Here is a 57,671-nt window from a genome sequence, read left to right on the forward strand (position 1 = left end):
TGTAAGTGCAGCGATGCATTGAGCTAACCAGTACTAATGACCCGAGAGGCTTAACCTTACAACACCGAAGGTGTTTTGGTGAGAGAGACGAAGAATTTTAGCTTGTTCATGGATTGGTTCTGATGGTTGTGTGATAAGCAACGGTTGGGATGAAACAGAATTTGCCTGGCGGCGATAGCGCGGTGGTCCCACCTGACCCCATGCCGAACTCAGCAGTGAAACGCCGTAGCGCCGATGGTAGTGTGGGGTCTCCCCATGTGAGAGTAGGGAACTGCCAGGCATCAAATAAAGTAAAAAGCCTCATGCGAAAGCATGGGGCTTTTTGCGTTGGGGGTAACTAAAAAATAAGGCATCGGCTAGGGCGTAAGGCTGAGCCATCGCCGGATAAAGTCTGCGACCTGCTGCGGCTGATTAATATCAAGCTGCGTCAATGACGTAGCAAGAGGGCTATCCGTGGCAACGGCGATAGCGTACTCGTCCAGTAAATCACTCAACGGGCGCCCCAACGCCTGACGAAACAGGACGATCTTGCTAATCTTCTCCTGCTTAAACCCTTCCACCAGAATGAGGTCGAGTGCGGCGCTCTCCATCCTTTGCGCCAATTCATGCAAATCAGGTTGTTGTTGAGCCGGCGTTTCCGTCATCAGAGCCCAACGTTGGTTACTGACTACCATCGTTTGCTCTGCGCCGGCTTTGCGCAATTCATAGCTATCCTTGCCTGGCGTATCGATATCCATGTTATGGTGCGTATGCTTGATTAAACCAATCCGGATACCATCACGCCTGAGGATAGGAATGAGTGCTTTTAGCAGTGTTGTTTTACCGGTACCGCTATAAGCGGCAATTGCAAGCAATTGAGGCTGATCAGGTTTCATGATGCTGCCTTTGGAGGGATGTCAGATCCTCGGGGAAATTCAGGTTACGAAAAGCATCCGGCTGGTCGGCAAATGACACGGCCGTCGCGCCGATCTGCTCCATATAGATCATTAGCTTTCTATCACCGCGTTCAAGATAACTTTCCAGCGTCTTCAGAAGACACCGATTTATCAACAGTAAAGTGGGATGCCCGCGTTTACCATCGGTGGCATAAGCGGCGTTTTTTCCGTTTCGTCCTTGCCATAGCCGCTTTACCAAGTCTAGCGGCAGCTCAGGAACATCACAGGGAACGAAAACGATCCATTCCGAGGTGACGGCATACATACCGGTGAGTATGCCGGCCAAAGGCCCGGAAAAGCCATTTTTCAGGTCGCTAATGACCCTATATCCGCTTTGCTGGTAAACAGGAATATTTCGATTGGCATTAATAATGATTTCATCAACCTGTTTACGTAGTCGACTCATTACGTGCTGATATAACGGCAGCCCGTTTAACGCCAGCAGACCCTTATCACAGCCCCCCATGCGGGTTGCCTGTCCGCCGGTCAGAATCACGCCAGTGATCATTTTTCGCCTCGGTTATCTACGCCATAGGTTATTTTCTGAAAACATTTGCTGAAGACCAAGTTCTTTTCACATATTAATAAGACTGTTATTTTTGTCATTGTATTCACATCTGAGGATAAAAAAATGAAATGTCATCGCGTTAATGAGCTGGTTGAACTGTTACACCCAGCCTGGCAAAAAGAGCCGGATTTAAATCTTGTACAATTTTTACAAAAACTTGCACTGGAGGCAGGGTTTGAGGGGCAGTTTAGTGAGCTGACTGATGATATCCTAATTTACCATCTGAAAATGCGTGGCTCAGATAAAGAACAGACCATTCCGGGGCTCAAAAAAGATTATGAGGAAGATTTTAAAACCGCGATCCTGCGCGCCCGTGGGGTAATTAAGGACTGATGCTGATAAGAGTGTAGACTCCGGTTTGCATAGCCTAATTTTTGATGTCGAGATTTACATACGTTTATCCGACATCGCAGTTACGGGTAGTGGTTGTTATGAACAGTTCGGTTTTTAATTTTCAGACGTTGTTCCCTGAATTGATAATGGATGCATTGCTGGACGCTGGGATACGTGTGGATTCTGGTTTAACAGCCCTAAACAGTTATGAAAACCGGGTATATCAGTTTACTGATGAGGACCGGAAGCGTTTTGTCGTTAAATTCTACCGTCCGGAACGATGGAGTACTGAACAGATTATGGAAGAACACGCGTTCGCGCGTGAGCTGGCAGAAGATGAGGTACCTATCGTCGCACCGCTGGAGCTTAATGGTCACACGCTTCATCTTTATGATGGATTTCATTTTGCCGTTTTCCCCAGCGTCGGCGGGCGGCAATATGAGATGGATAATGAAGACCAATTGGAATGGGTTGGGCGTTTTTTAGGCAGAATTCATCAGGTTGGCCGCCGATCTGCATTTTTGCAAAGGCCGACAATCGGTTTGAATGAATATTTGCATGAGCCCTATAAGTTATTGGCGCGCTCTCCGTTAATACCAAAGGCGCATCGCCATGCTTTTTTGCAGGCAACCGGTAAGCTGATAGAGATTGTCGAGGATTACTGGAGTACGGATTGGCAGGCTATCCGTCTGCATGGCGACTGTCACCCGGGGAATATTTTATGGCGTGACGGCCCTCTGTTTGTTGATTTGGACGATGCCCGCAATGGTCCGGCCGTACAGGATTTGTGGATGTTGCTGCATGGCGAGCGTCGTGAGCAGCGAATTCAGTTAGATATTCTGTTGGAGGCTTACAGCGAGTTTGCCGAATTTCAGGATAAAGAATTGGCATTAATCGAGCCTTTACGAGCAATGCGTCAGGTTCATTATTTAGCCTGGATTATACGACGTTGGGAGGATCCTGCTTTTCCCAAAAATTTCCCCTGGATAAAGGATGCGGATTTCTGGTTTAAACAGATATCAATATTTACCGAACAGGTTAAGCTGCTGCAAGAGCCGCCTTTGCAGCTATTGCCAATGTACTGAAATTGAACGAAGAGAGAGTATTTTATGAAAAAACTATGGTTTGCATTGATTGGCGTAGTTCTGGCATTTGGCGCGTCAGCAGCCGATTTTTCTAACGGCAAACAATATGTTGAATTAGATAAGTCGGCTACTCAGGAGCCGCAGGTTCTGGAGTTTTTCTCATTTTATTGCCCGCATTGTTACCAGTTTTCAGAGGTGTACCATATTCCGCAAACGGTAGAAAAATCGTTGCCCGCCGGCACGAAAATGACCCGTTATCACGTTGATTTCCTTGGCCCCTTGGGTAAAGATCTTACTCAAGCGTGGGCAGTGGCGATTGCGCTCGGCGTTGAAGATAAAATTACCCCGTTGATGTTCGATGCCGTTCAGAAAACACAAACCTTACAAAAGCCGGACGATATTCGCCAGGTGTTTATTAATGCCGGCGTCAGTGCGGAAGAATACGACGGCGCATTAAATAGCTTTGTTGTGAAGTCACTGGTGGTTCAACAGGAAAAAGCCGCGGCAGATTTACAATTACGCGGTGTACCCGCCATGTTCGTTAACGGGAAATATATGATCAAGAATGATGGACTTGATACCAGCTCAATGGATGCCTACGTAAAACAGTATGCTGACGTTGTGAACTTTCTGCTAGATAAAAAATAAGCCATCCGCAATATAAACCACGTCGGCTATATCGGCGTGGTTGCATTCATCCGGCGCGATTCACGTGTTTAGACGATGACGCCGACGCTACATTAATATTTGTCGGGCTAATTTATATCCACAAATACGGATCATCTTTCACCGATCGTCAAAAATAATTAATTTATTCTAACTGCATGAAAATAATAGATATAAAAATACCAACTCTCTCTACGATCATCATGGATAATTAATCCGTTATTTCTATTCACAAAGTTATCCACAGATTGATCTTGCGTATATCCTCGCAAAAAACGACGAATATCACGCGTTAAGGATCGTCTCTTTCCCTCAGCTATGGCATGCTTAGCAGCATGGCAGACGACAAAGATCACAACAGGTTATGGCTCAGATTGCAGAAAACCCTTTAATTCTGGTGGACGGTTCATCCTATTTATACCGTGCATATCACGCATTCCCACCGTTAACAAACAGCGCCGGAGAACCGACAGGCGCGATGTATGGCGTATTGAATATGTTGCGCAGTTTGCTGACGCAATATCATCCCAGCCATGTGGCGGTTGTCTTTGATGCCAAGGGCAAGACGTTTCGCGATGAGTTATTTGAAAACTATAAAGCGCATCGTCCGCCGATGCCGGATGATTTACGCGAGCAGATTGAACCTTTGCACCGCATGGTTAAAGCGATGGGATTGCCGCTATTGGCTATTTCCGGCGTTGAAGCCGATGATGTTATCGGCACGCTTGCCCTACAGGCAGAGAAAGCGGGTATCCCGGTATTAATCAGCACCGGCGATAAAGATATGGCCCAGTTAGTCACGCCGAACGTTACGCTGATTAACACCATGAACAATACCGTCCTGGGGCCGCAGGAGGTTTGCGACAAGTATGGGATCCCGCCTGAGTTAATGATCGATTTTCTGGCATTGATGGGCGACGCTTCCGACAACATTCCCGGCGTTCCCGGCGTTGGCGAAAAAACAGCCCAGGCTTTGCTGCAAGGACTGGGCGGGTTGGATACGCTGTATGCCAATCTGGATAAGATTGCCGGGCTGTCATTCCGCGGGGCCAAGACCATGGCGCCGAAATTGGAGCAGCATAAGGACATTGCCTATCTTTCCTACCAGTTGGCCACCATTAAAACCGATGTCGAACTGGCGTTGAACTGTGAGCAACTTACGGTTAATGAGCCGGATGTGGATGAACTGCATAGCTTATTTTCCCGTTATGAGTTCCGGCGCTGGCTGTCGGATGTCGAATCCGGTACCTGGTTACAGGGTAAAAAGAGCGCTCAACCGTCGCAGAAAGTTATGGCGGAGTTGAAAGCTGATTCCGACAAAAAAGAAGAAAGCGCTACCGTCGCGCTCTCCCCGGAAGGCTATACCACTATCCTGGATGAAAAGACGCTGCTGGAATGGGTCGAGCGCATAAAGAAAGCGGATGTTTTCGCTTTTGATACCGAAACGGACGGTCTGGATACCCTTACGGCCAACCTAATCGGCATGTCGTTTGCCGTGACGCCGGGAGAAGCCGCCTATCTGCCGCTGGCGCATGATTATCTGGATGCGCCGGATCAACTGGATCGCAATCGGGTTCTGGCGCTGTTTAAGCCGCTGCTGGAAGATGAAAAGCTGTTGAAGGTCGGCCAGAATCTCAAATTCGATAAAGGCGTGATGAAACGCTATGACATCGAATTACGCGGAATCGCCTTTGATACCATGCTGGAATCTTACGTTCTGGACAGCGTTGCCGGCCGTCACGATATGGACAGCCTGGCCGATCGCTATCTTGGCCATAAAACCATCAAGTTCGAAGATATCGCGGGTAAAGGTAAAAATCAGCTTACCTTCAACCAGATTGCTCTGGAGGAAGCCGGTCCTTATGCCGCGGAAGACGCGGATGTCACCTTGCATCTGCATCAGAAAATGTGGGCCAAATTACAACAGCACGAAGAATTACGTAAGGTCTTTCAGGCGATCGACATGCCGTTGGTTCCAGTGCTCTCCCGCATGGAAAGAACCGGTGTCCTAATCGACCCCAATATATTGGCTGAGCACTCGAAAGAGATCACCATTCGCCTGGGGGAGCTGGAAACACAGGCCTATGAATTGGCTGGCGAAGAGTTTAATTTGTCGTCAACCAAACAGTTGCAGGGCATTCTGTATGAGAAACACAAGCTGCCTGTGCTGAAAAAAACGCCCAAAGGAGCGCCTTCCACCAATGAGGAAGTGTTGGCTGAGCTGGCGCTGGACTATCCGCTGCCGAAGCTGATCCTTGAATATCGCGGTCTGGCGAAACTGAAATCCACCTATACCGATAAGCTGCCGCTGATGATTAACCCAGCGACCCGGCGTGTTCATACCTCGTATCATCAGGCGGTAACGGCGACCGGGCGCTTATCCTCCAGCGATCCTAACCTGCAAAATATTCCGGTGCGTAATGAAGAGGGGCGTCGTATCCGACAGGCATTTATTGCGCCGGAAGGGTACAGCATTGTTGCGGCTGACTATTCACAGATTGAGTTACGCATCATGGCGCATCTTTCCGGGGATAAGGGGCTGCTGACGGCTTTCTCCGAAGGAAAGGATATTCACCGGGCGACCGCGGCGGAAGTTTTTGGCCTTGATCTTGATAAGGTGACATCCGAGCAGCGTCGCAGCGCTAAAGCCATTAACTTTGGTTTGATTTATGGTATGAGCGCTTTTGGTTTATCCCGCCAGTTGAATATTCCGCGCAGTGAGTCGCAGAAATATATGAATCTGTACTTTGAGCGCTATCCGGGGGTTCAGGACTATATGGAACGAACCCGGCAGCATGCCGCGGAACAAGGCTATGTTTCGACGCTGGACGGTCGACGTCTCTATTTGCCAGAGATTAAATCGCGCAACGCGATGGCGCGTAAAGCCGCTGAACGGGCGGCGATTAATGCGCCTATGCAGGGAACCGCTGCCGATATCATCAAAAAAGCGATGATCGCTATTGATGGCTGGTTACAAAAAGACACGCCGCCAGTGAGGATGATTATGCAGGTTCACGATGAACTGGTTTTTGAGGTTCATGATTCGGTATTGGAAGAATCAAAGAGCAAAATCAGAGAGTTAATGGAAGGATGTATGCAGCTTAATGTTCCGCTGCGGGTTGATATCGGCACCGGGCTGAACTGGGATGAAGCACACTAAGTCGTGAGGGCAGTTATTTATGTAATTAAATAACAGTATTTTGTGACCTGGTTTAACTTTGTCCGTCTGATGGTCATTTTTTATGAAAGTAAACAACAAAAACCCCTTTTTTATCGTGAAAAAATAGGGTAGAGTTAAAGACGTAGGGTACAGAGGTAAGATGTTCTATCTTTCAGACCTTTTACTTCACGTAATCGGATTTGGCTGAATGTTAGCCGCCCCGGTCAGTTTTGACTGGGGCGTTTTTTATTGTGGGCAACCCAGCCAAATTCCTCCGGGTCGTCGCTACGCGAGTTTAAGAAACGCGCCCGCCATTTTTATCGGACGCGTTGCGAGAATATCGAAAGGCTTGCGGTAAAATCAATGAAATGGCGGGGACGGCCTATAACGCGATGCGATCTTATTCGCTTTCCTGTTGATCTTCTTCCGCCTGCGGCAACGTGCTGAACCAGCTATCAAGTTTCTGACGAAGTTTATCGACGCCCAATTTCTTCAGTGAAGAAAACGCCTCTACCTGAATATCGCCCATAAACGGCAATACCGCTTCACGCACCATATTGAGCTGCGCTTTGCGCGCGCCGGAAGCCAGTTTATCTGCTTTAGTCAGCAAAACTAAAACCGGTATTTGTGAATCGACCGCCCATGAAAGCATTTGTTGATCGAGGTCTTTCAGGGGATGACGAATATCCATCAGTACCACCAGCCCTTTGAGGCTATTGCGTTTGTGGAGATATTCTCCTAATGCCCGCTGCCATTTGAGCTTCATCTCTTCCGGCACCTCGGCATAGCCATAGCCGGGCAAGTCGACAAGACGAACGCCTTCCGCGACTTCAAACATGTTGATTAGCTGCGTTCTGCCGGGGGTTTTACTGGTGCGCGCCAGGTTTTTTTGATTGGTCAGCGTATTTAATGCGCTGGACTTACCGGCGTTAGAGCGCCCAGCAAAAGCGACTTCAATACCGCTATCAGTTGCCAGGTGGCGAATATCCGGGGCGCTGATGACAAAATGCGTCATGTGGTAATTATATTGCTGGGTCACAATGATTATCTCTGTCTGGATCTCTGTCTGGTTGGGGATTATACCTGTAACTGACAATAAAGGCGGTTTTATCTGTACGGAAGGACCTCTTTACCTGAAACCTATTGGGTAGAGCCTGGGAGGGGCGCTGAAATAATGAAAAGCATCATTGGTCGATGTGTGCTCTTTTTTATTGCCGGGCTTTCTGCTAGATTCCGCCGCAATTACCTTCATCTGTGTACCTGAGATCAACATTATGAACCGACCCGTTAAAGGCGCCGGCGGTAACGCCGCCAAACCAAAAATGAAAAGAAAAAGCCGTGAGGAATTGAATCAGGAAGCGCGCGATCGCAAACGGCAGAAAAAGCACCGCGGCCATGCGGCGGGAAGTCGCGCTCAGGAAACCGGCGCGGCAGGTAAAAACGCGGCGCAGCGCAAGCTCGCCGATCCTCGTATCGGCAGCAAGAAACCGATTCCGCTCGGCATAACAGAAAAAGCCGTCGCCAAGCCCAAACCGAAATCCGTCGCGCCGGCAGAGAAATCGATCGCGCTGTCGCCAGAGGAAGAGCTGACATTGTTGGAAAACGATGCCCGATTGGATGAACTGCTGGAGCGTCTGGACAATGGTGAAACGCTGAGCGTCAAAGATCAAAGCTGGGTAGATGAAACATTGGATCGTATCGATGTTTTGATGGAGCAGCTCGGTATTGAACTGGGTGATGACGAAGACGACGAAGAGCCAAAAGAAGATATGCTGCAACTTTTGAAGCGCAATAGTTCGAAAGACGATTTTTAATCGATGAAGTTGTTGTTTCTGCTGCTGGCTTTACTGGTTACGTTTTATCTTCTTTGCCTGTCAGGCAAATTATGGCTCCTGTCGAAACGCAAAGCGCGGTTGCGCCGTTCGGTTTTTAACCGTCAACGGATGCCGACGGCGCTTTCCACCAGAAAAAAACGCCGGGAGCGTTTTTTAACGTCACGCAGTGACGGCCGGGAAGGCGAGTCCCTGGGACGGGACGAGTAAAAAAACGCCGGGAGCGTTTTTTAACGTCATGTAGTGACGGCCAGGAAGGCGAGTCCCCGGGACGGGACGAGTAAAAAAACGCCGGGAGCGTTTTCAACGTCGCCTGCAACGCCCCGGCATAAAGAAGACTGGAGGGATTAAACAGCATGTCTGAGCAAATCGTCGACTGGGACCTGGCCCTGATTCAAAAATATAACTATTCCGGACCAAGGTACACGTCTTACCCGACCGCGTTAGAGTTCAATGAAAGCTATGATGAATCCGCTTTTCAGCAGGCTATTGCGCGTTATCCGCAACGACCGCTTTCGTTGTACATCCATATCCCGTTCTGTCACCGGCTGTGTTACTTCTGCGGCTGTAATAAACAGGTAACGCGGCAGCAGCACAAGGCCGATGAGTATTTGAATGTGCTGGAGCGCGAGATCCGCCAGCGCGCACCGCTATTTGCCGGGCGTTCGGTGACGCAGATGCACTGGGGCGGCGGTACCCCCACCTATCTCAATAAATCGCAGATCAGCCGTTTGATGTCGCTGCTGCGCGATCAATTTTCGTTTTCCGATCGGGCTGAGATGTCGCTGGAAGTCGATCCGCGCGAAATTGAACTCGATATTATCGATCACCTGTATGCCGAGGGGTTTAATCGCCTGAGCATGGGCGTGCAGGACTTTAATAAAGAAGTGCAAAAGCTGGTCAACCGCGAACAGGACGAGGATTTTATTTTCGCGCTGATCGAGCGCGCCAAATCGCTTGGATTCGCGTCAACCAATATTGATTTGATTTACGGTCTGCCGAAACAGACGCCGGAGAGTTTTGCTTTCACTTTGCAGCGCGTTGCTGAATTGAGTCCTCACCGGCTCAGCGTATTTAACTATGCGCATTTGCCCAGTTTATTCGCCGCTCAGCGGAAAATAAAAGAAGCGGATCTACCGGGCGCGGAGCAAAAGCTGGAAATATTGCAACAGACCATCCGTTCTCTGACGGAAGCGGGTTATCAGTTTATTGGTATGGATCACTTTGCCCGACCGGACGACGAGCTGGCGCTTGCTCAGCGAGCCGGAAAATTGCATCGTAATTTTCAGGGCTATACGACGCAGGGCGATAGCGACCTGCTGGGTATGGGCGTATCGGCGATTAGTATGATCGGTGATAGTTATGCTCAGAATCAGAAGGTGTTGAAGCACTATTATGATCAGGTCGGCAAAACCGGCAATGCATTGTGGCGAGGGTTACAGTTGACGCGGGATGACTGCATCCGGCGCGACGTCATTAAAACGCTAATTTGTAATTTCCGATTAACCTATGACGTGATTGAAAGCGACTACGCTATTGATTTCAAATCCTATTTCTCAGAAGATTTGCAGCAGTTGGCGCCTTTGGCTGCCGATGGGCTGGTGGAGATACAGGCGTCGGGAATTAAGGTCACGTCGAAAGGCCGTTTACTGATCCGTAATATCTGTATGTGCTTTGACGTCTATCTGCGCGACAAAATACGGATGAAGCAATTTTCTAAAGTGATTTAAAAACAAACAGCCGCATTATGCGGCTGTTTTTACATAATCGTCAGCATTCAGACCACGCGAGCGGCCTGAACATTAACTAAAGAAGTTAATCAGAGCGGCACACAGTATCGCTGCGATAGCCGTCTGCGGCGTATGGCTCGCCGCGGAGCTTATTTCAGCGCCGTGCGTCACTACCGAAATTAATGAATCCAGCATCGTACTCCTCCCGAATCAGCGTCATGATCATACTGCTGACTTGGGGCATGTAAAGTATAAATTAACAACAATTTTGTGCGTCAGCTTGTGTTTTGGTACTAGCTCCGTGTTCGGGGCCGTTTCGTCGATGTTTCGGTTACGAAAAATACCGTTTTGGTTATTCCATACCCAGTTCTTTCAGTTTCCGCGTGAGGGTATTGCGCCCCCAGCCCAGCAAACGAGCGGCCTCCTGCTTATGGCCCTGGGTATGACGCAACGCCGTGGTAAGCAGCGTTCTTTCCATCTCCGGCTGGGCTTCCGCCAGCAGGTTTTGATGACCGGAGCGTAGCGCTCTGTCCGCCCACTGCGCCAGCAGGGTCGCCCAACTATCCGGCAGCATATGTACCGTGGCGTCAGGCGCGGTTGTTTCGAACAGTTCGGGCGGTAAATCCTGAATTAAGACTTCCTGTCCGGCGGCCATCACGGTTAACCAGCGACAGGTATTCTCCAACTGACGCACATTGCCGGGCCACGGCAGTCTGGTGAGCGCGGTTTCCGTTTCCGGATGAAGGTTTTTAGGTTCAACCCCCAGCTCTTTGGCGGTAGCCTGCAAAAAATAGCGCGCCAGACGCGGGATATCCTCACGACGTTCACGCAGCGGCGGCAGATGGACGCGAATGACGTTCAGGCGGTGAAAAAGGTCTTCACGGAATTTGCCTTCCTGTACCCGCAGTTCCAGATTCTGGTGGGTGGCCGCGATAATCCGCACGTCTACCTTCACCGCCGCATAGCCGCCGACCCGATAAAACTGACCGTCGGCCAGTACGCGCAATAAACGAGTCTGAACATCCAACGGCATATCGCCGATTTCATCAAGAAACAGGGTGCCGCCATCCGCTTGCTCGAACCGTCCCTGACGGATTTGATTGGCGCCGGTAAATGCGCCTTTTTCATGACCGAACAATTCGGACTCAATCAAATCTTTTGGGATTGCCGCCATGTTCAGCGCGATAAACGGCGCTTTGGCGCGAGGGCTGTGGCGATGCAACGCGTGAGCGACCAGCTCTTTACCCGTACCCGATTCGCCGTTGATTAATACGCTAATGGAAGAGCGTGAAAGACGGCCGATAATGCGGAATACATCCTGCATGGCGGGCGCTTCGCCGATGATGTCCGTTGTCGGGCCATTCATTGGCTGGTTGCGAACGGGTTGCTGTTGCTCCAGATAGTGACTGATGGCGCGTTCAACCAACGCCACCGCTTCATCAATATCAAAGGGCTTGGGTAAGTAATCAAACGCGCCCTGTTGATAGGCGCTGACCGCGGCATCAAGGTCTGAGTGCGCCGTCATAATGATGACCGGCAGCATCGGATGCCGTTGTTTTATTTGCTGCAATAACGCCAGCCCGTCCATTCCCGGCATACGGATATCGGACAGCAGTACGTCTGGCGTTTGTGTCGACAGCGCGTGCAGAGCCTGATTCCCGTTATCGAAAGTGGCGCAGGTCAAGCCCGCACCAGTGAGCGCGCGTTCGAGCACCCAACGGATGGAGCTATCGTCATCGACAATCCAGACTATCCCTCGTTGCATTGTGAACCTCACTGGCGAATAGGCAGGTAAACCGAAAATTCGGTATGACCCGGCCAACTGTTAAATTCAATCTTACCGGAGTGTTGATCGATAAGGCTGCGGGCAATCGATAATCCCAGACCGGTGCCGCCCTCGCGTCCGCTGACCATCGGATAAAACAGCGTATCCTGTAATTGAGCCGGCACGCCGGGGCCGTCATCTTCAATATCAATACGTGCCGCCAGGCGGTAGCGCACGCCGTGCAAGGTGAGCTGAAATGCGGTTCGGGTTCGCAAGGTAATGGTGCCGCCTTCTTTCCCTAACGCCTGCAACGCGTTACGCGTGATATTCAACAACACCTGCTCTATCTGATCCGGGTCGTGCGTGAGCTCCGGCAGACTGGGGTCATAATCTTTCACCAGCGTGACATTGTCTGGTTTTTCCAGTGAAACCAGTTGGCATACGCGCTCCGCCACCTGATGAATACTTTGCGTCACGTGCAGGCCGGGCTGCTGCGGACCAAGCAGTCGGTCCACCAGATTACGCAGGCGATCCGCCTGTTCGATAATCACTTTGGTGTATTCGGTCAACGCCGGATCGGGCAATGCTTTCGAGAGCAGTTGTGCGGCGCCTCGTAATCCGCCAAGCGGATTTTTAATTTCGTGAGCCAACCCTCTGACCAAATCACGGGCGGCCTGCTGTTGAGCATGTTGGAGTTGCTCCTGGCTTAAACGGCGTTGGTTATCCATCGGCGCCATTTCCAGCAGAATAAAACTATTGGGCATCCGCTGGGCCGTGAGCGACATGATATGTGCTTTACCGTCTACGACAATCGTGACTTCGTTATCCGTAAAACCTTGCCCTGAATCCAGACTCTCGCGCATCAAATCGATATTCAGAGAAAAATATCCCAGTAAATCCGGCAGCGGCGTACCTGATAATTTACGCGAGCTTTGCGCCAGTAATTGTTGTGCCGCCGGGTTGGAATAATGAATAGCCAGATCGTCATCCAATAACAATATGCTGTTTATTAAAGAATTTAGGATCTGCCCAGCATCGGGCAGCGTGCCTGTTGCCATAACGCAGACTCCCGCACCGTATGGGTGCATAGTAGTGTAGATGATGGATATGATGTCGCAACTTCAGAGCCTGTGGAGAAAAAAGCCCATCATGAGATGGGCTGAAAAGTTTCCACGGCAACAAAAAATTTTCAGGAAATTTTTGACGTCGCATCGCGACGGCCCCTATTGGGGTGACGGGCATGAAATAGCGCGTCACAAAAAACCAAACATCGATAAAAATAACGCTTCTTCTGACAGTAGCCTGAACGTCAGCGCGATCAAGCTGCTGTCTTACTGTATGGTTCAGCGCGGTAATGATTAAACGCTGTAGTACAGTTCAAACTCAACCGGATGCGGCGTCATGCGCACGCGGTCATTTTCAGCTTTACGCAGTTCGATATAGGCATCAATCGTGTCGTCGGTGAATACGCCGCCGCGGGTCAGGAACTCACGGTCTGCATCCAGCGCGTTCAGCGCTTCTTCCAGCGAACCGGCTACGGTTGGGATTTCGCTCGCTTCTTCCGGCGGCAGATCGTACAGGTTCTTATCCATGGCGTCGCCAGGATGGATCTTGTTGATGATGCCGTCCAGGCCGGCCATCAGCAGTGCCGAGAACGCCAAGTATGGGTTGGCTGCCGGATCCGGGAAGCGAACTTCGATGCGGCGCGCTTTCGGGCTGGCCACGACCGGAATACGGATGGAAGCGGAACGGTTACGGGCGGAGTAGGCCAGCATTACCGGCGCTTCGTAGCCAGGAACCAGACGTTTGTAGGAGTTGGTGGCCGGGTTAGTCAGCGCGTTGATGGCTTTCGCGTGTTTGATGATACCGCCGATGTAGAACAGCGCGATTTCAGACAGACCGCCGTATTTGTCGCCGGAGAACAGGTTTGCGCCGTCCTTGGACAAAGACATATGGCAGTGCATACCGGAACCGTTGTCGCCGAACATCGGTTTCGGCATGAACGTTGCGGTTTTACCGAAGGCGTGCGCGACGTTATGAACGACGTATTTGTAGATCTGGATTTCGTCGGCTTTTTTGGTCATGGAGTTGAAGCGGGTCGCCACTTCGTTCTGACCGGCTGTCGCTACTTCATGGTGATGCGCTTCAACCACCAGGCCCATTTCTTCCATGGTCAGACACATGGTGGAACGGATGTCCTGCGATGAATCGACCGGAGGAACCGGGAAGTAACCGCCTTTGACCGCCGGACGGTGGCCTTTATTGCCGCCTTCGTATTCTTTGTTGGAGTTCCAGGCGCCTTCAATGTCGTCGATGGTGACATGAGAGCCGGAGATGCTGCTGCCGAAGCGAACGTCGTCAAACAGGAAGAATTCGGGTTCCGGTCCAAACAGTACGGTGTCGGCAATGCCGGAAGAGCGCAGGAAGTCTTCAGCGCGTTTGGAGATGGAACGCGGGTCGCGGTCATAACCCTGCATGGTGCCGGGTTCCAGAATGTCGCAGCGGATGATCAGCGTGCTTTCTTCATAGAAAGGATCAAGGACGGCGGTGCTGACATCCGGCATCAATACCATGTCGGATTCGTTAATACCTTTCCAGCCGCCAATCGAGGAACCATCAAACATTTTACCTTCTTCGAAGAAGTCAGCATCAACTTGATGAGCCGGAATGGTGACGTGCTGTTCTTTGCCTTTGGTATCAGTGAAGCGTAAATCAACGAACTTCACATCATGTTCTTTCAGCAGCGTCAAAACGTGTTCTGCGGACATACTTGATTCTCCCGATTGTCATTTATCGTCGTGGAACGAATATCGTTGTAGATTGATGTTGTTACCGTGAGTAGACTAAAGCTAAAAGTGTGCCAACTTTTTAAATAAGTGCTATGTGTTGCCACTTGGGGCTTTTCCCCCGAAAAACGACTGCACCATTATAGCTTATAGCACCAATATGGTGCTTTATCTGCGCGCTGTCGCACCAATATGGTGCGATAATGCTTGCTTGTAGCGTTTTTGCACCGTGAAAGGGATCACAAAGTAAGCAGTATCAGGTTGTTTATGAATGATGCTTGTGATCTTGTTTAGTCTCTCGATTAATACGTGTACAATAGCGCGCTATTTCTAAATGCCTGAGGCAAAGCTGTGATCGAAAATTTGCGTAACATCGCCATTATTGCGCACGTTGACCATGGGAAAACCACCCTGGTCGATAAGTTGTTGCAACAATCCGGAACTTTCGGAGAACGTACTGAAGCAACCGAACGTGTAATGGACTCCAACGATTTGGAGAAAGAGCGTGGGATAACCATTCTCGCCAAGAATACCGCCATTAACTGGAAAGACTACCGCATTAACATCGTGGATACCCCTGGACACGCCGACTTCGGCGGCGAGGTTGAACGTGTAATGTCGATGGTTGACTCGGTGCTGTTAGTCGTTGATGCAATGGATGGTCCGATGCCGCAGACTCGTTTCGTGACCAAAAAAGCTTTTGCTAATGGTCTGAAGCCGATCGTGGTAATCAACAAGGTTGACCGCCCCGGCGCGCGTCCTGACTGGGTTGTCGATCAGGTGTTCGACCTGTTCGTGAACCTGGATGCGACCGATGAACAGCTGGATTTCCCCATCGTTTACGCTTCCGCGTTAAACGGTATCGCCGGTCTGGATCATAACGATATGGCCGACGACATGACGCCGCTGTTTGAAGCGATTGTGGAACATGTCGAAGCGCCGAAAGTCGACCGTGACGGTCCTTTGCAGATGCAGATTTCCCAGTTGGACTACAACAGCTATGTCGGCGTTATCGGGATTGGCCGTATCAAGCGCGGCGTGGTCAAACCGAATCAGCAGGTTACGATTATCGACAGTGAAGGGAAAACCCGTAACGGTAAAGTCGGTAAAGTACTGGGCCACATGGGTCTGGAACGTATTGAAACCACGCTGGCGGAAGCGGGCGATATCATTGCCATCACCGGTCTGGGCGAGCTGAATATCTCCGACACCATCTGTGATCCCAATACGGTTGAAGCATTGCCGGCGCTGAGCGTCGACGAGCCGACGGTAACCATGTTCTTCTGCGTTAACACCTCGCCGTTCTGTGGTAAAGAAGGGAAGTTTGTGACTTCTCGTCAGATCCTGGAACGTCTGAGAAAAGAGCTGGTTCACAACGTTGCGCTGCGTGTTGAAGAAACGGAAGATGCGGATGCGTTCCGCGTATCCGGCCGCGGCGAGTTGCACCTGTCGGTACTGATTGAAAACATGCGTCGCGAAGGGTTTGAACTTGCGGTCTCTCGTCCGAAAGTTATCAACCGCGTTATCGACGGCCGCAATCAGGAACCGTTTGAAAACGTGACGCTGGATATTGAAGAACAGCATCAGGGCGCCGTTATGCAAGCCATGGGCGAGCGCAAAGGCGATGTGAAAGACATGATCCCGGATGGCAAAGGTCGTATCCGTCTGGATTACCTGATCCCGGCTCGCGGTCTGATCGGCTTCCGTACGGAATTCATGACCATGACCTCCGGTACCGGTCTGCTGTACTCCACTTTCAGTCACTATGACGACGTGCGTCCGGGCGAGATCGGTCAACGTCAGAACGGCGTACTGATTTCCAACGGTCAGGGTAAAGCCGTCGCGTTTGCGCTGTTCGGCCTGCAAGATCGCGGTAAACTGTTCCTGGGTCACGGCGCGGAAGTGTATGAAGGCCAGATCATCGGTATTCACTCCCGTTCCAACGACCTGACGGTAAACTGCCTGACCGGTAAGAAATTGACCAACATGCGCGCATCCGGTACGGATGAAGCGACAACGCTGGTGCCGGCAATCAAAATGACGCTGGAACAAGCGCTGGAGTTTATCGATGACGACGAACTGGTTGAAGTCACGCCGCTGTCCGTCCGTCTGCGTAAACGTCATCTGACGGAAAACGATCGTAAACGCGCTAACCGCGGTAGTAAAGAAAGCTGATTTTCCGGCTATTTTTACCTGCGACAGGGCGCCTTCGGGCGCCCTGAGTTTTATCTGATACGCTTCGCTTTGATCTCCCCGCTGTTCTGTTTTGCCATTTCCCGTTACAGTTAAAATCCTACGGTTACCGCAGAAGGAAAATGCCATGCTTTATATCTTTGATTTGGGCAATGTCGTCATTGATATTGATTTCAACCGAGTGCTGGGCGTATGGAGCAAGTTGAGCAGCGCGCCGCTGGCCACGCTGAAAGAGCGATTCGTGATGGGTGAAACCTTTGAACAGCACGAGCGCGGCGAAATCAGCGATGAAGCGTTTGCCGAACGTTTATGCCATGAGATGAGTATCTCTCTGAGTTTTGAACAGTTTACCGCCGGCTGGCAGGCTATTTTTGTGGAACTGCGTCCTGAAGTCATCAATATCATGCATCAACTGCGTAAAGAAGGACACCGGGTGGTGATCCTTTCCAATACCAATCGTCTGCACTGCGCGCATTGGCCGGTCTTGTTCCCGGAAGTAGAAGAGGCGGCCGATCGCCTTTATCTCTCACAGGATATCGGGGCGAGGAAACCGGAAGCCAGTATCTATCGTTATGTTTTAACGCAAGAAGGGGTGACGCCGGATCAAGCCGTTTTCTTTGATGATAATCCAGCCAACGTCGCCGCCGCCCAGACGCTGGGTATCCGCAGTATTCTGGTTAAAGATCGTCAGGTGGTGCCGGATTTCTTTGCTTCGCCCGTCGTCGCCGTCAGCGAGTAAATGAAAACAGGGGAGAATGGCAAATTACCGCCATGACCTTGCGGAATCATGAAAACAGGAGCGGTAACATTCAATGATCGCGTTAATTCAGCGGGTTTCCAGCGCCAGCGTTAGCGTAGAAGGCGTAATTGTTGGGGAAATCGGGGCCGGACTGTTGGTGTTGCTGGGCGTTGAGCAGGGCGATGACGAGCAAAAAGCGGCGCGTCTATGCGAGCGGGTTCTCGGTTACCGTATCTTCAGCGATGACAATGGCAAAATGAACCTCAATGTTCGTCAGACGGGGGGAAGCGTATTGGTGGTCTCGCAGTTTACGCTGGCGGCCGATACCCACAAGGGAATGCGCCCCAGCTTTTCCCGCGGCGCGCACCCGACAGAGGCCGATCGCCTTTATCAGTATTTTGTCGAACAGTGTCGCGAGCAGGATATGCACACCGAAACAGGGCGTTTTGCGGCGGATATGCAAGTGGCTCTGGTTAATGACGGGCCGGTGACCTTCTGGTTGCAGGTATAAAAAAGCGCTACCGAATCATAATATTATCGTGAGACGTATCGACGGCGGCGGATTCATCCCTTCTCGATATTTAACTGCATGGAAATAAAATCCCGGTCACTTTTTAATGAGGCATGTTTATGTATCACCTGAGAGTACCGCAAACCGCAGAAGAACTTGATGCGTACTATCAATTCCGTTGGGAGATGCTGCGTAAACCGCTGCACCAACCGCTGGGGTCCGAGCGCGATGCTTATGACGCTTTGGCGCACCATCAGACGGTGGTGGATGAACAAGGGCGACTGGTGGCGATTGGCCGGCTGTCCATCAATGCCGATAACGAGGCGTCGATTCGCTTTCTGGCCGTTCACCCCGATGTGCGGGGGAAGGGATTGGGAACCTTGCTGGCGATCACGCTGGAGTCCGTGGCGCGGCAGGAAGGAGCAAAACGCGTCGTATGCAGCGCTCGCGAAGATGCGATGGCGTTTTTCGCCAAGCTGGGTTTTGTCAATCAGGGCGAGATTAGCGCGCCGCAAACCACGCCCATACGGCATTTTCTGATGATCAAACCGGTAGAGACGCTGGATGATATCCTGCATCGGCCTGACTGGTGCGGGCAGTTGCAACAAGCCTGGTACCAACGCATTCCGTTAAGTGAAAAAATGGGGGTGCGGATCAGTCAGTATACCGGGCAGAAATTTATCACCACCATGCCGGAAACCGGCAATCAGAATCCTCACCATACCTTGTTTGCCGGCAGCATGTTTTCTCTCGCAACGCTGACGGGATGGGGATTGATCTGGCTGCTGCTGCGGGAAAGGCATTTGGGCGGCACCATTATTCTGGCCGATGCGCACATTCGCTACAGCACGCCGATCACCGGCCGACCGAGCGCCGTCGCCGATCTGGGTTCGTTGAGCGGCGATCTGGACCGTCTGGCCCGCGGACGTAAAGCCAGGGTTCAATTGAACGTGGAGCTGTTCGGGGATGATAGAAAAGGCTCGTTGTTCGAGGGCGTCTATATTGTATTACCCGCCACGCCGAAAGCGTCGCTGGAGCCGGAGGATTCCGCAATACAATGATGGCCGCGCATCGGTCTTTTTTACGGGATGCCGTGATTAACGACCCGAATCACCGCTACCACGCCATGATTCGGGTATTCGGCCGACCGGCGACCGCCTGCCGATCTTTTACTGCGGCGTTGTTACCGCTCCCGCTTGAATTTGCTGTCTGATGGGGTGTCCATCATGATCCACGCCCTGTAGCGCGCCGTTGAGCGTCGGTTTCAATGCCGTATCGGCCGCCAGTCGCCCGTTCAGATGCAATTGCAGGTTAGCGTCGCCTGAAGGGGCAAGCGCCTGAGCCGGCCATCCCCAGCGCGTCAGAATATCCGCCGGGACGGAACGCCCGTTCATGGTTACTGAAAACGCCCGGTCGGGGTTCTGAGCGATAGTGGCTTTGGCTTCCAGCAGACCGTTTTGAGTAAAGGCGCTGAGGTCGGTAAGCGCGATTTGGCCGTCGTTGGCGGTTAATGCCAATGACGGACGACGGACATCGACTTTGTTGAAGGTCGCATCGCTGGCGTTCAGATTCAGCGAACCGCCCCAGACGCCCCACTGGTGATTACGGGCAAGCCGCAGATCGCTGCCGTATCCGTCCAGTGCGGTAATCTGGAATGGGAAATCAGGGTTGATATCAATCAGCAGATTGCGGTTAGCGGTGAATTTTTTGACCTCCACTTCCGCCAGCCAGGCCGGCAGCGTGCTTTGCCAGCGCGCCAGCCAGTCGCCTGGCAGCGTATATTCCATGCCCGCGACAACGAATTCATTCAGTTGCAAACGGCGATCGCTGCGTTGCCAGTCGCCGCTGGTGCGCAATAACCCCCTCTCCCAACGCGTGGTGAACTGTTTGATTTCAACGCCGTGCGGGGAAAGCGCCAGATTAACGATAGGATCGATCAGATGCATATTGCCGTTAACGATATCGGTGGCGTTGAACGATAGTTCGCCATCGTCGCTTTGCCAGTCGTCCTGTTTGAAGGTGACGTTGCGCAACGTTACGTCGAGATCGATAAACGCCCATCCCGGCCCTTCAATGCGGGCATCAATCAAATCAAAGCGGGAAACGGTAACGGCAGGCAACGCGACGATAGGTTGCCAGAATTCCCGGATGGTTCTTGGCGTTTGCAAACGCACCTTGCTAAGACGCAGGTTGTCGATTTGCCAGCTCCCGTCTTCCGCCCTGCTGGCATTACCGGTTAACTGGCCTTGCGCCACGTCTGCGCCGAAATTGCTCAAGGCGAGTTGATTATTATTAATGTTGCCTTGAACGAATACCTGACTGGCGGGGACATCGTTTAGCCGCAACGAACGGGCGCTAAGTTGGAAATTTCCCTGTTTGCCTAACAGGCGGCCCGCTTCTGGCCGCCAGGGCATAATGCCGCCGTTGACCTGTTGACCGTTTAACTGCCAGTTATCATCCTGGGCCTGAAGCGCCATGGTACGCAGTTGCAACACGTCGGCCTCAATCGGCAGCGTGGCGGCGGATGGCGACAGATTCAGCGTGCCGCCTTCAAGCAGCAGACTGGAAAAATGGCGAGGTTCGGTTATCTGACGAACGCTGAGACCGGCGGAAACCTGTTTGGCGGTGAGTGTCGGCGGCTGATTCTTATGACCGAAAACGACGTCTTGCAGCAGAATACGATCGGGTTCGGACCAATTGTGGTCGATTTTTCCCAGGGATACCTGATAGTCCGTGTTTTGATTCACCCAATTGCCGATCCGGCCTGAAGCCCAGGTGGTTTGCAGTAATACATACAATATGACCAGCGCCAGCAATGCCAGCAGCAGGATGGTCAGCAATAATTTCCCGAGAAATCTCATCGTGTCAGTCCATGCCAATCGTCAGGGATATCTGTTTTTATGCCGCAATTACCTTAAAGGCTCAACAGATAATGCAGTTACAGACAGTAAAAAGCGACCGGTGTTGCATCGTCGGTCGCTTTTATCCCTATACCCGTCATACTTCAAGCCGCAGGTGCGTTGGCTTTCCTCACTCACCCCGGTCACTTACTGGTGTAAGCTCCCGGGGATTCGTTGCGTCGCCGCCTTCCTGCAACTCGAATTATTTAGGGTATACATAACAGAAATTATTGACGCGGATACAAATTATTTTTCGTCGTACGGGAAAACCAGATTCAGCACAATCGCCGTAATACCGCCGGCGGCGATGCCGGAAGAGAGCAGGGTTTTTATCCAGTCCGGCGCGAATTGCAGAATCAGCGGCTGCTGTGATACGCCCAGTCCCACGGCCAGCGAGAGCGCGATAATCATGATGGCGCGGCGGTTCAGCGGTTCGCGGGACACGATACGCACGCCGGAGGCGGCGATGGTGCCGAACATGACGATGGTCGCGCCGCCCAGCACCGGCTCCGGAATGTGCTGTACGAAACCGCTGACGGCGGGGAACAAGCCCAGAATAATCAGCATCAGCGCCACAACAAAGCCGACGTAACGGCTGGCGACGCCGGTAAGCTGAATGACGCCGTTGTTTTGCCCGAAACAGGAGTTGGGAAAGGTGTTGAATACGGCGGATAAACAGGAGTTCAGGCCGTTGGCCAGCACGCCGCCTTTCAACCGTTTCATGTACAGGGGGCCGCTGACCGGTTGTTCCGAGACGTCGGAGGTCGCGGTGATATCGCCGATGGTTTCCAGCGACGTCACCATAAACACCAGCATCAGCGGGATCAGCAGGTTCCAGTCAAAGCCCAGACCGTAATACAGCGGCGTCGGCACCATGATCAAATCGCTTTGCGCCGCCGGAACGCCGTCCGGCAGCATATCCATCAGCCAGGCGCCCAGATAGCCGACGGCCATGGCGATCACCAGCGAGGCCACGCGCAGGTAAGGGTTACGCTGACGGTTGAGCAGAATAATAACCAACAGCACGATGCCGGCCAGCAACAGATTTTTCGGCGCGCCGAAGGTGTTGTTATTCATCGCCGCATAACCGCCGCCGATGGAGGTCAGGCCGACCTGAATCAGCGACAGACCGATAATCATCACCACAATCCCCGATACCAGCGGCGTGATAATCCGGCGGGCAAGGTGCAGGAAGCGGGAGAGAATGATTTCCGTACAGGAGGCGAACATCAAGGTGCCGAACAGCGCCGCCATCATGGTGGGTACATCGGCCCCGCCGTTTTTCAGCGCCAGTCCTCCCATGATCAACGGCGTAACGAAGTTAAAACTGGTTCCCTGAATGGACAGTAGCCCCGACCCCACCGGCCCCCAGGTTTTTATTTGCAGAATCGAGGCCAGACCGGAGGCGAACAGCGACATGCTGATGATATGTTGCGTATCTTGCGCCGGTAGGCCCAGCGCCTGGCAGATCAACAGCGCGGGGGTGATCACCGCGACGAACATCGCCAGCAGATGCTGGCTGGCGGCAAACAGGGTTTGCGCCAGCGGCGGCCGGTCTTCCAGACGGTAGATTAATTCGCTGCCGCGCGCAGTCGTCGGGGCGTCGACCTGAGGAATATCCGTGGTGGTAGTCATAATAATGGGCGTTCCAAAATGACAAAGAGGGCATTTTAATGATCTCTTAGATAAAAGCAAACGTTTGCCTTGCCCGGCGGCATAATGCCGAACGGGCGCCTGATGACGGTGATGTCGGTCGGTGAAAACGGAAGCGGAGAGGAGGATTAATCGCCAATTGACGCTTGTTTCAAACGTTGATACCGCTTGAGATAAATCAAACGCATAAGGCCGAGTAATAGCCAGACGCTGCCCATAATGATGGCGGTCTTATCCAGACTGATTAACAGCAACAGCGTCACCAGTACGCCCAGGCCCGGTCCGATAAGATAAAGCAATGTTGCTTTGGCGTCGCGTTGCGGATTGCGCACATAGTAGTGAAATATCACCGACAGGTTTACCAATGAAAACGTGAGGAAAGCGCCGAAGTTAATAAAGGAGGTCGAGGTGGTGATATCCATCCCCAGGGCGAGAAGCGCAACCAGTGAACAGAGCAAAATCGCATTGGTAGGGGTAGTGAAGCGCCCCAGTTTGCCCAGCCCAATTGATAGCACGCCATCAATGCCGAGGGTATAAATCAGCCGGCTGGCGCTAGCCTGCGCGGCGATACCGGAAGCGAATTGACCGAACACCAATCCGAACATGAACAGGGTGACAAAAATATCGCCGCCGATATTCCGTGCAATTTCGAAGGCCGCAGAGTCGCTGTTCTGAAATAACGCGCCGGGATGCGCCAATTGTACGCACCAGGCAACCAGGATAAATAGGGCGCCCCCCAGCAGCGTAATGAACATGATGGCTTTGGGGATGCTACGTTTGGCATCAATGGTTTCCGCCGCCAGCGTGGTAATGGCGTCAAAGCCCAGGAAGGAGTAACAGGCGACGGCGGCGCCAGCCATCATCATAGGCAGCAGATTGTCTCGATCGCTGAAAAAGGGCTGTAGCGTCCAGAACGGGCGGGAAGCATCGCCCCATATATAATGTATCGCCAGTGCGACAAATGCGGCCAGGACGGCTAGCTGTAGCAGCAGCATCAGACTGTTGACGGCGCTTGCGATCTTTAATCCGACAATATTGATGACCGAGGTAACGGCAATGAAGGCCAGGAGCCAGATATATTGCGGGATGGCTGGGAACGCCGCCGAGAGATAGACTGCGCCGATTAACCAAATAACCATCGGTAGAAACAGATAGTCCAGCAGGATTGCCCAGCCGGCGATAAATCCCATATCGCTGTTGATTGCTTTACTCACATAGACATAGGCCGAACCGCTCACCGGAAAGGCGGAGGCCATTTTGCTGTAACTGTAGGAAGTGAACAGCATGACCGTTAGGGCCAGCACATAGGCGCCGGCCGCATGTCCGTCGGTGAGTTGAGCAAGAACGCCGAATGTCCCCAGAACGATAATCGGCGTCATGTAGGCGAGCCCGAATAGTATCAGGTGGCCGGTGGTAAGGATCTTCTTGAATGCTGGCATAGCGAATACTCCTGTTGAAAGATACCTGGCGTTGCGAAGGGGAGCGGCAATGGTTCGATGGCTTATAACAGCCACCAGCGTTGTCCATCGGGTTGATTTTCCACTTTTTCCGGCAGGATCAGCCGTCGATCCCGAAGGTAGTCATATTGGCGACGAATTTGAGGGGGCAGGGAGAAATCCAGCGTGACTTTCAGGGTTCCTTCTCCGCGGCCCAACTGCCCCATCAAGCGACCGTTAGGGTCTATCACCGCGCTTTCGCCGGCAAACCGGCAGCCGGCGCCTTCGCCGCAGCGGTTCGTCATCGCAAAAAAAAGCTGATTTTCAAATGCCCTGGCATGGGCCGAATAGCGATGTACCGGGCCATATGGATCCATATTGCCGTTAGTGACAACAATCAAATCGCATCCCATTGCCGCCAATGCCCGGGCCGTTTCTGGAAATTCGATGTCGTAGCAAATCAGCATGCCGATTCGTTTGCCCCGCCATAATCCGCACACCAGGCGATCGCCCGCGTCTACCAAGGCGCGTTCACTGAACCACAGATGTGTTTTACGGTAATACCAGGCAAGACCGCTTTCCGGCGTGATGAACAATGTGGTGTTGAATACGCTGTCGCCTTCCTGCTCCAGCATTCCGATAGCGATGGCAATATCATGTTGCCGGCTGGCGTCGATCAGCGCGGCGACTTCAGGCCCGTCACGCATCAGCGCGCGATCTCTGATATGGCCTTCTTCGGCGAAGCCCGTTAGAAAGGTTTCAGGAAAGATGGCCAACTCGGTATGCGCGTCGCAGTGCCGGATGTGGGCCAGGGCCAGCTCAAGATTACGATCAATATCGCCTTCTTTACTTGGCGCCTGAATAATTTCTATCTGCATACATTTCCTTTCATGTGGGGGACGACAATGATTTAATGGATTATGCATGCGCGGAAACAGCTGTCTATAACTCAAGAGGGGTGTACCCGAATGGGTGATAAGTATTTCTTATCATTGGAAAATTTGTCTTGGCATCGTGAATTCGCCAGCTTGATCGATAGCCTGGATACAGCGGAATTCTGGCGCAATGTCGTGCGATATTTACGAACGCGGGTGCTGTTCCATAATTGGGTCGCGTTGTTGTTTTCCCGACATAATCGACCGGTGATTTTTGCGGAAAGTGATGGCGACGGCAGCGACACTCAACTGTTTCTTGATTACCAGAAGGGGCTCTACCTGCTTGATCCTTTCTATATCAACGCCTGGCAAAACCCTCGCTCCGGATTACAACGACTGGCGGAGGTGGCGCCGGTTCATTTCATGGAAACGGAATATTACCGGCGCTACTTTCAGCGCAATATAGTGAAAGACGAAGTGCAATTTAACGTGGTGCTGGATGAGTCCCGTATTCTTTGTCTGTCGTTGGGGGCATCAACGCTTTTCAGCGAACAGGATATTGGCGCCATGGTGCTGGCGGAACCGTGGTTACTGGCAATGATGCGCCAGCGTATGCGGTTTGAATTATCAGGCAACGAAAGCGACGCCGCCCCTTTTTACTGCGAAGCGCCTGCGTTGGCCATGCTGACGGAGCGGGAAAACGAAGTGATGCAGTTGATGTTGAGCGGATGCTCCACCAAAGAAATATCCCGTAGATTGATCATTTCCATCGAAACCGTCCGGGCGCATAAAAAACACCTTTACGCTAAATTGAAGGTAAAAACCCAGTCCGAACTTTTCGCTTTGTTCTGGCAAAGACGACAAGGTTAGGCATTGGTATACCGGGTGCGCTCCGGCAGCCAGCGCTCAATCAACGCTTTGGCATGGTCGGGATAGCGTTGATGCAGATGGCGGGCGACGCGCTGTACCTGCGGGATCAATGCCTGATCGCGCAGCAGATCGGCGACTTTGAATTCGGCGTTGCCCGTCTGGCGCGTGCCTAATAATTCACCCGGGCCGCGAATTTCCAGATCGCGCTGGGCGATAACAAAACCGTCGTTGCTGTCGCGTAATACCTGGAGCCGCTTTTGCGCCGTTTTGCTGAGCGGCGTTTTATAAAGCAGCACGCAGTGGGAGGCGACGGCGCCGCGTCCGACGCGTCCGCGCAGCTGGTGAAGCTGCGCCAGCCCCAGCCGCTCCGGGTTTTCGATAATCATCAGGCTGGCGTTCGGCACGTCGACCCCGACTTCAATCACCGTCGTCGCCACCAAAAGCTGAAGTTCGCCTTGTTTGAATGATTGCATAACGGCTTGTTTTTCTTTCGCTTTCATTCGGCCATGCACCAATCCGACGCTGATGTCCGGCAGCGCGGCCTGCAATTCCTGACAGGTCGCTTCGGCCGCCTGCGCCTCCAACAGGTCGGATTCTTCAATCAACGTACAGACCCAATAGGCTTGTCTTCCCTCTTGTCGACAGGCGTGGTTGACCCGTTGGATCACATCGTTACGGCGCGAATCCGCGATGGCGACGGTGGTGACCGGCGTTCTGCCCGGCGGCAGTTCATCGATCACCGAGGTGTCCAGATCGGCGTAAGCGGTCATCGCCAGCGTGCGCGGGATCGGCGTGGCGGTCATGATCAACTGATGAGGATGGAAACCCTGCTCTTCGCCTTTTTCCCACAAGGCCAGACGCTGATGCACGCCGAAACGGTGTTGCTCATCAATGATCACCAGCGCCAGCCCGTTGAATTTGACCTGCTGCTGAAAGATGGCGTGGGTGCCGACCACCATCGCTACCTGACCGCTGGCGATGGCGTCCTGCTGCGCCTGCCGGGCTTTGCCTTTTTGTTTGCCGGCCAGCCAGCCGACTTCAATCCCCAATGGTTCGAACCACTGACGGAAATTGTGCGCATGCTGTTCAGCCAATAGCTCCGTCGGCGCCATCAGCGCCACCTGTTTGCCGTTGGCGATCGCCCGCAACGCGGCCAGCGCGGCGACCAGCGTTTTTCCTGAGCCGACATCGCCCTGCACCAGACGCATCATGGGGATATTTTTCGCCAGATCGGTTTCAATTTCATCGACGACCCGCGCCTGCGCCTGCGTCGGCGTGAAAGGCAGCGTTGCCAGCAGCCGCTGTTTCAGCGCGTCATTGACCGGCAGCGGCTGCGCCCGGTAGCTTTGCGCGCCGGCGCGCACGGCCAGCATGCTTAAATTGTGCGCCAGCAGCTCTTCCATAATCAGGCGTTGCTGCGCCGGGTGCTTTCCCTGCTCCAGTTCGCCGAGCTGCACGTCCGGCGGCGGACGATGCAGGATGTGCAACGCTTCCGGCAGGCTGATAAGCGAGCGGCTGAGTTCTTCCGGCAGCAATTCATCTATCGGGTTGGCGTCCAGCAGCGCCAGCGCCTGATCGGTGAGCTTCCGCAGCGTCGCCTGCCGTATCCCTTCCGTGGCGGGATAAACCGGCGTCAGCGATTCCTGTAATTCGATCTGGGCGCCGTCGCCCTGTAGGCGGTATTCCGGGTGGATAATTTCCGCGCCGATTTTGCCCCGTTTAATTTCACCATAAGCCGTGACCCGCTGGCCGGGCGCCAGGCTGTTCTTCATCGCGGCGTTGAAATTGAAAAAGCGCATGGTCAGCAGGCCGCTGCCGTCGCTAATCTGGCAGGTCAGCATGCGGCGGCGGCCGAAGGAAATGTCATTGTGCAGAATTTCACCTTCCACCGTGGCGTACATGCCGGGAAGGAGATCGCCGATGGGGTAAAGGTGCGTGCGGTCTTCGTAACGCAGCGGCAGGTGAAACAGTAAATCCTGGACGGTTTCCAGCCCGATACGGGCAAGCTTGGCGCTCTGACTGGCACCCACCCCGGCAAGTGTGCTTAACGGTTGAGTATTCAGCAGGCGCCCTTTCATCAGCACTCCGAGGATTGCATGGAGGCCCACCAGGCGGTATCGGCGACAATCTGGCCGTCGCCGTCAATATAAGGGCGAGGCAGGCCTTTACGTTTGGCGACGCGCGCCAGCACCGGATAGCCGCCCTCAAACAGCAGTCGCTGCTGCTCTTCTTCCGCCAGTGGGCTGTATTCACGCCGATACATGCCGGCCAATTGGCGCTGGCGCTGCGCTTCATAGAGAATTAATGCGGAGGCGACGGAGACATTCAGCGACTGCACCATGCCGGTCATTGGGATGATAATATCCCGGTCGGCCAGCTTCAGCGCCTCTGCGCTAATCCCGGTTTTTTCCTGTCCCAGCAGGATGCAGGTCGGACGGGTGTAATCGATGTCGCGGAAATCGACGGCCTGTTCAGAAAGATGGGTGGCCAGAATCTGCATACCCGATGTTTTCAGATGGCTGATCGCGTCGGCGATCGTACGATGCGTTTTGACCTGTACCCAGCTATTGCTGCCGGCTGCGGAGGAGACCAGCGTTCTCATGCGGCTGGTGGGCCAGACGGCGTGAATCTGATGAACGCCCACCGCATCGGCCGTACGAATGACCGCGGAAACGTTATGCGGCTTATGCACCTGCTCCATGCAAAGGGTCAGATCGGGCTGACGGCAGGTCAGCATCTCTCTTATGCGCGCATAGCGTTGAGGGGTCATACGGTCAGTTTCGGTTACGGTTAACTTTTATGACATCCGGCATGACGCGTATTTTGCGCATCACATTCGCCAGATGAACGCGGTCGAGCGTAGTGAGACGGATAAAGGCGCTGTAAACGCGTCCGTCTTTTTCTTCCGTGTTGATGCTCTGGATATTTGAATTGGCGGCGTTAATCGCAGCCGCCAAATTTGCCAATGCGCCCTGGTGGTTGAACATATCCACTTTGATTTCGGCGATAAATTCCTGTTCGGTCACCTTATCCCATTCCACCGCCATGAATTTCTCCGGCTCTTTCTGGTAACCGCGAATATTACGGCAGGATTCATGATGGATGACCAAACCTTTGCCGGGGCTGACATGGGCGATAATCGGATCGCCCGGGATCGGGCGGCAACATTTGGCGAAGGAAACCATTACGCCGTCCGCGCCTTTAATCGGCAATTTGCGCAGCCCGGCGTTATCCAACTGCTTCTGTTCATTGAGCAGATTTTTCGCCACCACCACGCTCATGGCGTTACCCAGTCCGATTTCCGCCATCAAATCGTCCAGCGAGGCCAGTTTCATTCTGTCCAGCTCAGTCTGAATATTCTTTTGCGGGATATCCGCTATTTTGCGGCCGCTGCCCAATGCGTGGCTCAGCAAACGCCGGCCCAGGCTGACGGAGTCGTCGCGCTTGAGGTTTTTCAACATCTGGCGAATTTTGGCGCGCGCTCTGGAACTGACGACAAAGTTCAGCCAGGCGGCGTTCGGTCTGGCGCCGGGGGCGGTGATGATCTCAACGGTCTGTCCGCTGCTCAGCGATTGGGACAGGGGATAAGGCTGGCGATCGACTCTGGCGCCGACGCAGGCATGACCGATGTCGGTATGTACGGCATAGGCGAAGTCAACCGGCGTGGCGCCGGCTGGCAGCTCCACAATCCGGCCTTCCGGCGTGAAGACATACATTTCGTCCGGAAAGAGATCGGACTTGACGCTTTCGATAAACTCAAACGAACTACCGGCGCTCTGCTGCAATTCCAGCAGGCTCTGCATCCAGCGCTGGGCGCGAACCTGCGCCGTGGTGCTGCTCTCGCCTTCTTTGTACGCCCAGTGCGCGGCCACGCCCATTTCCGCCATCTGATCCATGTCGTCGGTGCGAACCTGCACCTCCACCGGCACGCCGTGCGGGCCGATCAGCGAGGTATGCAGCGACTGATAGCCGTTGGCCTTGGGAATGGCGATATAATCCTTTACCCGACCCGGTCGCGGTTTATACAGGCTGTGAACCTGGCCCAACACGCGATAGCAGGTGTCGACTTCCTTCACGATCACCCGAAAGGCGTAAATATCCATAATGGAATGGAAACGCTGCTCTTTCAGGTGCATTTTGCAGTAGATCGAATAAAGATGCTTTTCGCGGCCGCTGACGCGGCAGGCGATCCCGGCTTCGGTTAAGCGGCCTTCAATCTCGGAAAGGATTTTCTGGATCATCTCCTTCCGATTACCGCGGGCGGCCTTGACCACCTCTTTGATCACGCGGTAACGGTTAGGATAAAGCGCTTCAAAACCCAGCTCTTCAAGCTCGGTTTTCAGATTATGAATACCCAGCCGATGCGCCAGCGGACTGTAGATTTCCAGCGTTTCGCGGGCGATGCGGCGGCGCTTGTCCGGGCGCAGCGCGCCGAGCGTGCGCATATTGTGGGTACGGTCGGCCAGTTTGATCAGAATGACGCGGATATCCTGCACCATCGCCATAATCATTTTGCGAAAGTTTTCCGCCTGCGCTTCTTTCTTATCGCGAAACTTCAGCTTATCCAGTTTGGAGACGCCTTCCACCAGTTCGGCGACGCTCTTGCCGAAGAGCTGTTCCACATCCTGATAGGTGGTGGGCGTATCCTCTATCACGTCATGCAGCAAGGCGGCCATCAGCGTCTCATAGTCGAGACGCATTTCGGCCAGAATACAGGCCACGGCGACCGGGTGAGTGATATAGGGTTCACCGCTGGAGCGTGTCTGTCCCTCGTGAGCATCACGTGCAACGAGATAAGCTTGCCGTAAACGTTTGATCTGCTCTTCAGGCAGATAACGTTGAATCAGTTGATTTAGGCTTTCAAAAAGGTACAAGGGCGACTCGTAGTCTAATTAACGGCGGCCTTCAGCAATCGCGGTGACCGCCTGAATTTCTGCGGCTTCCTGCTCTTGCTGCTCCTGACGATCGCGAACGTCCAGAATCTGGGAGTTGATCAGGCCTTCTTCGATTTCGCGCAGGGCGATCACAGTGTATTTATCGTTTTCTTCCGGAACCAACGGCTCTTTGCCGCCGGTCTGGATTTGGCGGGCGCGACGAGCAGCGACCAACACCAGGTCAAAACGGTTACCAATTTTCTCTACAGCGTCTTGAACAGTTACGCGTGCCATAATGTGCTACTCCACAGGGTGATAAAATGGACTGGGCATCATACTTAAAGAGCCGTCAGTCTGCCAATAGTTTGGTGATTAATGCATCATGCCGTACTTTTTGTCTGCTCAGGCGCAGACGCTCGGCGCGAATAATGGTTTTTAAATCGAGCAATGCCAAATCGAAATCGTCATTAACAATCAAATAATCATATTCGGCGTAGTGCGTCATTTCCGCCACGGCTTGCGCCATACGACGTGCGATGACGTCCTCGCTGTCCTGACCCCGGCCGCGCAGACGGCGCGCCAGCTCTTCTTTCGACGGCGGCAAAATGAAAATACTGCGGGCCAGCGGCATCTGGCTGCGTATTTGCTGGGCGCCTTGCCAGTCAATATCCAGAAATACGTCGACGCCTGTCGCCAATATCTGCTCAATCGCGGTACGGGACGTACCGTAGTAATTACCGAAAACTTCCGCATATTCCAGAAATTCATTTTCCCGGATCATACGCTTGAATTCATCGACCGAGACAAAGAAATAATGCTCGCCGTGACTTTCACCCGGCCGTTTGACGCGTGTGGTATGGGAAATCGATACCTGTGTGTCGTAAAGCGGCTGCGTTTTTAATAGCGCCTGGATCAAACTGGATTTTCCGGCCCCACTGGGAGCGGAAACGATATATAACGTGCCTTGAGCCATAGTGAAGTTTTATTAATTGCGATTGATCATGGGTATAGATGCGACAGATTGTGCATTTCATCACATTATACACGGCGAGACGCCATCAGTCGCGTGGCGATAAATCTCATCGCGAAATGTTTTATTGTTATGCCACCATCAATGCGCGCCGCCAACCCCTTTTCTGTACATTTCATCGTCGCTTCCTGTGGTTTTTCATAGGGATTGCAAACGACAAAAAACATTGCGGCGCGCTTTGCATTCCCGGTTTTTCTCCCTCGTTTTATAACGGCGACTGCGCTGTACTGCGCGCAGTGCGTATCGACGGGAGAGGTTATATGAATCGCGGGTTCAGACGGTTTGTCATTTCGGCAGCGGCGGCGTTGGTCGGTTGGCCATGCATCGCGGCTTCATCTTGCCCGGACTGGTCGCTTGCGCGCGCGCAAAAAGAAATGGCGATGCTGCGCCAGCAGTTGGCGCAGTGGGATGAGGCTTATTATCAGGCGGGCGCCAGCCCGGTGGAGGATGAGGTTTATGATCAGCTACGGGGGCGGTTGAACCACTGGCGGCGCTGCTTTTTGCCGCATGAGGCGGATTTCCCCGTGCAGTTGCCGGGCAACGGCAAACAGGCGCATGCGGTTGCTCACACGGGGTTGAAAAAGCTGTCCGATCGCGGACAACTGCGGCAATGGATAAGGCTGCATAAGGACTTATGGATCCAGCCCAAAATCGACGGCGTGGCGGTAACGCTGGAATATCAGCAGGGGCGGCTGACGGCGGCGACCAGCCGGGGTAATGGTTTACAGGGAGAGAACTGGACGGAAAAGGCGCTTGCCATACCGGCGATACCCAAACAGCTGAAGGGGGCGCCGGCAACATTGGTGTTGCAAGGCGAGTTATTTCTTAAGGTGGACAATCATCAGCAAAATCTGCAAGGCGGCATCAATGCCCGATCGGCGGTCGCCGGGGAGATGCGCCGCCGGCAGGCTTCATCCATTTTGCCGCGTATCGGTATCTTTATCTGGGCATGGCCGGATGGCCCGGCGACGCTGTCCGAGCGCCTTAGCGCATTGCGAACGATGGGGTTTGCCCTGGCGGCCGACTATACGCACCGCATCTCTTCGCTGGAGGAGGCTGAACGCTGGCGAGATCGCTGGTATCGCCATCCTCTGCCTTTCGTCACCGATGGCGTGGTGATCCGTGAGGATAAAGAGCCTGATGGGCGCTATTGGCGAAATACGCCGGCTGATTGGGCCATCGCCTGGAAATATCCGCTGGTGCGGCAGGTAGCCGAGGTCAAGGGCGTTGCTTTCTCTGTCGGCCGCACCGGAAAGATAAATGTCGTCTTGAATCTTAATCCGCTGCGGTTGGATGACAAATCGGTGCGCCGGGTCAACGTCGGGTCGCTATCGCGTTGGCGGCAATGGGATGTTTTGCCCGGCGATCAGGTCGGCGTCAGTCTGGCCGGCCAGGGGATTCCCCGCCTGGATACGGTGGTATGGCGTGCGGCCGAGCGTCCGCCGATCGCGCCGCCGGCAGCGAGCGACTTTCATCATCTCAGCTGTTTTCAGTACAGCGCGGCCTGTCAACAGCAGATGCTCGCGCGATTGGTCTGGCTAAGCGGCGAGCATGGGCTAAATTTGAACGGGGTCGGCGAGGGAGTGTGGCGACGCCTGATGCGGCATGGCGCGCTGAGCGATGTCGTCTCCTGGTTGACGCTGACCCGGGAACAGATAAGAGACGTCCGGGGAGTAGGGAATAAGCTGGCTGATAATATTTATGAAAGTTTACAGCAGGCTCGCCGGCAACCTTTGTCTCGCTGGTTGCCGGCTCTGGGAATGCCTTTGCCTCGTTCTGCCGGCGACGCGTTGGAGAATATGAACTGGCAGCAGTTGCAACAACGTACATTGTCGCAATGGCGACAATTTCCGGGGATCGGCGTCAAACTGGCTGAAGAGATCATGGCGTTTTTGCATCATCCGATCGTGGTTGAGCTTATAGCCAGGATAACGCTGGAAGGGGTTAAAACGTAATTTGCCGGGAATCGCCGGGCGGTTTAATAAAAAAATTAACCATGATTAAATAATGGATATTGGTTGAGAAGGCCAAATAATCAGTAGGTTATAGTGCAAGCGGTAAATAATAACCTTAAGGACGCGAATATTCTGACCGCACCGATGCAGATTAAAGAAAATAAACGTCATCAGCTGACGTATCGGCTGAATAACGGTATATACCCATAAAATAAGTCGGTGTTGGTTAAACCAGGGAAATCGACGGCGGTCGGGTATGATGCTTTGTTTTTTATGTTTAATACTATGATTTTAAAATAAAAAATCTATTTTATCCTTTGACGCCATGACGGGCGATGTTTAAGGCGGCTTTCGACGGATTGATGAGCCAATAACTTTACTTTACAAAGATGGCGACTTATTTTCCGAGTCTGAACTCTGACATTACGCTGTTGTCCTATAGCTTCAGAAATAAATAAAGTTTTGCCGGAGCATTGGTCGCGATGAAGTTTAGCCCTTCTTTTTCACAAGCAAAGTTATCGTTCTTACTGGCAGTCTATATCGGTTTTTTCCTTAATCTCTCGGTTTTTTATCGCCGCTTTGATTCTTTTTCAATATTGGCCAGCACGCAGATAGCAAAATTTATCCCGGTGATAATTGAGCTGGGAGCCTGTATCTTTTTTACCTTTTTTCTTATGCGCATTCTTTCTCTGGGAGGACGCCTTTTTTATCGTATTGTCGCATCGCTGTTGGTGATTATTTCCGTCGCCGCCAGCTATTACATGACCTTTTTTAATGTCGTTATTGGTTACGGCATTATTGCCGCGGTGATGACCACCGATATCGATCTATCCAAAGAGGTGATCGGTTTCCGCTTTGTTCTGTGGATGCTGTTGGTGAGCGCATTGCCTCTGCTGCTGATTTGGAAAAACGCATTACGTCATACCTTGATTGAACAGTTGAAATCGCCGGGAAAACGTTTGTCGCCGGTTCTTGTGTTGCTGGCGGTGGTTGCCCTGGTCTGGTTTCCTATTCGCTATATGGCTGAAACCCAATCGCTATCTGAAAAGTCTTCCAATGTCGACTTACCCAGCTATGGCGGAGTCGTGGCTCACTCTTATCTGCCGTCGAACTGGCTGTCTGCGCTGGGACTGTTCGCTTACACCAAATATGACGAAAATCAGGACGAGGCGAATTTGTTCGATCCCGGTAAGCATTTTACTTACCTTCCGCCAACCGGGATTGATGATACCTATGTGGTGTTCATCATCGGCGAAACCACCCGTTGGGATCATATGGGGCTGCTAGGGTATGAGCGCGACACCACGCCCTTGTTGTCGAAAGAAAAAAATCTGGTGGCTTTCCGCGGAAAATCCTGTGATACCTCGACCAAACTCTCCATGCGTTGCATGTTTGTACGAGAAGGCGGCACGGAAGATAACCCTCAGCGGACGTTGAAGGAACAAAATGTCTTTGCGGTGTTAAAAGAGCTGGGGTTCACGTCCGAGCTGTTCGCCATGCAGAGCGAGGTTTGGTTCTATAACAGTATCGAAGCCGACAACTACGCTTTCCGTGAAATGATTGCCTCGGAAAAAAGCAACGACGGTAAATCGGTGGATGACATGCTGCTGGTGGATGAGGTTAAGGAGTCGCTGGAACGTTATCCGCGCGGTAAGCATCTGGTCGTGCTGCATACCAAAGGGTCTCACTACCTTTATTCGATGCGTTATCCTCGCAGCTACGCGCGCTATCAGCCGGAATGTATGGGCGTCGACGCGTCCTGTTCCCGTGAACAACTGATTAACGCCTTTGATAACAGCGTGTTGTACACCGACACCTTTATCCATAACGTGATTAATCAGGTGCGGGATAAAAAGGCGCTGGTTTTTTATGCCTCCGATCATGGCGAATCCATTGACGAGAACTTCCACCTGCATGGCACGCCGCGCGAAATGGCGCCGCCGGAACAGTTCCGCGCACCGATGATGGTATGGGCGTCGGATAAATTTCTGGCGGACGCCAATAACCTGGACGCTTTCGATCGGCTAAAGGCGCAGCAGCGAATAGGCAAAACTCACCGTCACGAAGAGTTGTTTGACTCAATCCTGGGATGTCTGGGGTATACCTCGCCGGATGGCGGTATCAACCCTAAAAATAACTGGTGCAACAAGGGAAGCTAGCGGAGATGCCCGGATGGGGGGCTGTTATCGCCGTCACCAACCATCGTCATCCCCGCGGCAGTAGGCGGCGGGGATCTCCTGCTGGAACCGTGAATAGTCATTGAGTGATTCCCGGTTACTCGCCCCATCCCTGGGGCTCGCCCTTCGGGCCGCCGCAAGCGGCGCTCAAAAACATCGGGAATGTTTTTGAGCGCGGAATGACGGGGTTGGGAAGGTTTGTCGTCAACCTCGGCTGATTCTGTTATCAGCCGGTTACGCGGTTTTCTGTTTGCGGATACGATTTTCGCGGCGGATTTTACGTTCTTCCATCACTGCAACCATCGCCATCAGGCAGATACAGCAGATGGCGGCGGTATCCAGCGCGGCGAAGGTGCCCGCCCAACCGGTCAGACCGAAAATCGGCGTACCGTCGGCAATCATCCCCAGTCCCAGTTTTGCGAAGCTATCGCCAATCAGGTAGGCAAAGGTGCCTTTAATGCCGTCGGCCGCGCCGATGGCTTTTTTCGGTACAAAGCCCACGGCGGCGACGCCAATCAGCAGTTGCGGACCAAACACCAGGAAGCCGAGTGCAAATAACGAGGCGAGATAAACATACGCATTGCCGGCATGCTGGTAGATGCCCAGGGTGGCGATGATCAGCGCCAGCGCGATACAGGCAACCAGCGCGCGACGGCCATTAGCCAGGTCGGAGAGATAGCCCCACAGCAGCGTACCGACCAACGCACCGGCTTCAAACAGGGTAAAGCCCTGAATCGCAACCTCTTTCGATAGTTTTAGCTCCTGGAAGGCGTATACCGTGGACCATTGATCGATACCGATACGCACCACATACAGGAAGACGTTGGAGAAACACAGCAACCAGATGACTTTGTTCTTCAGCACGTACTCGACAAAAATCTGCCATTTGGTCATCGAACTGTCTTCGGTTTCTTTATCTTCATCGCTGATTTCTTCGCCGAACAGCTCTTCCGCTTTACCCAGACCGTAAGCCTCCGGCGAGTCGCTGCCATAGCGCAGACCGATAAAGCCGATAATCAGCGCGATAACGGACGGTACGATGAACATGCCGATGACGTGGCCGTCGAATACATAGTTGGCGCCGAACAACGCCACGCCCGCCGCGCCCGCGCCGCCCAGATTATGGGAGATATTCCACAGTCCCAGATAGGTTCCGCGTTTGCGGCGCGGCGTCCATTTGGTGATGGTGGAGTAGCTGCACGACCCGCCGGTACTTTGGAAGAACCCGCTCAGCGCGTAGAAGGCGATCATCAGAAACAGGCTGACGGAGCCGGATCCCATACTGGCGCTGAAGCCAAGCATACAGATACTGGACAGGATCAGCATAAACGGCAGGAACTGCTTGGTGTTTTTGCCATCGGCATAGTAGGAGACCAGCGTTTTCCCTACGCCGTAGGTAATGGAGAATCCCAGACCGATCATCCCCAGTTGCGTCATGCTCAAACCGTAGGTTGAGATCATGTCATTCTGAGCAATGTTAAAGTTCTTGCGGATCAGGTACATGGTCAGGTAGCCGATAAAGACCACCAGATAGGATTGCATAAAGGGTTTGAACCACATTTTGCGCCGTGTTTCGATCGGCAGATTCAGGGTCGGCTTGCGCACCTGATTAAGAAAGGCCAGCATGGTGTCTCCTCTTACTTGCAAACGCTGGAAAATGGCTGCATTGTAAGAAATCAGGGCCGGAACCGGCTTAAGACATCATCCCGACAAAACTAAGAATTTTTCTCGGTTTTGGCCTTTTAGGTAAAAAAGAGTGAAGCAGGTCACGCTTCCGCGAGGTTTTGCAACCCGCCGTCCCTGACGGGCCGTCGCTGGCGCGACGTCAAAAGGACATGTTTTGCGTCTTGTCGCGCGGAGCTTGCGCATTTAAAAACGGCAACAGCAGCAGGGCGGAAACGCCCGCCGCGACGGCAATCACTGCAAAGAAACCGGTCCAGTGCCAGATATCCATAATCTGCGCCAGCGGCCAACCGGAAAGCGACGCCCCCAGATAGGCAAAGAGTCCGACGAAACCGGTCGCCGCGCCCGCCGCGTCTTTGTGCGAGCATTCCGCCGCCGCCATGCCAATCAGCATTTGCGGGCCAAAAACAAAAAATCCCGTGGTAAAGAAGCAGGCCGCCTGCATGACATAGCTGGCGAACGGCATCAGCCACAGCGAGCCGACGGACAGCAGGATGCCGGCGGCGAAGATCAGGTTCATCGGTCCGCGGTTGCCGTTGAACAGTTTGTCCGATCCCCAGCCGGCGACCAGCGCGCCGATAAATCCGCCCAGTTCGAACATGGTGACCGCCGAATTGGCTGTCACCAGGTTCACGCCGAGGGTTTCCGACATATACAGATTGCCCCAATCGTTGATGGCGGCCCGCACCACGTAAACCAGCACATAGCAGAGCGCCAGCAGCCAGATATAAGGGTTGGTGAGTACATACTTATGCAAAATTTCCCGGTGCGACAGCCCTACGCCCTCCTGCTGTTGCGCAATCTCCAACGCATCGCGGCGCCACTCGCCCACGCTGGGCAACCCCAGGGTTTGCGGACGATCGCGCAGTCGCCAGCATAAAAACAGCCCCACCAGTATCGCCAGCCCGCCGGCGATAATCAGCCCGGCGCGCCAGCCGTAGTGCAGCGCCGCCGCCCCCACCACCATGGGGATCAAGGCGCCTCCCACGTTATGCGCGGTATTCCACAGCGCCCACCAGCCGCCGCGTTCGGTACGCGAGTACCAGGTGGTGAGTAAGCGCGCGCATACCGGCGAGCCCCACCCCTGAAAGAAGGCATTGGCGCCCCACAGTAGAGCAAACACCCATAGCGACGATGAAAAGCCGAACAGGATGTTCACCACGCCGCTGGCAATCAGCCCCAGCCCCATAAAGTAGCGGGCGTTGGACTGGTCGCTGACGATGCCGGAAAAGAATTTCGACAATCCGTAGGTGACGTAAAACAGCGTGGCGAGCAGGCCGATGTCGGAGCGCGTCAGAATGTCGTTCGCGAGAATTTCCGGCACCGCCGCGTTGAAACTTTTACGCGTGAAGTAAAACAACGCATAGCCCAGATAGATGGAGAGCAGGATATGTCGCCGCCAGTAGCGATAGGTATCGTCAATGGTTTGCCGGTCGGCAAGCGGCGGGATGCTGGGGGGAATTTTCAGAAAACCAAACATGACGATCCTTATTGATTACGCAGCGGCAAACTGACGGTGACGCGGGTTCCGCGGGTGCAGGAAATACTCAGCGAACCGCCGAGGGCCGATACCCGTTCGCGCATGCCGGTCAGGCCCAGGCCCAACTGCCCTGAGTTCGGCGGCAGCCCGCAGCCGTCGTCTTCAATCACCAACATCAATTGGTTGTCTTGACGCCAGCATTGCAGCGTGACCGTATGGGCATTGGCGTGTTTGACGATGTTGTTCAGCCCCTCCTGACAGACGCGAAACAGCGTGACGCGCTGGCTTTCACTGAGCTGCGTTTCGTCGATTTGCCAGCTAAGGCGGCTGACGATGCCGCGCGCTTCCAGCTCCATTTCGCGCGTCAGCGAACGCATCGCCTGCTCAAGAGAAAGATCGTCCAACTGACGCGGCCGCAGGCGGCCCAGCAGACGACGCACCGAGTCATACACGCCGAGAGACAGCGTTTCAATTAACGCGCCGCTTTGCTTTACGCCGCGATTTTCCGGCGCCAGGCGCTGAAGGATGCCGGCCTGCGTGCGAATTGCGGTAATGGTCTGGCCTATGTCGTCGTGCAGTTCGCGCGCCACTTCCCGGCGTACGCTCTCTTCGGTTTCCAGCAGTCGCTCGGCGAGGCGATGGTTGCGGGCCAACTGGTTTTGCAGCGACAGGTTTAGTTCCCTCAGCCGCTGGATCCCCGCTCCCAGCAAGAGTCCCGTCAGGCTCTGCGCCAGCAACGAGAGCAGTAAATCCACGGTCTGGTCGTGCCAGGTTTGACTGGCGATCAGGGCGATGGCGTTCATCAGCGTGGCGATGAGCGCTCCTTGCCAGCCGTAATGCCAGGCGAGGGCGATAATCGGCAGCGCCAGGCAAAACGGCGTAAAGCGCGCCAGTTCGTTCGGCAGCCCCAGTTGTAGCCACAGGCTGACCGCAAACAGCAGCAGATACCACAGCAGGTGCCGGGTACGCCAGTTGACCGGTTGCGAAACCAGCGCTGGCCCGAGCGGCAGCCAGGTGGCGCTGGTAAGGTAATGCCAGATAACCAGACAGGTGGGCGCCAGCGTCAGTCCGCCGGTCAGCGTCAACAGCAGCACGGTCAGCGCGTTTTCTCCGTCGCCGAGCCAGGGCAGCGATTGCAACAGCGCGGCCGCGATCAGCGCGCCCCCCTGTAACAACAGGGTATGCCAATCATTGTGACGACGCTGGCGGCTGACCAACGCGACGGGCAGCAGCGACAGCAGACTGCCGATCATCAATAATGGCAGATGAAGCAGGGCGACTTCCTGCGCCAGCCAAATCAGCAGCAGCCATTCGCTGCCCTGCAATACCGGCCAGTAACTGCGCGGACATTGCAGCATCAACCCCAGGCGTAAACCAAACGGGAACAGCAATGCGGCCAGCTCTGGTCGTTCCACCAGATGCAGACTGATGCCCCACAGACAGAACCATGCGGCGGAGAAGATAAAAAAGCTGGCGACAAACGCGATCAACCGGGTAAGCATCGGACGCATTACCAATCGGCAAACAGTCGACGGGCCAGCTCCACATCATTACTGATGCCGAGTTTTTCCATCAGGTTGGCGCGATGAACGTGTACCGTTTTAGGCGATAACCCCAGTTCGGCGGCAATCTCTTTTACCGCCATCCCCTGCGCGAGTTTTTCCGCCACCTGGCGTTCGCGGCGGGTCAGCGGATCCTGCCGCGAGGAGGCAAGCTTCAGCGCTACATCCGGCGTGAGGTAGCAACCGCCCGTCGACACCGTCCGCACGGCGGCGATCAGTTCATCGGGGCTGCAACGTTTGGAGAGAAATCCGCGCGCGCCGGCATTTAACGCTTGTTCAATCAGCGCCGGGCTATCGTGAACCGACAGCATCACCACCGCCATGCCTTTCGGCAGTTGGCTTAACAGTTCAAGGCCGGAAATGTCCGGCATGGAGATATCGCATATGCAGACTTGCACCGCGCGTCCCGGCAGACCGGCCAGCGCCTCACGGCCGGAGCCGAATTCGCCGACAACCTGCATATCCGGCTCAAGCGCCAGCAGTTGGGCGAAACCGGAACGAACGATAAGATGATCGTCAATGAGAGCGATAGTGATCATAAGGAAACCAGGCGTTATAACGGGTGAGTACCTTAGCGTCACCGATGGTATCGTTCAAGTCTTGTTCGCCGGTTCCGCATCCAGCGCGTTTTCCTGACATTTCAGCATGGACTGGGCGGGGATAAGGGGGATCGCGCGGCGACTGGATACTTTACCGCCAGCTATAATCGTTTTGCTAAAAAGAGATTGACGCTTCAATAGGGTAGCAGTAATATGCGCCCGCATTCGGTGAGTGGCGCAGCCTGGTAGCGCACTTCGTTCGGGACGAAGGGGTCGGAGGTTCGAATCCTCTCTCACCGACCAATTTCCCTTTCTTCGTTTTTCCTCACGTCTTTCCCCTGTTTTTCGCGTTCAGTCTTCCATTGCGTCGATTTCAGCTTTTCAAGCGTAAGAAACGTCTCAAAAGCCGCGCTTTTGTTGGTCGTTATGTGTTCGTTTTTCTCTATCCATTTGTTTACTAACGCATTTGTTTTTCTGTATTTTTATCGCAATCTAAACGTAAGCATCTTTACGAAATTGTTATTAAATGCGATTTTATACGCGGAGAAAATAGGTGCGATGCGCAACTATTACCTGGTTGGCGCATTGTGTTGTTCACTATGGTTCAAACATGGAAGATGTCATCGATGATGAAAAAAACGGCGTTGTTGTTTTCCGCTCTGGTTGCTTGCGGTATGGGAATGTCGGTTGCCAATGCAGCTCAGACGGTATCATTAGGCTATGCGCAAGCGAAGGTTGACGATTTTAAAGACCTGAAAGGCATTACGGCCAAGTACCATTATCAGGGTGATTCCGCCCTCGGTATTATCGGCTCTTTCACGTATGTCAGTGCAAAAGAGACGGAGTATTATCAGAACTCACTCAACGATCATTATAAGTTTAAATACTATTCACTGATGGCCGGTCCGTCTTATCGTTTTAACGATATCGTCAGCATCTATGGTTTGTCGGGGATTGGTTATGGTAAATCCAGTTGGGAAGAGGGCGACATCGTCTCCCGCCGTTCTGGTAGCGAAAATAAGTCCAGTTTTGCCTATGGCTTCGGCGTTCAAATCGCGCCGACGGATAACTGGGTGATCGACGCGGGTTATGAAGGGACGAAAATTTACGATACGCGCGCCGACGGGTTCAATATTGGCGTTGGTTATCGCTTCTGATCCCCCGAATGTATAAACCGTAGCCGGTAGACATTGCTCTATCGGCTCCCCTCTGTTTATGCGTCCTTTTTGAGTAAAACGCGCTCCGGCAACCTGTCGCGGTTGTAATGAAACCAGACGATGAAGGATTCGCTGCTCATGGGTTTGGCATAAAGAAATCCCTGCATGCAAATAACGCCGCGTTGTTTCAGATAAGCCAATTGCTCGGTGGTTTCGACGCCTTCCGCCACCATTCCCAGTTTCATTCGATGGCTCAGGCTGATGATGGCGTCAAGAATCGGCGCTTCTTCATCCGGTGATGAGAGGGCGCGGATGAATCCCCGATCGATTTTCAGAAAATCCAACGGGAAGTTTTGCAGGTAGGAGAGGGAGCAATGACCGGTGCCGAAATCATCAATGGATATCGTGAGTCCGTCCTCGCGCAACTGATGCAGGCGCTGTATCACCTCCGGGCCGTTGTCGATCAGCGTGCGTTCCGTCAGCTCCAGCGTGATGTTTAACCGATGCGCCGCAATCCTTTGTGCGAAATCGCGGACATCCGAGACGAAATCCGGATGCTGTAAATGTTCCGCGGCCACATTGAGGGAAAGATGGAATCCCGGCGTGACCTTCCAGCCAGCGATGTCCGACGCGACGAGATCGAACAGATGTCGGGTGAGGGGGATAATCATGCCTTCCGTTTCGGCGCTCGCAATAAAGACGTCAGGCTTGATCCATTGTCCGTTGTTGCGCCGCCAGCGCAGCAGCGCTTCAACGCCGATGCATTTCTGTAACCTGACGTTATACACCGGCTGGTAATAGACGGAAAACTCGCCTTTGACAATTCCCCGGGAAATTTCATCCCGCCGCTGGCGCTTGCGTTTTTGTCTGCGCCATAAGATGACGGTGAAAATCAGTGACAACATGATGGCGAGCGGGAGGAAGGTCACGCTCGTTTTTTGCCAAATTTTTATTGATTCCGATGCCGGGGCCATTACGCGTATGGCGATCGGATACTGATTTGACTTGAGAACCAACTCCATGGTGGGAAAGATACCCGATGCGGGAGAGAAGGGCTGACCAACCTGAATGGGATGCCCCTTGTTGACGGTCAGCGTCAGCAGATATTTGCGCATCTGACCGACGGCGCGCATCAGATCAATGAAATGCCGGGCATCAACGACGACATAAGATCCATAGCCTCGGGGCTGCGTTTGCGCGAAGACGACCGCCGGCCGGTCTTTTACGTTGGCGACGCCTCTAATGGACTGACTCCATCGTTCAGGCGCAGGCGTCGGCATGAGTCGTTGCAGCGCGATGTCCGTCGGCATTGAGATATCGCGAGGCGTCGACGAACAGTAAACCCTGGCGTCGCGCGTTACGCCCAGCACGCGAAAATAGGAGAATACCGCGCCAAGCTGTTGCAGGTCAGTACGAATTGCGCTGCAAGGCTGACCGGCTAAATGATCCAGTTCGTCCACCATCGACCATGCCTGGGCGGCGATGTGATCGGCATGAAACATAATGATTTGCGCCGTCGATTCCAGGTCTCGTTTTACCATTATCCGGGATTCAACAAAGGTAAACAGCAACCCAAGCAGTAGCGGTGCGCTCGCCGTCAGTAATAGCGGCCAATGACGTTTATGCTTCTTGCCATGTCTGGAAATCATCCGCATCTCCTTTGTCGCGGATCCAATACCTTGGATGAGGATACGTGAGTCGCCAGCGCTGGCAAGCCTGCATAAGCAGTAAAATTAGTTGTTTTTACTGCTTATTTATTGTGCGATGCAAATAAGTCGCTGCTGTAAAATCTCCTCCTTTCCCGCTGCGGCGATGGGATTTAACCCTTAACGGTTCTGTTTCGCGTAAGGCAGCGCCTGCGCGCAGGCCCAGGCTGAACTCCAGGCCCACTGGAAATTGTAGCCGCCCAGCCACCCGGTCACATCAACCACTTCGCCGATAAAGTACAGTCCCGGCACTTTACCGGCCTCCATGGTTTTTGACGACAGCTCCCGGGTATCCACGCCGCCCAGGGTGACCTCCGCGGTGCGGTAACCTTCGGTGCCGTTGGGCTGAACCCGCCATTGTCCCAAGCTCTGCTCGAGTTGCCGTTGTTGCGCGCCGTTAAGCTGTTTTAACGTGACATCCGGCACCTGTCCCAGGGTTTGCAGGCACTCGACCAGCCGTTTGGGAAGCCACTGCGCCAGCGTGTTTTTCAGGCTCTGGTTGGGGTGAGCCGATCGTTCATCATTAATCAGCGTCGCAATATTCCGATCCGGCAGTAAATTGATGGTGACGAATTCGCCGGCCTGCCAATAGCTGGAAAGTTGCAGCACCGCCGGGCCGGAAAGCCCCCGGTGGGTAAACAGAATATTTTCGCGAAATGTTACGCCATTTTCCGCGGCGATTGTCGCCGGTACCGAAACGCCGGAGAGCGTCTGCAAATGCGCCAGCAACGGCTTATGCAGGGTGAAGGGTACCAGCGCGGCGCGCGTGGGCAGCACGTTTAACCCAAACTGGCGGGCGATTTGATAACCGAAAGGCGTCGCGCCCAGACCCGGCATGGACAGGCCGCCGCTGGCGATCACCAGCGCGGCGCTATGCAGCGCGACGCCGTTGGCTAATTGCAGGATAAACGCGTCGCCCGCTTTTTCCACCGCGGTCACTTCGCTGCGTAAGCGGATCGTGACGTTAGCCTGCTCGCATTCTTGCACCAACATATCGACGATCTGTTGGGCCGAGTCGTCGCAAAATAGCTGACCGAGGGTTTTTTCGTGGTAGGCGATATGGTGGCTGTTCACCAGGCTGATGAAATCCCATTGGGTATATCGCGCCAGCGCGGACTTGCAGAAGTGGGGATTTTGAGAGAGGTAGGCCGCAGGCTCGGCATACATATTGGTAAAGTTGCAGCGCCCCCCGCCGGACATCAGGATTTTACGGCCGGGTTTTTTACCATTGTCGAGCAACAGAACGCGTAACCCACGCTGTCCGGCCTGTGCGGCACAGAATAATCCCGCCGCGCCGGCGCCGATGATGACAACGTCAAACTGTTCCACAATGATTTCTCCGATTGGGGTTTTGCGTGATCTTTAGCCTGAAATAGGGCGCGCTGAGCGTCTTCAGGGCGGCAAATTGTAGTGTCCGTTTCCGTCAGATACTAGCGTAACAATTTACGTTATTTGGTAAAAAACTATAACTATATGATTTTTATCGATAAACTATCAGGTCTGCTATGCGCCGTGGCAAACCAAGTCAAAAAAATGTCATTTTTCTCTTTTCCCCGCCCCCGCTTGTCGCGGATAATGCGCCGCGTTCATGACCACTAAATGGCCTAACGCTTATGCTACATTTATTTGCCGGACTGGATTACTACACCGGCCTGATGTTGATACTGGCTTTGTTGTTTGTATTGTTCTATGAAGCTATTAATGGCTTTCACGATACGGCCAATGCCGTCGCTACCGTTATTTATACTCGCGCAATGAAAGCGCAGTTCGCTGTCGTCATGGCGGGCATCTTTAACTTTCTGGGCGTGTTGCTGGGCGGGCTAAGCGTTGCTTACGCCATCGTTCACCTGCTCCCTACCGATTTATTGCTGAATGTCAGTTCGGCGCATGGTCTGGCGATGGTCTTTTCCATGCTGCTGGCCGCCATTATCTGGAACCTCGGCACCTGGTATTTCGGGCTCCCCGCTTCGAGCTCGCACACGCTGATTGGCGCCATCATTGGTATCGGTCTGACCAATGCCTTATTGACGGATACCTCTGTGGTGGATGCGCTCAATATTCCCAAAATGGTCAGCATTTTCCTGTCGTTAATCTTGTCGCCGATCGCGGGGATGGTTATTGCGGGCGTGATGGTGTTTTTATTACGTCGTTTCTGGAATAGCAGTAAAAAACGTAAACGCGTACACCTTACGCCAAACGATCGTGAAAAGCAGGATGGCAAACGCAAGCCGCCGTTCTGGACGCGCACCGCGCTGATTTTATCGGCTATCGGGGTCAGCTTTTCACACGGCGCCAACGACGGTCAGAAAGGCATCGGTCTGATTATGCTGGTCTTGATCGGCGTGGCGCCGGCCGGATTTATCGTCAATATGAATGCGTCCGGCTATGACATTAGCCGTACCCGCGATTCAGTGGTTAACCTACAGGAATATTATCATCAGCATGGCGCCGCGCTGGGACATGTTATTGATCTGTCGCCGCCGCTGATTCCGACGGAGGAAAAAACCATTCCGGCCGATGAGAGCGGCGCGACGGAATTCTACTGCGATAGCTCCCGCGTCATGGTGGCTATCGATCAGACTCAGAGCCTGCTCAATAACCTGAAAAGCTACGAGCAGTTAACTGCGGATGATCGCGGCAAGGTGCGCCGGTTGCTGATGTGCATTGCCGATACCATGGATCGGATTATCAAGCTGCCGGAAACCGAGGCTGATGACAAACGTTATCTGAGCAATCTGCGTAAGGATCTGTTGCAGACCGTCGAATATGCGCCGATTTGGATCATCATCGCCGTCGCGCTGGCGCTGTCACTGGGTACCATGGTGGGCTGGAAGCGCGTGGCGACCACCATCGGCGAGAAGATCGGCAAGCGCGGAATGACTTACGCGCAGGGCGTCTCGGCGCAGGCCACCGCCGCCTTGTCGATAGGCGTCGCCAGCTATACCGGGATGCCGGTATCCACCACTCACGTGTTGTCGTCCGCGGTAGCCGGGACGATGATCGTCGATGGCGGCGGCGTTCAGGGGAAAACGGTGAAAAATATCCTGCTGGCCTGGGTACTGACGTTGCCGGTTTCGTTGGTCTTGTCGGGTTCGCTGTATTGGCTGGCGTTAAAGCTGATCTAGCGATGGGCGAGGCGGTTGATTAAGACCGTCGGCGTCGTTCCCGTTCAGGCGGGAAGCCGGCGGCATAAAAAAAGGCGATTCTTAACGGATCGCCTTTTTATTGTCGATACAGTTCATTTTTTCAATACCAAATCATCATCGCTATCAGGCTGATAACCACTAATCCACACAACGCGGTAGTCAGCAGAAATTGCCCCCGTACCCTTTCGCAGCGGCGCACAAATTCAGGATCGTGGTGCTCAAGATAACGCTGCGCGTAAATATAGCGCACCAATCTGATTTGTTTGCTTGGCTGACCATGTGATGTGAAGAATCCTCCGCCATCCACGTACTGATAAAGCAACGGATCGCAATCACGTAATACCAGAAGTAATACACGTAATGAGGAATAATATCGCGCCATATTGATGATGCAGACAACACATAAAGCCCAGAAAAGCGCAAATGTACTGATCATGCTTCCCTCCCGGTAAGAGTCATATTCGTCAGCGACCCTGGTATAAACCCACGGCACTTCTGCGAATATTTATGCCACACGTTCTTCACGTGATTTTATCGTGTGACCGGACGACTAACGCATCACGGTTAACCCCATTGTTATTTCTCCCCTGAGAGGGTCAGACAGGCCGCTCCCCTCACTTTTATTGTAGAAGAGGAATGTCTCTTTTTTCTACAGCTACAGGAAAATCGACGCATTAGACGACTTTCTCTGCCTTAGTGCGCTTATTTGAAGCATAAACACGGCATCTTTGCGGTAAATGTAAGGGCTTTCTACTAAACTACCCCATAATATTGACAGGATTGAAAATAGGTCTTTAATGGAAGAATCAAGATGTTAGCTACCCAAGGATCTGATTATTTCCTATGCCGTTTTGTTAAAATATATCGTTGTGATCTGCTGAACATACCGTGGCGCGGCAAGGTGCTATCCTATAAATCGCTATTAAGTATCAGATTGGCAGCAGAAAATCTGCTGACCTAATCTTAGCCTTTACGGAAGGAGTCTTATTATGGCTTACAAACATATCCTTATTGCTGTTGACCTTTCTCCGGAAAGTAAAGTGTTAGTGGAAAAAGCCGTCTCTATGGCCAGACCCTATAACGCGAAAGTATCTTTGATTCATGTCGATGTGAATTACTCCGATCTGTATACCGGGCTTATTGACGTCAACCTGGGGGATATGCAGCAACGCATCTCCGAAGAAACCCAGCATGCGCTGCTTGAGCTTTCTCAGAACGCCGGTTACCCCATTACTCAGACATTGAGCGGCAGCGGCGATTTGGGGCAAATTCTGGTTGATGCCATCAAAAAGTACGATATGGACCTGGTACTCTGCGGTCACCATCAGGATTTCTGGAGCAAACTCATGTCCTCCGCGCGCCAATTGATTAATACGGTACATATCGATATGTTGATCGTTCCGTTGCGGGATGAAGAAGAAGAAGAGTAAAACCCGATCGCGGAATAAAACAGTAAAAGGCATGGCTTATCAGCTATGCCTTTTGTCATATAATAGAAATCGTATCGATTCCTCTCGTCATTTCCATTCCGACAGTCGCCGCATCGCAGAAAGTGAGCGAGTACGCAATTCCGGCAGATATTTTTATGTAGCGCGGATGTCGGCGGCCAAATAGCGGCCGGTATAGCCTGCCATATGTTAAATAAATGTTATTTTAATGTTTGTATTTGGTTTATTTATGACCTGGGTGTAGTGGTAATATTACTACCATCATTTTATTTAACACAAATTTAACTAAATAAGTGATATAATTTATCATAAATGTTCATTGATCACATTTATGTAACTTCAGCTACGTAACCTCTTCCATTTCTTTGTAATCTTCAACGGTGGAGAAACCCCCACCCTACAGAGAAGAAAAGGTAGAGCTATGAAATCTAACCTCGCATTACTTAAGGCATGTGCGGTTTCTGTTTGCATGCTGGCAACAATCCCTTCTTTCGCCGCGGAAAAATATGAAATCGCCGTGGTGGCCAAGGTCACCGGTATTCCCTGGTTTAACCGTATGGAAGTGGGCGTGAAGGAAGCGGCGCAGAAGCTCAACGTTAACGCTTACCAAACCGGCGCATCCACCCCGGATCCGGCCGCACAGGTGAAAGTGATTGAGGATCTGATCGCCAAGAACGTCAACGCCATTATTGTGGTGCCAAACGATGCCAGCGTGCTGGAGCCGGTGCTGAAGAGGGCCAGAGACAGAGGCATTGTGGTGCTGACGCATGAATCCCCGGACCAGCAGATCGGCCAGTGGGATATTGAAACCATCGACAGCGAGAAGTACGCGCAGGCGAATATGGATGAGCTGGCGCAAAGCATGGACGGCAAGGGCGGCTACGCCATTTACGTCGGCTCGCTGACCGTCCCCTTGCATAACGCCTGGGCGGATTACGCCATTAAATATCAGAAAGAAAAATACCCGGAGATGTTTGAAGTCACTTCGCGTTTGCCGGTGGCGGAAAGCATCGACAGATCGTTCTCCACGACGCAGGAGTTGATCAAAACCTACCCGCAGATGAAAGGCATTATCGGCTTTGGCTCACTGGGGCCGATCGGCGCAGGCCAGGCGCTGTCCAGGAAACGCGGCGGCGATAAGATTACCGTGGTGGGGATCGCCATGCCGTCTCAGGCCGCGCCTTACCTGATACGCGGCGATATCAAAAAAGCGCTGTTGTGGGATCCGAAAGATGCCGGTTATGCCGTCGTGACGGTGGCGGAGCAATTGTTGCGCGGTCAGCCGGTCACCGCCGATCTTGAGATTGAGGGACTGGGTAAGGCGGATGTCGACATGGACAACAAGGTTATTCGGTTTAATAAAATTCTGGAAGTCACTAAAGATAACGCTAAATCACTCGGCTTTTAATTGTCGTTAATTCGCCATGCCAGGGAAATTTAACTCATGCCGGGACACGGAATAGCGTGTCCCGCGCTTCAGTCGCTGCAAGAATAAGTTCGTACAGGTTAACGTTATGACATCATCCACCGCATTTATCACGCTGGAAAATATCAGTAAGAAATTTCCCGGCGTGCTGGCATTGGACCAGATCAACCTGACTCTGAATAAAGGCGAGGTACATTGCCTTGCCGGCCAGAATGGCTGCGGCAAAAGCACCATTATTAAAATTATTTCCGGCGTTTATCAGCCTGAAAAAGGCGCCGATATCGCGCTGGACGGTAAATTATTTCATTCCCTCACGCCGCAGCTCTCAGGCCATTACGGCATCCAGGTGATATATCAGGATCTATCGTTATTTCCTAATCTGACGGTGGCGGAAAATATCGCCATTCACCGTTATTTACCCGGCGGTCATTTCTGGGTCAGTAAAAAAGCGATGCGTCAGATTGCGCTGGACGCGATGGCGCGCGTCGGCGTACGCATTGATGCGGATAAAAAGGTGGAGAAGCTCTCCATTGCCGATCGCCAACTGGTGGCTATCTGTCGTGCTATCGCGGCCGATGCGCGGCTGGTGATTATGGACGAACCCACGGCCTCGCTGACGCGCCAGGAGGTGGACGGCCTGTTGCGCGTGGTCAATGAACTGAAGGCGGCGGGCATCTGCGTGGTGTTCGTCAGCCACCGTCTGGACGAGGTGATAGAAGTGGCTGACCGCATCAGCGTGATGCGCGACGGCAAACTGGTCGGCACCTGGCTGGCCGGCGAGCTGGATAGCCAGGAGCTGGCGTTCCTGATGACCGGCCAGCGCTTTCACTACAGCCATCTGCCGGCGCGTCCGGCGGCGGAGAGCACGCCGCTGCTGGAGGTTCGTCGCCTCAGCCGACCCGGTAAATACCATGATATCAATCTTGCGCTGCACGGCGGCGAGATTGTCTCGATTGTCGGCCTGCTGGGTTCCGGGCGTACCGAACTGTGCCTCAGCCTGTTCGGCATGACGCAGCCGGCAAGCGGTGAAATCCGGGTGTCGGGCCAACCGGTGCGGCTGCGCAACAACCGCGAGGCGGTGCGTCACGGCATCGGCTACGTCTCCGAGGATCGTCTGACCCAGGGGCTGATTATGGAACAGTCGATCTATGACAATACCATCGTGACGGTATTCGACCAGCTGCACACTCCGTTCGGGCTGCTGGATCATCAAAAGGCCGGCGCGCTGGTCGAGCGGCTGATTCGCGAGTTGAACATCAAGGTGTCCGACAGCGCGCTGCCGGTGAAAACGCTGTCCGGCGGCAACGCTCAGCGCATCGCCATCGCCAAATGGGTGGCGACGCAGCCGAAAATCCTGATCCTCGATTCGCCGACGGTCGGGGTGGATATCGCCAACAAAGAGGGGATCTATCAGATCGCCAAAGATCTGGCCGGGCTGGGTATGGCGGTACTGATGATCTGCGATGAGATCCCAGAAGCCTGCTACAACAGCCATCGGGTGCTGGTGATGCGCGAAGGAGAACTGGTCGCCGAGTTTTCACCCCGCGACAGCAGCGAACAACAGATAGCCGAGGTGGTGAATGGATAAGTCGTTTCTTGCCCGGCTGGCCGGGCGGCATGAGTTCTATCTGGGCGTGCTGGTTCTGCTGCTGGCGATTGGCCTTAGCGTGGGCACCGACGGGTTCCTGACGCTCGGCAATTTGACCGACGTCGCCACCAGCTACGCCATTCTCGGCATTCTGGCCTGCGGTCTGTTTGTGGTGCTGATCGCCGGCGGCATCGATATCTCATTCCCGGCGATTACCTCTATCGCGCAGTATGTGATGGCCAGTTGGATTATCCAGCACGACGGCAATTTCGCGCTGGCGTTCGCCATGGCCATCGCGGTGGGTTTGTTGCTTGGGCTGGTCAACGGGCTACTGGTCTATTGGTTAAAGGTGCCGGCGATCATTATCACCATCGCCACGCTTAACCTGTTTTACGGGTTGCTGGTCTACGCCACTAACGGCACCTGGCTGTACGGTTTTCCGGACTGGTTTATGGACGGCATCTACTGGTTTTCGTTCACGGCCGCCGACGGTTATGAATACGGTCTGACGTTGCCGCTGCTGTGCCTGTTGGCCGTGATTGTCGTCACCGGCGTACTGATGAACTTTACCCGCCTCGGGCGCCAGATTTTCGCGATGGGCGGCAACCGCGATGCGGCTTCGCGCCTGGGACTGAATCTGCTGCGGCTGCATTTTTACGTCTATGGCTACATGGGCGTGCTGGCTGGCGTCGCCGCCGTGGTGCAGGCGCAGATTACCCAGTCGGTAGCGCCTAACGCGCTGCTCGGTTTTGAACTGACGGTACTGGCGGCGGTGGTGCTCGGCGGCGCCAGCATGACCGGCGGACGCGGCACGCTGACCGGTACGCTGCTCGGCGTGGTGCTGTTGGCCTGTTTGCAGAATGGGTTGACGTTACTCAGCGTGTCCTCCTACTGGCACACGGTATTCAGCGGCGTCATTATCCTGATCAGTATCAGCGCCACCGCCTGGAACGAAAAACGCAAGCTGGCTAAGGAGTTATAACATGTCGCAACTCACCCGTTTGCTGCCCGGCGATCGCATCGTTCAGCTACAGGGCATGATTCTGATCGCGGTGGCGCTGTTGTTCGCCGCGCTGCTTGGCACGCGTTTCTTTAACGTCGGCAACTTCCAGTCGATGGCCTCTCAACTGCCGATCCTCGGGATGCTGGCGCTGGGCATGGGCATCACCATGCTCACCGGCGGTATCAATCTGTCGATTATCGCCGGGGCGAACGCCTGTTCGCTGGTTATGGCGGCCATTATCGTCAGCCATCCGGATCAACCGCTCTTTCTGGGGCTGGCGCTGCTGGCCGGGCTGGCGTTGGCCGTCGCCATCGGCCTGCTTAACGGCATTCTGGTCGCCTGGATCGGGGTTTCGCCCATCCTCGCCTCGCTGGGTACCATGACGCTGATCACCGGCCTGAATATCCTGCTTTCCAATGGCGCGGTGATTTCCGGTTTCCCGCCTGTCATTCAATACCTCGGCAACGGCGATATTTTCGGTATTCCGGTGGCGCTGCTGCTGTTTCTGTTGGTGGCGGCCGCGCTATGGCTGCTGCTGGAACATACCACCCTGGGACGCAGCCTGTATCTGGTCGGCTCCAATGAGCAGGCCACGCGCTTCAGCGGCGTGAATACCGCCCGCGTGCAGATTGCGGTCTATGTCCTCTCGGCGCTGCTGGGGTGGGCGGCGGCGTTGCTGATGATGGCGAAGTTTAACTCGGCCAAGGCCGGTTATGGCGAGTCCTGGCTGTTGGTGACCATCCTGGCTTCGGTGCTGGGCGGCATTAATCCGGATGGGGGATTCGGTCGCGTCATCGGGCTGGTGCTGGCGCTGATTGTCCTGCAAATGCTGGAGAGCGGTCTTAATCTGCTGGGCGTCAGCAGCTATCTGACCATGGCCCTGTGGGGCGGCGTGCTGATCCTTTTCATCGCATTACAGAATCGAAAAGCCTGATTTCGGGAGAAGAATAATGGCGAGTTACTTTATTGGCGTAGATGTGGGAACCGGCAGCGCGCGGGCGGGGGTGTTCGATCTCAATGGTCGAATGGTGGGACAGGCCAGTCGGGAAATAGAACTCTACCGGCCAAAGATGGACTTTGTGGAGCAGTCCTCGGACAACATCTGGCGCGCAGTGTGCAATGCGGTGCGCGATGCCGTTAACCAGGCGGACATTAACCCGATTCAGGTGAAAGGGCTGGGGTTTGACGCCACCTGTTCGCTGGTGGTGCTGGATAAGGAAGGCAAGCCGCTGACCGTCAGCCCCTCCGGCCGCAGCGAGCAAAATATTATCGTCTGGATGGATCACCGCGCCATCACCCAGGCTGAGCGTATCAACGCCACCCGCCATCGGGTGCTGGATTTTGTCGGCGGCATCATTTCGCCGGAAATGCAGACGCCCAAAATGCTGTGGCTGAAACAGCATATGCCGACCACCTGGAGCAACGCCGGCTACCTGTTCGACCTGCCGGATTTTCTCACCTGGCGCGCTACGCAGGACGCCACTCGTTCACTGTGCTCCACGGTGTGCAAATGGACTTATCTGGGTCACGAACAGCGCTGGGATAAAAGCTATTTCCAGCAGATCGGGCTGGAAGACGTGCTGGAGCATGACGCGGCGAAGATCGGCAGCGAGGTGAAAATGATGGGCGAGCCGCTGGGGCATGGTCTGACTCAGCGCGCGGCCGGCGAAATGGGGCTGATAGCCGGGACGGCGGTCAGCGTCTCGATTATCGATGCTCATGCAGGCACGCTCGGCACCATCGGCGCGACGGGGGTTTCCGGCGAAGTGGCGAACTTCGATCGGCGTATCGCGCTGATTGGCGGCACTTCCACTGGCCATATGGCGATGTCGCGCAGCGCACGTTTTATCGGCGGCGTATGGGGGCCTTATTATTCCGCCATTCTGCCCGAATACTGGCTGAACGAGGGCGGTCAGTCGGCAACCGGCGCCTTGATCGATCACGTTATCCAGTCCCATCCGTGTTATCCGGAGCTGCGCACGCAGGCGCTGACCAACGGCCAGACCATCTATGAAGCCTTGAATGCGTTGCTGCGGCGCATGGCGGGCGAGCCGGAGGATATCGCTTTTCTGACGCGGGATATTCATATCTTGCCTTACTTCCACGGCAATCGTTCGCCGCGCGCCAACCCGACGCTGACCGGCATCGTTACCGGGCTGAAGCTGTCGCGTACGCCCGAGGATATGGCGCTGTACTATCTGGCGACCATTCAGGCGATCGCGCTCGGCACGCGCCATATTATCGAGACCATGAACCATAGCGGCTACAGCATCGATACCATTATGGCCAGCGGCGGCGGCACAAAAAATCCGGTGTTCGTGCAGGAGCACGCGAACGCCACCGGCTGCGCCATGCTGTTGCCGGAAGAGAGCGAGGCGATGCTGCTGGGCGGGGCGATGATGGGGACAGTGGCCGCCGGGGTATTCGACACCCTGCCGGAGGCGATGAACGCCATGAGCCGCATCGGGAAAACCGTTACGCCGCAGACCAACAAGATTAAACAATATTACGATCGTAAATATCGCGTGTTCCATGAACTGTACAACGATCATATGAAATACCGGCAACTGATGCAGGAGGGCGCATGAGCGAACAACAGCAGGAATGGCTGCGCGCCACCCGCGCCTGGGATGTTTATAGCCGTGAGCTGGCGCAGCTCGGACAGCGCATTGACGCGCACACCTGGCAGCAGTTGCTGACGCTGCTGGCGCAGTGTACCGGGCGGATTGCGGTCACCGGCGTCGGGACGTCCGGTATCGCGGCGCGCAAAATCGCCCATATGCTGGCCTGCGTGGAGCGGCCGGCGATCTACCTGAACGCCACCGACGCCGCGCATGGCGATTTGGGTTTCCTGCGGCCGGACGATCTGATTATCCTGATTTCGCGCGGCGGCAACTCCGACGAGCTGACGCGTTTGCTGCCTGCGCTGCGGGCCAAAGGCGTCGGCATTATCAGCGTGACGGAAAACCGGCAATCCGAGATTGCGCGTGCCGCCAGGCTGGTTGTGCGCACCGGCGTGGAAAATGAGATCGATCCGCTCAATATGTTGGCGACGACGTCGATTGTGCTGGTACTGGCGATATTCGACGCCGCCTGCGTCTGCCTGATGGAACGCAGCGGCTATGATAAGGAAAATCTGCTGGCGGTGCATCCGGGCGGCGACGTGGGTAAGAGCCTGCGCGCCGCGGATTGAATTTAATCCTCTGCCGCGGGCGTTATGTCAGCGGCAGATAAAAATCGAAGCGGTGGCTTTTGGTTTCCAGCATGGACTGCGCCGGCACCCCCGCCAGCGGCGGCGCGTAGTCCGGCCGTTTCACCACTACGCGTTTTTTGGCCAGCCGCCGCGCGGGCGCCAGCAGTTCATCGGCATCGTCGTCAGCCCCCACCAGTGATTGAAACACCCGCATCTCTTTTTTCACCAGCGCGCTTTTTTGCCGATGGGGAAACATCGGGTCGAGATACACCACGTCCGGCGGCGGAGAGATATCGTCTAACGCATGCAGGCTGGAAGCGTGCAGCAGCGTCAGCCGCTCGCGCAGCCACGGGCCGATCTCCGCATCCTGATAGCCGCGCCGCAATCCGTCATCCAGCAGCGCCGCCACCACGGGATTGCGTTCCACCATGCGCACCCGGCATCCCAGCGACGCCAGCACAAACGCGTCGCGCCCCAGCCCCGCCGTGGCGTCGACCACATCGGGCAGGTAATCCTTTTTGATGCCGACCGCTTTGGCGACCGCTTCGCCGCGTCCGCCGCCGAAGCGGCGACGGTGCGCCATCGGCCCTGAGACGAAATCGACGTAGATCGCCCCCAGACGGGGTTCATCCTGTTTACGCAGTTCCAGCCGTTCCGGCGTCAGCACCAGCGCCATAACAGCGCCGGGATCGCAAACCAGCCCCCAGCGTTCGGCCAGCAAAGTCAAGGCGCCGCTGTCGGCGCCTTCCTCGGATAGTAGGCAGATTTTCATCCCTTGCTGCCATTCATCCTTTAATGCCGTAGTGATGCAGCATGGCATCCAGCTGCGGCTCGCGACCACGGAAGCGTTTGAACAGTTCCATCGGCTCTTCGGACCCGCCGCGCGACAGAATATTATCCAGGAACGACTGGCCGGTTTCGCGGTTGAAAATGCCTTCCTCCTGGAAGCGGGAATAGGCATCCGCCGCCAGTACGTCGGCCCACAGGTAGCTGTAATAACCCGCCGCGTAACCGCCGGCGAAGATATGGCTGAACGCGTGCGGGAAACGTCCCCAGCTTGGGCTTGGCACCACGGCGACCTGCGCTTTGATTTCCGCCAGCGTAGGCAGAATCTGCGCGCCTTTGGCTGGGTCGAATTCGGCATGCAGGCGGAAATCGAACAGCCCGAATTCGAGCTGACGCAGGATAAACAGCGCCGCCTGATAATTCTTCGCCGCCAGCATCTTATCCAGCAGTTCCCGCGGCAGCGGCTCGCCGGTTTCATAATGGCCGGAAATAAAGGCCAGCGCTTCCGGCTCCCAGCACCAGTTTTCCATAAACTGGCTCGGCAGCTCCACGGCGTCCCAGGGCACGCCGCTGATGCCCGCCACGCCCGCGGCGTCGATCCGGGTCAGCATATGGTGCAGGCCGTGGCCGAACTCATGGAACAGCGTGGTGACTTCATTGTGGGTGAACAGCGCCGGTTTACCGCTGACCGGGCGGTTGAAGTTACAGGTCAGGTAGGCCACCGGTTTTTGCAGTGAGCCGTCGCCTTTGCGCAGGTTACCGACGCAGTCGTCCATCCAGGCGCCGCCGCGTTTGTGTTCGCGGGCGTAGAGATCGAGATAGAAGCTGCCGCGCAGCTCGCCATCTTCGTCAAACAGATCGAAGAAACGGACTTCCGGGTG

Annotated in this window: 50 protein-coding genes, 1 tRNA gene and 1 rRNA gene (1 of these 52 running past the window's edge); 27 read left to right on the forward strand and 25 right to left on the reverse strand. The window is 54.0% G+C overall.

Annotation, left to right across the window (positions count from 1 at the left end):
• The first annotated feature begins 164 nt into the window (after positions 1–164).
• A 5S ribosomal RNA gene (rrf, locus tag ABRZ26_RS18325) occupies positions 165–280 on the forward strand.
• Positions 281–356: 76 nt separating this feature from the next.
• Here rrf and mobB read toward each other — a convergent pair.
• Positions 357–875 carry a molybdopterin-guanine dinucleotide biosynthesis protein MobB gene (gene mobB / locus ABRZ26_RS18330; RefSeq protein WP_319605564.1) on the reverse strand — a complete coding sequence of 173 codons (519 nt, stop codon included), beginning with the start codon at positions 873–875 and terminating at the stop codon, positions 357–359.
• Positions 865–1,443: a molybdenum cofactor guanylyltransferase MobA gene (gene mobA / locus ABRZ26_RS18335; RefSeq protein WP_319605565.1), complete on the reverse strand. Its 579-nt coding sequence runs from the start codon at positions 1,441–1,443 to the stop codon at positions 865–867. Before mobA ends, mobB begins: the two co-directional genes overlap by 11 nt.
• A 123-nt stretch (positions 1,444–1,566) precedes the next feature.
• Between mobA and ABRZ26_RS18340 the strand changes: the two genes are divergently transcribed.
• The 5 genes from ABRZ26_RS18340 (at position 1,567) to spfP (ending at position 6,955) form a co-directional block, all read left to right on the forward strand.
• Positions 1,567–1,836 (forward strand): YihD family protein, encoded by a 270-nt coding sequence (locus tag ABRZ26_RS18340; protein WP_319605566.1) that lies wholly within the window; start codon positions 1,567–1,569, stop codon positions 1,834–1,836.
• 98 nt (positions 1,837–1,934) lie between these two features.
• On the forward strand, positions 1,935–2,921 hold the full coding sequence (locus ABRZ26_RS18345) for a serine/threonine protein kinase (protein WP_319605567.1): 987 nt from the start codon (positions 1,935–1,937) through the stop codon (positions 2,919–2,921).
• A 24-nt stretch (positions 2,922–2,945) separates the two neighbouring features.
• Entirely contained in the window at positions 2,946–3,569 is a 624-nt protein-coding gene (gene dsbA, locus ABRZ26_RS18350; protein WP_319605568.1) for a thiol:disulfide interchange protein DsbA, read from the forward strand.
• 382 nt (positions 3,570–3,951) lie between these two features.
• A complete protein-coding gene (polA, locus tag ABRZ26_RS18355) occupies positions 3,952–6,747 on the forward strand; it encodes a DNA polymerase I (protein ID WP_319605569.1) in 2,796 nt (931 codons plus the stop codon).
• Between the two features lie 160 nt (positions 6,748–6,907).
• Positions 6,908–6,955 (forward strand): small protein SpfP, encoded by a 48-nt coding sequence (spfP, locus tag ABRZ26_RS25105; RefSeq protein ID WP_071892919.1) that lies wholly within the window; start codon positions 6,908–6,910, stop codon positions 6,953–6,955.
• Positions 6,956–7,147: 192 nt separating this feature from the next.
• Here spfP and yihA read toward each other — a convergent pair whose 3' ends face one another.
• A complete protein-coding gene (yihA, locus tag ABRZ26_RS18360) occupies positions 7,148–7,762 on the reverse strand; it encodes a ribosome biogenesis GTP-binding protein YihA/YsxC (RefSeq protein WP_413556328.1) in 615 nt (204 codons plus the stop codon).
• Between the two features lie 259 nt (positions 7,763–8,021).
• Between yihA and yihI the strand changes: the two genes are divergently transcribed.
• The 3 genes from yihI to hemN all read left to right on the forward strand — a co-directional run bounded on the left by yihI (position 8,022) and on the right by hemN (position 10,309).
• The gene (gene yihI / locus ABRZ26_RS18365) at positions 8,022–8,561 is read left to right on the forward strand and encodes a Der GTPase-activating protein YihI (RefSeq protein ID WP_319605570.1); all 540 of its coding nucleotides are present in this window, start codon (positions 8,022–8,024) and stop codon (positions 8,559–8,561) included.
• A gap of 3 nt (positions 8,562–8,564) precedes the next feature.
• Positions 8,565–8,789 (forward strand): hypothetical protein, encoded by a 225-nt coding sequence (locus ABRZ26_RS18370; RefSeq protein WP_319605571.1) that lies wholly within the window; start codon positions 8,565–8,567, stop codon positions 8,787–8,789.
• A gap of 146 nt (positions 8,790–8,935) precedes the next feature.
• Complete coding sequence (gene hemN, locus ABRZ26_RS18375) at positions 8,936–10,309, forward strand: oxygen-independent coproporphyrinogen III oxidase (protein ID WP_319605572.1); 1,374 nt, start codon at positions 8,936–8,938, stop codon at positions 10,307–10,309.
• 72 nt (positions 10,310–10,381) lie between these two features.
• Here hemN and ABRZ26_RS18380 read toward each other — a convergent pair whose 3' ends face one another.
• The 3 genes from ABRZ26_RS18380 to glnL form a co-directional block, all read right to left on the reverse strand.
• On the reverse strand, positions 10,382–10,504 hold the full coding sequence (locus tag ABRZ26_RS18380) for a YshB family small membrane protein (protein WP_319605573.1): 123 nt from the start codon (positions 10,502–10,504) through the stop codon (positions 10,382–10,384).
• A 157-nt stretch (positions 10,505–10,661) separates the two neighbouring features.
• Entirely contained in the window at positions 10,662–12,074 is a 1,413-nt protein-coding gene (gene glnG / locus ABRZ26_RS18385) for a nitrogen regulation protein NR(I) (protein WP_319605574.1), read from the reverse strand.
• A gap of 8 nt (positions 12,075–12,082) precedes the next feature.
• Complete coding sequence (gene glnL, locus ABRZ26_RS18390) at positions 12,083–13,132, reverse strand: nitrogen regulation protein NR(II) (protein ID WP_319605575.1); 1,050 nt, start codon at positions 13,130–13,132, stop codon at positions 12,083–12,085.
• A 40-nt stretch (positions 13,133–13,172) separates the two neighbouring features.
• Between glnL and ABRZ26_RS18395 the strand changes: the two genes are divergently transcribed.
• Complete coding sequence (locus tag ABRZ26_RS18395) at positions 13,173–13,436, forward strand: hypothetical protein (RefSeq protein WP_319605576.1); 264 nt, start codon at positions 13,173–13,175, stop codon at positions 13,434–13,436.
• Here the strand turns inward: ABRZ26_RS18395 and glnA are convergent.
• On the reverse strand, positions 13,433–14,842 hold the full coding sequence (gene glnA, locus ABRZ26_RS18400) for a glutamate--ammonia ligase (protein WP_249229825.1): 1,410 nt from the start codon (positions 14,840–14,842) through the stop codon (positions 13,433–13,435). The two genes, ABRZ26_RS18395 and glnA, sit on opposite strands and share 4 nt — an antisense overlap.
• A gap of 369 nt (positions 14,843–15,211) precedes the next feature.
• On the opposite strand from glnA, the gene typA reads away from it, so the two are divergent.
• From typA to fabY, 4 genes are all read left to right on the forward strand, one after another.
• Positions 15,212–17,035 carry a ribosome-dependent GTPase TypA gene (typA, locus tag ABRZ26_RS18405; RefSeq protein ID WP_319605577.1) on the forward strand — a complete coding sequence of 608 codons (1,824 nt, stop codon included), beginning with the start codon at positions 15,212–15,214 and terminating at the stop codon, positions 17,033–17,035.
• 145 nt (positions 17,036–17,180) lie between these two features.
• Positions 17,181–17,792 (forward strand): glucose-1-phosphatase, encoded by a 612-nt coding sequence (yihX, locus tag ABRZ26_RS18410; RefSeq protein ID WP_319605578.1) that lies wholly within the window; start codon positions 17,181–17,183, stop codon positions 17,790–17,792.
• A gap of 73 nt (positions 17,793–17,865) precedes the next feature.
• The gene (gene dtd, locus ABRZ26_RS18415) at positions 17,866–18,303 is read left to right on the forward strand and encodes a D-aminoacyl-tRNA deacylase (RefSeq protein WP_319605579.1); all 438 of its coding nucleotides are present in this window, start codon (positions 17,866–17,868) and stop codon (positions 18,301–18,303) included.
• A 119-nt stretch (positions 18,304–18,422) separates the two neighbouring features.
• Positions 18,423–19,364, forward strand: coding sequence for a fatty acid biosynthesis protein FabY (fabY, locus tag ABRZ26_RS18420; protein WP_319605580.1), 942 nt, complete (start codon positions 18,423–18,425; stop codon positions 19,362–19,364).
• 108 nt (positions 19,365–19,472) lie between these two features.
• Here the strand turns inward: fabY and ABRZ26_RS18425 are convergent, their stop codons facing one another.
• From ABRZ26_RS18425 to ABRZ26_RS18440, 4 genes are all read right to left on the reverse strand, one after another.
• Positions 19,473–21,164: an AsmA family protein gene (locus ABRZ26_RS18425; RefSeq protein WP_319605581.1), complete on the reverse strand. Its 1,692-nt coding sequence runs from the start codon at positions 21,162–21,164 to the stop codon at positions 19,473–19,475.
• A gap of 285 nt (positions 21,165–21,449) precedes the next feature.
• A complete protein-coding gene (locus tag ABRZ26_RS18430) occupies positions 21,450–22,838 on the reverse strand; it encodes a nucleobase:cation symporter-2 family protein (protein WP_319605582.1) in 1,389 nt (462 codons plus the stop codon).
• Positions 22,839–22,984: 146 nt separating this feature from the next.
• Complete coding sequence (locus ABRZ26_RS18435; protein ID WP_319605583.1) at positions 22,985–24,295, reverse strand: APC family permease; 1,311 nt, start codon at positions 24,293–24,295, stop codon at positions 22,985–22,987.
• Positions 24,296–24,357: 62 nt separating this feature from the next.
• Positions 24,358–25,170, reverse strand: a complete 813-nt coding sequence (locus ABRZ26_RS18440) for a carbon-nitrogen hydrolase family protein (RefSeq protein ID WP_319605584.1) — start codon at positions 25,168–25,170, stop codon at positions 24,358–24,360.
• A 90-nt stretch (positions 25,171–25,260) separates the two neighbouring features.
• Here ABRZ26_RS18440 and ABRZ26_RS18445 point away from each other — a divergent pair, with 90 nt between their 5' ends.
• Positions 25,261–26,037, forward strand: a complete 777-nt coding sequence (locus ABRZ26_RS18445; protein ID WP_319605585.1) for a helix-turn-helix transcriptional regulator — start codon at positions 25,261–25,263, stop codon at positions 26,035–26,037.
• On the opposite strand, the gene recG is transcribed toward ABRZ26_RS18445, so the two are convergent.
• Genes recG through gmk form a run of 5 tightly spaced genes read right to left on the reverse strand, consistent with a single transcriptional unit; the run spans position 26,034 to position 31,884 of the window.
• Positions 26,034–28,115, reverse strand: a complete 2,082-nt coding sequence (gene recG, locus ABRZ26_RS18450; protein ID WP_319605586.1) for an ATP-dependent DNA helicase RecG — start codon at positions 28,113–28,115, stop codon at positions 26,034–26,036. The two genes, ABRZ26_RS18445 and recG, sit on opposite strands and share 4 nt — an antisense overlap.
• Positions 28,115–28,807, reverse strand: coding sequence for a tRNA (guanosine(18)-2'-O)-methyltransferase TrmH (gene trmH, locus ABRZ26_RS18455; RefSeq protein WP_319605587.1), 693 nt, complete (start codon positions 28,805–28,807; stop codon positions 28,115–28,117). The genes recG and trmH overlap by 1 nt, the downstream gene beginning before the upstream one ends.
• A gap of 4 nt (positions 28,808–28,811) precedes the next feature.
• Positions 28,812–30,911, reverse strand: a complete 2,100-nt coding sequence (gene spoT / locus ABRZ26_RS18460) for a bifunctional GTP diphosphokinase/guanosine-3',5'-bis pyrophosphate 3'-pyrophosphohydrolase (protein WP_319605588.1) — start codon at positions 30,909–30,911, stop codon at positions 28,812–28,814.
• 18 nt (positions 30,912–30,929) lie between these two features.
• Positions 30,930–31,205, reverse strand: a complete 276-nt coding sequence (rpoZ, locus tag ABRZ26_RS18465; protein WP_319605589.1) for a DNA-directed RNA polymerase subunit omega — start codon at positions 31,203–31,205, stop codon at positions 30,930–30,932.
• 55 nt (positions 31,206–31,260) lie between these two features.
• Entirely contained in the window at positions 31,261–31,884 is a 624-nt protein-coding gene (gene gmk, locus ABRZ26_RS18470; protein WP_319605590.1) for a guanylate kinase, read from the reverse strand.
• A 317-nt stretch (positions 31,885–32,201) separates the two neighbouring features.
• Here gmk and ligB point away from each other — a divergent pair, with 317 nt between their 5' ends.
• Complete coding sequence (gene ligB / locus ABRZ26_RS18475; protein WP_319605591.1) at positions 32,202–33,896, forward strand: NAD-dependent DNA ligase LigB; 1,695 nt, start codon at positions 32,202–32,204, stop codon at positions 33,894–33,896.
• A 482-nt stretch (positions 33,897–34,378) separates the two neighbouring features.
• A complete protein-coding gene (eptB, locus tag ABRZ26_RS18480) occupies positions 34,379–36,055 on the forward strand; it encodes a kdo(2)-lipid A phosphoethanolamine 7''-transferase (protein ID WP_319605592.1) in 1,677 nt (558 codons plus the stop codon).
• A gap of 252 nt (positions 36,056–36,307) precedes the next feature.
• On the opposite strand, the gene uhpT is transcribed toward eptB, so the two are convergent.
• The 4 genes from uhpT to uhpA form a co-directional block, all read right to left on the reverse strand.
• Positions 36,308–37,699, reverse strand: coding sequence for a hexose-6-phosphate:phosphate antiporter UhpT (gene uhpT, locus ABRZ26_RS18485; protein ID WP_319605593.1), 1,392 nt, complete (start codon positions 37,697–37,699; stop codon positions 36,308–36,310).
• A gap of 199 nt (positions 37,700–37,898) precedes the next feature.
• Complete coding sequence (locus ABRZ26_RS18490; RefSeq protein ID WP_319605594.1) at positions 37,899–39,236, reverse strand: MFS transporter; 1,338 nt, start codon at positions 39,234–39,236, stop codon at positions 37,899–37,901.
• An 8-nt stretch (positions 39,237–39,244) separates the two neighbouring features.
• On the reverse strand, positions 39,245–40,747 hold the full coding sequence (gene uhpB, locus ABRZ26_RS18495) for a signal transduction histidine-protein kinase/phosphatase UhpB (protein ID WP_319605595.1): 1,503 nt from the start codon (positions 40,745–40,747) through the stop codon (positions 39,245–39,247).
• Entirely contained in the window at positions 40,747–41,337 is a 591-nt protein-coding gene (gene uhpA, locus ABRZ26_RS18500; RefSeq protein WP_319605596.1) for a response regulator transcription factor UhpA, read from the reverse strand. The genes uhpB and uhpA overlap by 1 nt, the downstream gene beginning before the upstream one ends.
• Before the next feature lie 226 nt (positions 41,338–41,563).
• Here uhpA and ABRZ26_RS18505 point away from each other — a divergent pair.
• Positions 41,564–41,640, forward strand: a tRNA-Pro gene (locus ABRZ26_RS18505).
• 323 nt (positions 41,641–41,963) lie between these two features.
• The gene (locus tag ABRZ26_RS18510) at positions 41,964–42,494 is read left to right on the forward strand and encodes an Ail/Lom family outer membrane beta-barrel protein (RefSeq protein ID WP_319605597.1); all 531 of its coding nucleotides are present in this window, start codon (positions 41,964–41,966) and stop codon (positions 42,492–42,494) included.
• A gap of 56 nt (positions 42,495–42,550) precedes the next feature.
• Here the strand turns inward: ABRZ26_RS18510 and ABRZ26_RS18515 are convergent, their stop codons facing one another.
• Entirely contained in the window at positions 42,551–44,143 is a 1,593-nt protein-coding gene (locus tag ABRZ26_RS18515) for an EAL domain-containing protein (RefSeq protein WP_319605598.1), read from the reverse strand.
• 177 nt (positions 44,144–44,320) lie between these two features.
• Entirely contained in the window at positions 44,321–45,529 is a 1,209-nt protein-coding gene (locus ABRZ26_RS18520) for a BaiN/RdsA family NAD(P)/FAD-dependent oxidoreductase (protein WP_319605599.1), read from the reverse strand.
• 284 nt (positions 45,530–45,813) lie between these two features.
• On the opposite strand from ABRZ26_RS18520, the gene pitA reads away from it, so the two are divergent.
• Positions 45,814–47,325 (forward strand): inorganic phosphate transporter PitA, encoded by a 1,512-nt coding sequence (gene pitA, locus ABRZ26_RS18525; protein ID WP_319605600.1) that lies wholly within the window; start codon positions 45,814–45,816, stop codon positions 47,323–47,325.
• Between the two features lie 121 nt (positions 47,326–47,446).
• Here the strand turns inward: pitA and uspB are convergent, their stop codons facing one another.
• Positions 47,447–47,782 (reverse strand): universal stress protein UspB, encoded by a 336-nt coding sequence (gene uspB, locus ABRZ26_RS18530; protein ID WP_319605601.1) that lies wholly within the window; start codon positions 47,780–47,782, stop codon positions 47,447–47,449.
• A 553-nt stretch (positions 47,783–48,335) separates the two neighbouring features.
• On the opposite strand from uspB, the gene uspA reads away from it, so the two are divergent.
• From uspA to ABRZ26_RS18565, 7 genes are all read left to right on the forward strand, one after another.
• Positions 48,336–48,776, forward strand: coding sequence for a universal stress protein UspA (gene uspA / locus ABRZ26_RS18535; protein ID WP_319605602.1), 441 nt, complete (start codon positions 48,336–48,338; stop codon positions 48,774–48,776).
• 439 nt (positions 48,777–49,215) lie between these two features.
• Positions 49,216–50,202 carry an autoinducer 2 ABC transporter substrate-binding protein gene (locus ABRZ26_RS18540; RefSeq protein ID WP_319605603.1) on the forward strand — a complete coding sequence of 329 codons (987 nt, stop codon included), beginning with the start codon at positions 49,216–49,218 and terminating at the stop codon, positions 50,200–50,202.
• 106 nt (positions 50,203–50,308) lie between these two features.
• The gene (locus tag ABRZ26_RS18545; RefSeq protein ID WP_319605604.1) at positions 50,309–51,808 is read left to right on the forward strand and encodes a sugar ABC transporter ATP-binding protein; all 1,500 of its coding nucleotides are present in this window, start codon (positions 50,309–50,311) and stop codon (positions 51,806–51,808) included.
• Positions 51,801–52,790 carry an ABC transporter permease gene (locus ABRZ26_RS18550; protein ID WP_319605605.1) on the forward strand — a complete coding sequence of 330 codons (990 nt, stop codon included), beginning with the start codon at positions 51,801–51,803 and terminating at the stop codon, positions 52,788–52,790. The genes ABRZ26_RS18545 and ABRZ26_RS18550 overlap by 8 nt, the downstream gene beginning before the upstream one ends.
• Position 52,791: 1 nt before the next feature.
• On the forward strand, positions 52,792–53,745 hold the full coding sequence (locus ABRZ26_RS18555; RefSeq protein ID WP_319605606.1) for an ABC transporter permease: 954 nt from the start codon (positions 52,792–52,794) through the stop codon (positions 53,743–53,745).
• A 16-nt stretch (positions 53,746–53,761) separates the two neighbouring features.
• A complete protein-coding gene (locus tag ABRZ26_RS18560) occupies positions 53,762–55,399 on the forward strand; it encodes an FGGY-family carbohydrate kinase (RefSeq protein ID WP_319605607.1) in 1,638 nt (545 codons plus the stop codon).
• Positions 55,396–56,004 (forward strand): KpsF/GutQ family sugar-phosphate isomerase, encoded by a 609-nt coding sequence (locus ABRZ26_RS18565; protein ID WP_319605608.1) that lies wholly within the window; start codon positions 55,396–55,398, stop codon positions 56,002–56,004. The genes ABRZ26_RS18560 and ABRZ26_RS18565 overlap by 4 nt, the downstream gene beginning before the upstream one ends.
• Positions 56,005–56,026: 22 nt before the next feature.
• Here the strand turns inward: ABRZ26_RS18565 and rsmJ are convergent, their stop codons facing one another.
• Together rsmJ and prlC are read right to left on the reverse strand one after the other, a co-directional pair.
• Positions 56,027–56,776, reverse strand: a complete 750-nt coding sequence (gene rsmJ / locus ABRZ26_RS18570; protein WP_319605609.1) for a 16S rRNA (guanine(1516)-N(2))-methyltransferase RsmJ — start codon at positions 56,774–56,776, stop codon at positions 56,027–56,029.
• 13 nt (positions 56,777–56,789) lie between these two features.
• A protein-coding gene (gene prlC / locus ABRZ26_RS18575; RefSeq protein WP_319605610.1) for an oligopeptidase A crosses the window boundary here: on the reverse strand, positions 56,790–57,671 show its final stretch. It continues 1,161 nt past the right edge of the window; only the last 882 of its 2,043 coding nucleotides appear in the window; the start codon falls outside the window, past its right edge; the stop codon is at positions 56,790–56,792.

It is taken from the genome of Brenneria sp. L4-2C (assembly GCF_040240335.1).
GTDB lineage: Bacteria > Pseudomonadota > Gammaproteobacteria > Enterobacterales > Enterobacteriaceae > Brenneria.

Coding starts and splice junctions, on each gene's coding strand:
- mobB (WP_319605564.1), bottom strand. CDS start 875: ATGAAACCTGATCAGCCTCAATTGCTTGCAATTGCCGCTTATAGCGGT.
- mobA (WP_319605565.1), bottom strand. CDS start 1,443: ATGATCACTGGCGTGATTCTGACCGGCGGACAGGCAACCCGCATGGGG.
- ABRZ26_RS18340 (WP_319605566.1), top strand. CDS start 1,567: ATGAAATGTCATCGCGTTAATGAGCTGGTTGAACTGTTACACCCAGCC.
- ABRZ26_RS18345 (WP_319605567.1), top strand. CDS start 1,935: ATGAACAGTTCGGTTTTTAATTTTCAGACGTTGTTCCCTGAATTGATA.
- dsbA (WP_319605568.1), top strand. CDS start 2,946: ATGAAAAAACTATGGTTTGCATTGATTGGCGTAGTTCTGGCATTTGGC.
- polA (WP_319605569.1), top strand. CDS start 3,952: ATGGCTCAGATTGCAGAAAACCCTTTAATTCTGGTGGACGGTTCATCC.
- yihA (WP_413556328.1), bottom strand. CDS start 7,762: ATGACGCATTTTGTCATCAGCGCCCCGGATATTCGCCACCTGGCAACT.
- yihI (WP_319605570.1), top strand. CDS start 8,022: ATGAACCGACCCGTTAAAGGCGCCGGCGGTAACGCCGCCAAACCAAAA.
- ABRZ26_RS18370 (WP_319605571.1), top strand. CDS start 8,565: ATGAAGTTGTTGTTTCTGCTGCTGGCTTTACTGGTTACGTTTTATCTT.
- hemN (WP_319605572.1), top strand. CDS start 8,936: ATGTCTGAGCAAATCGTCGACTGGGACCTGGCCCTGATTCAAAAATAT.
- ABRZ26_RS18380 (WP_319605573.1), bottom strand. CDS start 10,504: ATGCTGGATTCATTAATTTCGGTAGTGACGCACGGCGCTGAAATAAGC.
- glnG (WP_319605574.1), bottom strand. CDS start 12,074: ATGCAACGAGGGATAGTCTGGATTGTCGATGACGATAGCTCCATCCGT.
- glnL (WP_319605575.1), bottom strand. CDS start 13,132: ATGGCAACAGGCACGCTGCCCGATGCTGGGCAGATCCTAAATTCTTTA.
- ABRZ26_RS18395 (WP_319605576.1), top strand. CDS start 13,173: ATGATGGATATGATGTCGCAACTTCAGAGCCTGTGGAGAAAAAAGCCC.
- glnA (WP_249229825.1), bottom strand. CDS start 14,842: ATGTCCGCAGAACACGTTTTGACGCTGCTGAAAGAACATGATGTGAAG.
- yihX (WP_319605578.1), top strand. CDS start 17,181: ATGCTTTATATCTTTGATTTGGGCAATGTCGTCATTGATATTGATTTC.
- dtd (WP_319605579.1), top strand. CDS start 17,866: ATGATCGCGTTAATTCAGCGGGTTTCCAGCGCCAGCGTTAGCGTAGAA.
- fabY (WP_319605580.1), top strand. CDS start 18,423: ATGTATCACCTGAGAGTACCGCAAACCGCAGAAGAACTTGATGCGTAC.
- ABRZ26_RS18425 (WP_319605581.1), bottom strand. CDS start 21,164: ATGAGATTTCTCGGGAAATTATTGCTGACCATCCTGCTGCTGGCATTG.
- ABRZ26_RS18430 (WP_319605582.1), bottom strand. CDS start 22,838: ATGACTACCACCACGGATATTCCTCAGGTCGACGCCCCGACGACTGCG.
- ABRZ26_RS18435 (WP_319605583.1), bottom strand. CDS start 24,295: ATGCCAGCATTCAAGAAGATCCTTACCACCGGCCACCTGATACTATTC.
- ABRZ26_RS18440 (WP_319605584.1), bottom strand. CDS start 25,170: ATGCAGATAGAAATTATTCAGGCGCCAAGTAAAGAAGGCGATATTGAT.
- ABRZ26_RS18445 (WP_319605585.1), top strand. CDS start 25,261: ATGGGTGATAAGTATTTCTTATCATTGGAAAATTTGTCTTGGCATCGT.
- recG (WP_319605586.1), bottom strand. CDS start 28,115: ATGAAAGGGCGCCTGCTGAATACTCAACCGTTAAGCACACTTGCCGGG.
- trmH (WP_319605587.1), bottom strand. CDS start 28,807: ATGACCCCTCAACGCTATGCGCGCATAAGAGAGATGCTGACCTGCCGT.
- rpoZ (WP_319605589.1), bottom strand. CDS start 31,205: ATGGCACGCGTAACTGTTCAAGACGCTGTAGAGAAAATTGGTAACCGT.
- gmk (WP_319605590.1), bottom strand. CDS start 31,884: ATGGCTCAAGGCACGTTATATATCGTTTCCGCTCCCAGTGGGGCCGGA.
- ligB (WP_319605591.1), top strand. CDS start 32,202: ATGAATCGCGGGTTCAGACGGTTTGTCATTTCGGCAGCGGCGGCGTTG.
- eptB (WP_319605592.1), top strand. CDS start 34,379: ATGAAGTTTAGCCCTTCTTTTTCACAAGCAAAGTTATCGTTCTTACTG.
- uhpT (WP_319605593.1), bottom strand. CDS start 37,699: ATGCTGGCCTTTCTTAATCAGGTGCGCAAGCCGACCCTGAATCTGCCG.
- ABRZ26_RS18490 (WP_319605594.1), bottom strand. CDS start 39,236: ATGTTTGGTTTTCTGAAAATTCCCCCCAGCATCCCGCCGCTTGCCGAC.
- uhpB (WP_319605595.1), bottom strand. CDS start 40,747: ATGCGTCCGATGCTTACCCGGTTGATCGCGTTTGTCGCCAGCTTTTTT.
- uhpA (WP_319605596.1), bottom strand. CDS start 41,337: ATGATCACTATCGCTCTCATTGACGATCATCTTATCGTTCGTTCCGGT.
- ABRZ26_RS18510 (WP_319605597.1), top strand. CDS start 41,964: ATGATGAAAAAAACGGCGTTGTTGTTTTCCGCTCTGGTTGCTTGCGGT.
- ABRZ26_RS18515 (WP_319605598.1), bottom strand. CDS start 44,143: ATGATTTCCAGACATGGCAAGAAGCATAAACGTCATTGGCCGCTATTA.
- pitA (WP_319605600.1), top strand. CDS start 45,814: ATGCTACATTTATTTGCCGGACTGGATTACTACACCGGCCTGATGTTG.
- uspB (WP_319605601.1), bottom strand. CDS start 47,782: ATGATCAGTACATTTGCGCTTTTCTGGGCTTTATGTGTTGTCTGCATC.
- uspA (WP_319605602.1), top strand. CDS start 48,336: ATGGCTTACAAACATATCCTTATTGCTGTTGACCTTTCTCCGGAAAGT.
- ABRZ26_RS18540 (WP_319605603.1), top strand. CDS start 49,216: ATGAAATCTAACCTCGCATTACTTAAGGCATGTGCGGTTTCTGTTTGC.
- ABRZ26_RS18545 (WP_319605604.1), top strand. CDS start 50,309: ATGACATCATCCACCGCATTTATCACGCTGGAAAATATCAGTAAGAAA.
- ABRZ26_RS18550 (WP_319605605.1), top strand. CDS start 51,801: ATGGATAAGTCGTTTCTTGCCCGGCTGGCCGGGCGGCATGAGTTCTAT.
- ABRZ26_RS18555 (WP_319605606.1), top strand. CDS start 52,792: ATGTCGCAACTCACCCGTTTGCTGCCCGGCGATCGCATCGTTCAGCTA.
- ABRZ26_RS18560 (WP_319605607.1), top strand. CDS start 53,762: ATGGCGAGTTACTTTATTGGCGTAGATGTGGGAACCGGCAGCGCGCGG.
- ABRZ26_RS18565 (WP_319605608.1), top strand. CDS start 55,396: ATGAGCGAACAACAGCAGGAATGGCTGCGCGCCACCCGCGCCTGGGAT.
- rsmJ (WP_319605609.1), bottom strand. CDS start 56,776: ATGAAAATCTGCCTACTATCCGAGGAAGGCGCCGACAGCGGCGCCTTG.